Annotated in this window: 50 protein-coding genes and 1 pseudogene (2 of these 51 only partly in view); 30 read left to right on the top strand and 21 right to left on the bottom strand. The window is 70.4% G+C overall.

Annotated features, from left to right (window positions below):
- The 5 genes from ispG to GR130_RS17605 form a co-directional block, all read left to right on the top strand.
- Positions 1-608: the 3' portion of a flavodoxin-dependent (E)-4-hydroxy-3-methylbut-2-enyl-diphosphate synthase gene (ispG, locus tag GR130_RS17625; protein ID WP_159505622.1), read on the top strand. 547 nt of this gene lie to the left of the window's left edge; only the last 608 of its 1,155 coding nucleotides appear in the window; the start codon falls outside the window, past its left edge; it ends in the stop codon at positions 606-608.
- A gap of 6 nt (positions 609-614) precedes the next feature.
- The gene (locus GR130_RS17620) at positions 615-884 is read left to right on the top strand and encodes a hypothetical protein (protein ID WP_159505621.1); all 270 of its coding nucleotides are present in this window, start codon (positions 615-617) and stop codon (positions 882-884) included.
- Between the two features lie 242 nt (positions 885-1,126).
- Positions 1,127-2,977 carry a glycoside hydrolase family 35 protein gene (locus GR130_RS17615; RefSeq protein WP_201304917.1) on the top strand — a complete coding sequence of 617 codons (1,851 nt, stop codon included), beginning with the start codon at positions 1,127-1,129 and terminating at the stop codon, positions 2,975-2,977.
- Positions 2,978-3,367: 390 nt separating this feature from the next.
- Complete coding sequence (locus GR130_RS17610) at positions 3,368-3,781, top strand: class I SAM-dependent methyltransferase (RefSeq protein ID WP_236573091.1); 414 nt, start codon at positions 3,368-3,370, stop codon at positions 3,779-3,781.
- Positions 3,782-3,862: 81 nt separating this feature from the next.
- On the top strand, positions 3,863-5,155 hold the full coding sequence (locus tag GR130_RS17605) for a glycosyltransferase (protein WP_159505620.1): 1,293 nt from the start codon (positions 3,863-3,865) through the stop codon (positions 5,153-5,155).
- A 158-nt stretch (positions 5,156-5,313) separates the two neighbouring features.
- Here the strand turns inward: GR130_RS17605 and GR130_RS40550 are convergent, their stop codons facing one another.
- Both GR130_RS40550 and GR130_RS17600 read right to left on the bottom strand, forming a co-directional pair.
- A complete protein-coding gene (locus GR130_RS40550) occupies positions 5,314-5,649 on the bottom strand; it encodes a hypothetical protein (protein ID WP_236573090.1) in 336 nt (111 codons plus the stop codon).
- Between the two features lie 467 nt (positions 5,650-6,116).
- The gene (locus GR130_RS17600; RefSeq protein WP_236573089.1) at positions 6,117-6,605 is read right to left on the bottom strand and encodes a GNAT family N-acetyltransferase; all 489 of its coding nucleotides are present in this window, start codon (positions 6,603-6,605) and stop codon (positions 6,117-6,119) included.
- A gap of 266 nt (positions 6,606-6,871) precedes the next feature.
- Here GR130_RS17600 and GR130_RS17595 point away from each other — a divergent pair, with 266 nt between their 5' ends.
- From GR130_RS17595 to GR130_RS17570, 5 genes are all read left to right on the top strand, one after another.
- The gene (locus tag GR130_RS17595; protein ID WP_236573088.1) at positions 6,872-7,267 is read left to right on the top strand and encodes a hypothetical protein; all 396 of its coding nucleotides are present in this window, start codon (positions 6,872-6,874) and stop codon (positions 7,265-7,267) included.
- 292 nt (positions 7,268-7,559) lie between these two features.
- On the top strand, positions 7,560-7,805 hold the full coding sequence (locus GR130_RS17585; RefSeq protein ID WP_159505617.1) for a chaplin family protein: 246 nt from the start codon (positions 7,560-7,562) through the stop codon (positions 7,803-7,805).
- A 393-nt stretch (positions 7,806-8,198) separates the two neighbouring features.
- On the top strand, positions 8,199-8,855 hold the full coding sequence (locus GR130_RS17580; protein WP_159505616.1) for a class I SAM-dependent methyltransferase: 657 nt from the start codon (positions 8,199-8,201) through the stop codon (positions 8,853-8,855).
- Between the two features lie 446 nt (positions 8,856-9,301).
- Complete coding sequence (locus GR130_RS17575) at positions 9,302-10,450, top strand: NAD(P)/FAD-dependent oxidoreductase (RefSeq protein WP_159505615.1); 1,149 nt, start codon at positions 9,302-9,304, stop codon at positions 10,448-10,450.
- 104 nt (positions 10,451-10,554) lie between these two features.
- Complete coding sequence (locus tag GR130_RS17570; RefSeq protein WP_159505614.1) at positions 10,555-11,028, top strand: flavodoxin family protein; 474 nt, start codon at positions 10,555-10,557, stop codon at positions 11,026-11,028.
- Between the two features lie 244 nt (positions 11,029-11,272).
- Here the strand turns inward: GR130_RS17570 and GR130_RS17565 are convergent, their stop codons facing one another.
- Entirely contained in the window at positions 11,273-11,803 is a 531-nt protein-coding gene (locus GR130_RS17565) for a GNAT family N-acetyltransferase (protein ID WP_159505613.1), read from the bottom strand.
- 799 nt (positions 11,804-12,602) lie between these two features.
- Between GR130_RS17565 and GR130_RS17560 the strand changes: the two genes are divergently transcribed.
- The 3 genes from GR130_RS17560 to GR130_RS17550 all read left to right on the top strand — a co-directional run bounded on the left by GR130_RS17560 (position 12,603) and on the right by GR130_RS17550 (position 16,496).
- Positions 12,603-13,805 (top strand): hypothetical protein, encoded by a 1,203-nt coding sequence (locus tag GR130_RS17560; RefSeq protein ID WP_159505612.1) that lies wholly within the window; start codon positions 12,603-12,605, stop codon positions 13,803-13,805.
- 428 nt (positions 13,806-14,233) lie between these two features.
- On the top strand, positions 14,234-15,376 hold the full coding sequence (locus GR130_RS17555; RefSeq protein WP_159505611.1) for a DUF4185 domain-containing protein: 1,143 nt from the start codon (positions 14,234-14,236) through the stop codon (positions 15,374-15,376).
- Between the two features lie 415 nt (positions 15,377-15,791).
- On the top strand, positions 15,792-16,496 hold the full coding sequence (locus tag GR130_RS17550) for an HNH endonuclease family protein (RefSeq protein ID WP_159510050.1): 705 nt from the start codon (positions 15,792-15,794) through the stop codon (positions 16,494-16,496).
- 149 nt (positions 16,497-16,645) lie between these two features.
- Here the strand turns inward: GR130_RS17550 and GR130_RS17545 are convergent, their stop codons facing one another.
- Both GR130_RS17545 and GR130_RS17540 read right to left on the bottom strand, forming a co-directional pair.
- Positions 16,646-18,367, bottom strand: a complete 1,722-nt coding sequence (locus GR130_RS17545; protein ID WP_159505610.1) for an acyl-CoA dehydrogenase family protein — start codon at positions 18,365-18,367, stop codon at positions 16,646-16,648.
- Positions 18,368-18,462: 95 nt separating this feature from the next.
- Positions 18,463-19,020: a PadR family transcriptional regulator gene (locus GR130_RS17540; protein WP_159505609.1), complete on the bottom strand. Its 558-nt coding sequence runs from the start codon at positions 19,018-19,020 to the stop codon at positions 18,463-18,465.
- A 693-nt stretch (positions 19,021-19,713) separates the two neighbouring features.
- Between GR130_RS17540 and GR130_RS17535 the strand changes: the two genes are divergently transcribed.
- Positions 19,714-19,986, top strand: coding sequence for a hypothetical protein (locus GR130_RS17535; RefSeq protein ID WP_159505608.1), 273 nt, complete (start codon positions 19,714-19,716; stop codon positions 19,984-19,986).
- Positions 19,986-22,610 (top strand): methyltransferase, encoded by a 2,625-nt coding sequence (locus GR130_RS17530; protein WP_159505607.1) that lies wholly within the window; start codon positions 19,986-19,988, stop codon positions 22,608-22,610. Before GR130_RS17535 ends, GR130_RS17530 begins: the two co-directional genes overlap by 1 nt.
- A 157-nt stretch (positions 22,611-22,767) precedes the next feature.
- Here GR130_RS17530 and GR130_RS17525 read toward each other — a convergent pair whose 3' ends face one another.
- Together GR130_RS17525 and GR130_RS17520 are read right to left on the bottom strand one after the other, a co-directional pair.
- On the bottom strand, positions 22,768-24,144 hold the full coding sequence (locus GR130_RS17525; RefSeq protein ID WP_159505606.1) for a tetratricopeptide repeat protein: 1,377 nt from the start codon (positions 24,142-24,144) through the stop codon (positions 22,768-22,770).
- A gap of 406 nt (positions 24,145-24,550) precedes the next feature.
- Positions 24,551-25,870 (bottom strand): C2 family cysteine protease, encoded by a 1,320-nt coding sequence (locus GR130_RS17520; RefSeq protein WP_159505605.1) that lies wholly within the window; start codon positions 25,868-25,870, stop codon positions 24,551-24,553.
- Between the two features lie 428 nt (positions 25,871-26,298).
- On the opposite strand from GR130_RS17520, the gene GR130_RS17515 reads away from it, so the two are divergent.
- The gene (locus tag GR130_RS17515; protein ID WP_159505604.1) at positions 26,299-26,661 is read left to right on the top strand and encodes an SH3 domain-containing protein; all 363 of its coding nucleotides are present in this window, start codon (positions 26,299-26,301) and stop codon (positions 26,659-26,661) included.
- 222 nt (positions 26,662-26,883) lie between these two features.
- Here the strand turns inward: GR130_RS17515 and GR130_RS17510 are convergent, their stop codons facing one another.
- From GR130_RS17510 to GR130_RS17490, 5 genes are all read right to left on the bottom strand, one after another.
- Entirely contained in the window at positions 26,884-27,633 is a 750-nt protein-coding gene (locus tag GR130_RS17510) for a PIG-L deacetylase family protein (protein ID WP_159505603.1), read from the bottom strand.
- A 141-nt stretch (positions 27,634-27,774) separates the two neighbouring features.
- Positions 27,775-30,339, bottom strand: a complete 2,565-nt coding sequence (locus tag GR130_RS17505; RefSeq protein WP_159505602.1) for an ABC transporter permease — start codon at positions 30,337-30,339, stop codon at positions 27,775-27,777.
- Between the two features lie 118 nt (positions 30,340-30,457).
- Complete coding sequence (locus tag GR130_RS17500; protein WP_159505601.1) at positions 30,458-31,234, bottom strand: ABC transporter ATP-binding protein; 777 nt, start codon at positions 31,232-31,234, stop codon at positions 30,458-30,460.
- A 385-nt stretch (positions 31,235-31,619) separates the two neighbouring features.
- Positions 31,620-32,288 (bottom strand): response regulator, encoded by a 669-nt coding sequence (locus GR130_RS17495; protein WP_159505600.1) that lies wholly within the window; start codon positions 32,286-32,288, stop codon positions 31,620-31,622.
- The gene (locus GR130_RS17490) at positions 32,285-34,006 is read right to left on the bottom strand and encodes a sensor histidine kinase (protein WP_236573087.1); all 1,722 of its coding nucleotides are present in this window, start codon (positions 34,004-34,006) and stop codon (positions 32,285-32,287) included. The genes GR130_RS17495 and GR130_RS17490 overlap by 4 nt, the downstream gene beginning before the upstream one ends.
- A gap of 298 nt (positions 34,007-34,304) precedes the next feature.
- Here GR130_RS17490 and GR130_RS17485 point away from each other — a divergent pair, with 298 nt between their 5' ends.
- The 3 genes from GR130_RS17485 to GR130_RS17475 all read left to right on the top strand — a co-directional run bounded on the left by GR130_RS17485 (position 34,305) and on the right by GR130_RS17475 (position 36,682).
- Positions 34,305-35,102, top strand: coding sequence for a class I SAM-dependent methyltransferase (locus GR130_RS17485; RefSeq protein WP_236573086.1), 798 nt, complete (start codon positions 34,305-34,307; stop codon positions 35,100-35,102).
- An 85-nt stretch (positions 35,103-35,187) separates the two neighbouring features.
- Complete coding sequence (locus GR130_RS17480; RefSeq protein WP_236573085.1) at positions 35,188-35,496, top strand: hypothetical protein; 309 nt, start codon at positions 35,188-35,190, stop codon at positions 35,494-35,496.
- A gap of 442 nt (positions 35,497-35,938) precedes the next feature.
- Entirely contained in the window at positions 35,939-36,682 is a 744-nt protein-coding gene (locus tag GR130_RS17475) for a class I SAM-dependent methyltransferase (protein WP_159505599.1), read from the top strand.
- Between the two features lie 130 nt (positions 36,683-36,812).
- Here GR130_RS17475 and GR130_RS17470 read toward each other — a convergent pair whose 3' ends face one another.
- From GR130_RS17470 to GR130_RS17450, 6 genes and pseudogenes are all read right to left on the bottom strand, one after another.
- Complete coding sequence (locus GR130_RS17470; RefSeq protein WP_236573981.1) at positions 36,813-37,193, bottom strand: Clp protease N-terminal domain-containing protein; 381 nt, start codon at positions 37,191-37,193, stop codon at positions 36,813-36,815.
- A gap of 24 nt (positions 37,194-37,217) precedes the next feature.
- Positions 37,218-37,358: pseudogene (locus GR130_RS40545) on the bottom strand (Clp protease N-terminal domain-containing protein); the annotation flags it as partial.
- 2 nt (positions 37,359-37,360) lie between these two features.
- On the bottom strand, positions 37,361-37,603 hold the full coding sequence (locus tag GR130_RS17465) for a hypothetical protein (RefSeq protein ID WP_159505597.1): 243 nt from the start codon (positions 37,601-37,603) through the stop codon (positions 37,361-37,363).
- Positions 37,604-37,808: 205 nt separating this feature from the next.
- Complete coding sequence (locus tag GR130_RS17460; RefSeq protein ID WP_159505596.1) at positions 37,809-38,564, bottom strand: PE-PPE domain-containing protein; 756 nt, start codon at positions 38,562-38,564, stop codon at positions 37,809-37,811.
- A 149-nt stretch (positions 38,565-38,713) separates the two neighbouring features.
- On the bottom strand, positions 38,714-39,439 hold the full coding sequence (locus GR130_RS17455; RefSeq protein ID WP_236573084.1) for a DUF6585 family protein: 726 nt from the start codon (positions 39,437-39,439) through the stop codon (positions 38,714-38,716).
- On the bottom strand, positions 39,436-40,506 hold the full coding sequence (locus GR130_RS17450) for a BTAD domain-containing putative transcriptional regulator (RefSeq protein ID WP_159505595.1): 1,071 nt from the start codon (positions 40,504-40,506) through the stop codon (positions 39,436-39,438). The genes GR130_RS17455 and GR130_RS17450 overlap by 4 nt, the downstream gene beginning before the upstream one ends.
- 156 nt (positions 40,507-40,662) lie before the next feature.
- Here GR130_RS17450 and GR130_RS17445 point away from each other — a divergent pair, with 156 nt between their 5' ends.
- Both GR130_RS17445 and GR130_RS17440 read left to right on the top strand, forming a co-directional pair.
- Positions 40,663-43,047: an NACHT domain-containing protein gene (locus GR130_RS17445; protein ID WP_236573083.1), complete on the top strand. Its 2,385-nt coding sequence runs from the start codon at positions 40,663-40,665 to the stop codon at positions 43,045-43,047.
- A 485-nt stretch (positions 43,048-43,532) separates the two neighbouring features.
- A complete protein-coding gene (locus GR130_RS17440) occupies positions 43,533-44,294 on the top strand; it encodes a CAP domain-containing protein (protein WP_159505594.1) in 762 nt (253 codons plus the stop codon).
- Between the two features lie 203 nt (positions 44,295-44,497).
- Here GR130_RS17440 and GR130_RS17435 read toward each other — a convergent pair whose 3' ends face one another.
- Positions 44,498-46,096, bottom strand: a complete 1,599-nt coding sequence (locus GR130_RS17435; protein ID WP_236573082.1) for a phosphodiester glycosidase family protein — start codon at positions 46,094-46,096, stop codon at positions 44,498-44,500.
- Between the two features lie 411 nt (positions 46,097-46,507).
- Here GR130_RS17435 and GR130_RS17430 point away from each other — a divergent pair, with 411 nt between their 5' ends.
- Entirely contained in the window at positions 46,508-47,326 is an 819-nt protein-coding gene (locus tag GR130_RS17430; RefSeq protein WP_159505593.1) for an MBL fold metallo-hydrolase, read from the top strand.
- Here GR130_RS17430 and GR130_RS17425 read toward each other — a convergent pair.
- On the bottom strand, positions 47,298-47,762 hold the full coding sequence (locus GR130_RS17425) for a MarR family winged helix-turn-helix transcriptional regulator (RefSeq protein ID WP_159505592.1): 465 nt from the start codon (positions 47,760-47,762) through the stop codon (positions 47,298-47,300). The two genes, GR130_RS17430 and GR130_RS17425, sit on opposite strands and share 29 nt — an antisense overlap.
- Positions 47,763-47,827: 65 nt before the next feature.
- Here GR130_RS17425 and GR130_RS17420 point away from each other — a divergent pair, with 65 nt between their 5' ends.
- The 7 genes from GR130_RS17420 to GR130_RS17390 all read left to right on the top strand — a co-directional run bounded on the left by GR130_RS17420 (position 47,828) and on the right by GR130_RS17390 (position 54,714).
- Positions 47,828-48,703, top strand: coding sequence for an alpha/beta hydrolase family esterase (locus GR130_RS17420; RefSeq protein ID WP_159505591.1), 876 nt, complete (start codon positions 47,828-47,830; stop codon positions 48,701-48,703).
- 35 nt (positions 48,704-48,738) lie between these two features.
- On the top strand, positions 48,739-49,311 hold the full coding sequence (locus GR130_RS17415) for a YbhB/YbcL family Raf kinase inhibitor-like protein (RefSeq protein WP_159505590.1): 573 nt from the start codon (positions 48,739-48,741) through the stop codon (positions 49,309-49,311).
- A gap of 674 nt (positions 49,312-49,985) precedes the next feature.
- Positions 49,986-50,747, top strand: coding sequence for an iron-containing redox enzyme family protein (locus GR130_RS17410; RefSeq protein ID WP_159505589.1), 762 nt, complete (start codon positions 49,986-49,988; stop codon positions 50,745-50,747).
- Between the two features lie 32 nt (positions 50,748-50,779).
- Entirely contained in the window at positions 50,780-52,060 is a 1,281-nt protein-coding gene (locus tag GR130_RS17405; protein ID WP_159505588.1) for a pyridoxal phosphate-dependent aminotransferase, read from the top strand.
- Positions 52,061-52,195: 135 nt separating this feature from the next.
- Positions 52,196-52,864 (top strand): membrane protein YczE, encoded by a 669-nt coding sequence (yczE, locus tag GR130_RS17400; RefSeq protein WP_159510043.1) that lies wholly within the window; start codon positions 52,196-52,198, stop codon positions 52,862-52,864.
- Between the two features lie 210 nt (positions 52,865-53,074).
- Positions 53,075-54,001, top strand: a complete 927-nt coding sequence (locus GR130_RS17395) for a 2-dehydropantoate 2-reductase (RefSeq protein WP_159505587.1) — start codon at positions 53,075-53,077, stop codon at positions 53,999-54,001.
- A 506-nt stretch (positions 54,002-54,507) separates the two neighbouring features.
- Positions 54,508-54,714 (top strand): hypothetical protein, encoded by a 207-nt coding sequence (locus GR130_RS17390; RefSeq protein ID WP_159505586.1) that lies wholly within the window; start codon positions 54,508-54,510, stop codon positions 54,712-54,714.
- Positions 54,715-55,135: 421 nt separating this feature from the next.
- Here the strand turns inward: GR130_RS17390 and GR130_RS17385 are convergent, their stop codons facing one another.
- Entirely contained in the window at positions 55,136-55,876 is a 741-nt protein-coding gene (locus GR130_RS17385; RefSeq protein ID WP_236573080.1) for a CHAP domain-containing protein, read from the bottom strand.
- Positions 55,877-56,604: 728 nt separating this feature from the next.
- Here GR130_RS17385 and GR130_RS17380 point away from each other — a divergent pair.
- On the top strand, positions 56,605-57,671 hold the 5' end (the start) of the coding sequence (locus tag GR130_RS17380; RefSeq protein WP_159505585.1) for a cation-translocating P-type ATPase. Its footprint extends 3,475 nt past the window's final position; only the first 1,067 of its 4,542 coding nucleotides appear in the window; it begins with the start codon at positions 56,605-56,607; the stop codon falls past the right edge of the window.

Raw genomic sequence — 57,671 nt, 5'->3', positions numbered from 1 at the left:
ACGGCTTCCGGGATCTGAAGATCGCCGTGAAGCACCACGACCCGCTCACGATGATCGCCGCCAATCGGCTCCTCGCGGGCCACTGCGACTATCCGCTGCACCTGGGCGTCACCGAGGCGGGCCCCGCGTTCCAGGGGGCCATCAAGTCCGCGGTCGCCTTCGGCGTCCTGCTGTCGGAGGGAATCGGTGACACCATCCGCGTCTCCCTCTCGGCCGACCCCGTCGAACAGGTCAAGGCGGGCTGCCACATCCTCGCCTCGCTCGGTCTGCGCCCCCGCAGGCTCGAAATCGTCTCCTGTCCCGGCTGCGGTCGCCTCCAGGTCGACATCCACGGACTCGCCGCCCGGGTCGAAGCCGCCTTCGACGGCTTCCCGCACCCCCTGCGCATCGCGGTGATGGGGTGCGTCGTCAACGGCCCCGGAGAATCGAGGGAGGCCGACCTCGGCGTCTCCTGCGGCAACGGCAAGGGCCAGATCTTCCGGCGCGGCCAGGTCGTGCGGACCGTCCCGGAATCCCGTATCGTCGACGCGCTCCTCGACGAGGCCCTCGCCCTCACGGCAGTGGCCGATGCCGCGGCAGAGAGCACCCGACACCGCCACGGCAGGTGAACGGCCTTGACCACCGCGCCCGTCCGGCCGGACGCGAAGCCGCTGGACCTCCAGGCCCTGCGCCGCCTGGTCGGCAACCCGCAGCTCACCGCCGCGGAGGCGGCCCAGGTCCGCGACATCCTCACCGTCACCGAGGCCCGCACACAGGTCGAGGAGCTGATCGCCGAGCGGCGTGCGCGGGTGCTGCGGATGCTCGCCGCCGCACGTCGCATCCGCCCTGTCGCCCGGCAGACGCTGCAACAGCCGGCCGACACCGCGACGCGGCGTACCTCCTGACCACGTCACCGCCGGCTCACCGCGTGCCGCTCGTCCGCGGCCCCCTCTCCTCCCTGGCGATCTGAACGTCGTTGCCCTGCCCGGCAGTTCACCTACGGCTCGTCCGCATCCGGTTCACCGCACTCGACGACGAACCCTTGTGCTCGTTTCTGTTCTACAGAACACTCTCAATGAACAGAAACGAACACCACTGAACATTTCCGAGTCATGGGCGACGACCGGTCGAGCCGAGGAGAGCAGACATGACGCAGTTCAGCCGACGTGGATTCCTGAGCGCGGCCGTGGTGGGTACCGCGGCCGTGGGTGTCTCCCTGGGCGGCAGCCGTACCGCCCTCGCCCAGGCCGCGAGCCCGAGGGGACTGACCATCCGCGGAAAGGAGTTCCTGCTGGACGGCAAGCCGTTCCGGATCCTCTCGGGTGCCTTCCACTACTTCAGGACGCACCCCAAGGACTGGCGCGACCGGCTGCTGCGGATGCGGGCCATGGGCCTGAACACGGTGGAGACCTACGTCGCCTGGAACTTCCACCAACCGTACGAGAGAAAGGCCGACTTCACCGGATGGCGCGACGTCGCCGCCTTCCTGCGGACCGCGGACGAGGTCGGGCTGAAGGCGATCGTGCGACCGGGACCGTACATCTGCGCGGAATGGGATTTCGGCGGTCTGCCCGCCTGGCTCCTCAAGGACAAGGACGCGCCGCTGCGCCGTTCCGACCCCGCCTACGAGCGAGCGGTCGACACCTGGTTCGCCGAACTGCTCCCCCGGCTCGTCGACCTGCAGGCCACCCGCGGCGGTCCCGTCATCGCCATGCAGGTCGAGAACGAGTACGGCAGCTACGGCGACGACCACGCGTATCTGGAACATCTGCGGGACACCATGCGGGCCCAGGGCATCGACAGCCTGCTGTTCTGTTCCGACGGAGCCACCCAGGAGGCGCTGCGGGCCGGCAGCCTTCCCGATCTCCTGGCTACCGTGAACTTCGCCGGGGATCCCACCGGTCCCTTCGCGGAACTGCGGGAATTCCAGCCGGACAAGCCCCTTTTCTGCACGGAGTTCTGGGACGGCTGGTTCGACCACTGGGGCGAGCGGCACCACACCACCGACCCGGCGCAGACCGCCGCCGACGTGGCGAAGCTCCTCGAAGCGGGAGCGTCGATCAACTTCTACATGGCGGTGGGCGGCACGAACTTCGGCTGGTCCGCCGGCGCCAACCTCAGCGGCAGCGCCTACCAGCCCACCGTCACCAGCTACGACTACGACTCCCCGATCAGCGAATCCGGCGAACTCACCGAGAAGTTCCACACCGTGCGCGACGTGCTCGCCGCATACACCACCGTGCCGAACGCTCCGCTGCCTCCCACACCACGCCGGATGCCGCCCCAGAGGGTCGCCGTCCGCGAGTCGGTGCCGCTGCTGGACGCCCTCGACGCGCTGAGCACTCCGGTACGGCGTACCACGCCCGTCCACATGGAGGCCCTCGGGCAGCCGCACGGACTGATCCACTACCGCACTCGGGTACGCGGACCGCAGGGGGCCAGGGGCCTGAGGATCACGGGACTGGGCGACCGTGCGCTGGTGTTCGGCGACGGCAAGCGGATCGGCACCTTCGACCGCAACCAGCCCGACCACACGGTCGACTTCACCGTTGTCGGCGCCTCCGGCACCCTCGACCTGCTCGTGGACCCGACCGGACGCGTCAACTTCGGCCAGGGCCTCAACGACCCCAAGGGCATCAGCGGGAAGGTGCTCCTCGACGGCCGGGAACTGCACGACTGGGAAATCCGCCGCCTCCCCCTGGACAACCTCGCAGCTCTGACGTTCCACAGCGAGGACACCCCGGCCGGCCCCGCCTTCCACCGGGCCCGGGTTCACGTCGACACCCCCGCGGACGGCTTCCTCGCCTTTCCGGGCTGGGACAAGGGCATGGTCTGGCTCAACGGCTTCGCCCTCGGCCGCTACTGGTCCCTCGGGCCGCAGGTCACCCTCTACGCGCCGAGCCATCTGTGGCGGAAGGGGCGGAACGACCTCATCGTGCTGGAGATGGAACGGGCCGGAGACCGGATCGAAGTGCGCTCCGCGCCCGATCTCGGGTGAGCAGACCCCTCTCTCGCAGGGCGGCCGGCAGGGCACGCCGTCCGTTGCCTCGCTGCGACGAGCGCCCAGACCACGTCGGGGCAGTGGAACGGTGAAGCCTCGCCGCCCATCCGCCCACTGAAGCGCGCCGTCACCGTCCCCCGGATCCGCCGGCTGTCCCGGAGCTGGACCTCGGCACCGGGGGACGTACGTCTTTCGTCGGCCGCCACGTCGACTCGCGGTCGGCGCCTGCGTGTTCTTCACGTTCCGCGTGCCTCGTGCCACATACGTTAAGAGCCACGGCGCGTGCTGAACGCCGGCGAGTCGCCCCGTGCGACTTTCGAGGGACAACCCGCCCCGAGCCGCTCCGTCCGCTACGGGGAGTTGTCGAGTCGACGGAGGAACAACCAGATGGACCGCAGCAGTAGTGCCATGCGCACCGTCACCCTGAGCGGTGTCCCCGAAATGCTGATGTGGAATCTGTATCACCGTGCATGGGAAGCGCGCCGCCCCCAACCGGTGCTCCACGACCCGAAAGCCGCGGAACTGGTCGACATGCTCGACTACCTTTTCGAAAGGCACTTCGGGCGCCCCATCGGACTCGTTGCCCAAGGCCATGCGCTGCGAGTCCGCACCTTCGACACCGCGGTACGGGAATTCCTCACCACCCACCCCGACGGCACCATCGTGCAACTGGCCGAGGGCCTGGAAACCCAATTCTGGCGCTGCGACAACGGCCGCGCCCAATGGCTCGGCGTCGACCTTCCCACGTCACTCATCCCCGAACTCGCGCATGTGGGCGTGGAAAAGCTCTGTGATGCATAGTCAGGCGCATTGGCCGGTCCATGTGACGATCGACGGTGCGACTCGCAGGACGAGCGGCCGAATTCTGGAAGGAATGCTGCGGTGAACGTATTGCTGGTGACCCATGGCTCGCGCGGTGATGTCCAGCCGTTTCTGGCGCTGGCGTCCGGCTTGACGGCAGCCGGGCACGCAGTGACGTTGATGGGGCCATACACTTTCGTGGAGTTGGCCCGCTCGGCGGGCGTGCGTTACGTTCCGGTGTTGGACGGCCCCCTTGAGCTCTACACCGATCCGGTTGTCAGGAGAGCCAATGAGGATCGCCGCGGACTGCGCGGAATTGTGCGGGGCGTGCAGTGGTTCAGGCGGAACAGACCGCAGTACGTGAAGCTCCTCGAAGATCTGACGGCCAAGGTCAAAGCACAACCCCGCCCCGATGTCGTGGTGTTCGCACCCTGGTTGCCGGCGCAGCACCTCGCAGAGTGGCTGAAGGTGCCCGCTGTGCCGGTGTGCTTCCAGCCCGGCTGGGTTCCCACCCCCGACTTCGTCAATCCTCTGGCACCCGGACGACTTCCCGCGTCGCTGAGCCGGGCCTCCTACGCTCACGCCGAGTTGCCGGTCCGTCTTCTGTACGGCTCGGCACTGGCACGACTGCGATGCGAATCGCTGGGGCTGTCGGATCGCGGGAGCAAGCTCAGTATTCTGTCCCGGCCCGACGGAGGGCCGGCCACGGTATTGCAGGCATTCGATCCCGGTGTACTGCCCGGCACTCCTCGGTATCCCCCCACCACTCACACCACGGGCTTCTGGCATCTGCCGGCTACGGGTGACTGGCGCATGCCCGCGGACCTCCGCGCGTTTCTCGATGCGGGGGAACGGCCGGTGTACATCGGATTCGGCAGTATGGCCGGGAGCCGTGCCGCCGCGAAGAGCAGGGCCGTTCTCGCGGCCGTCCGGCAATCCGGGGTGCGCGCTGTGATCGCCACCGGCTGGGGTGGGGTGCGCGCTCCGGACGGGGAACAGGGCCACGGCGTTGACAAGGTGTTCTTCATGAACGAGGTGCCGCACGAAGAGGTCTTTCCGCACATGGCCGCGATCGTGCATCACGGTGGCGCCGGAACCACCGCATCGGCCCTGCGCTCGGGCCGTCCGCAGGTCGTGTGCCCTTTCACCTTCGACCAGCCGTTCTGGGCTCGGCGCATGCACGCCCTCGGTCTGGCGCCACCGCCCTTGCCGCAGTACCGCCTCACTGCGGGGCGTCTGGCCGCATCACTGGACCGCGCAGTGCACGATCGCGAACTGGCCGAAGCCGCCGAGCAGTTCGCCCTGCGGACTGTCACCCGGAACGGGGTGGAAAAGGCCGTCGAGGTGATCGAGACCGTTGCGGAGTCCGTCTAGGCGGCTTCGTCCGCCTCGGCACCGTCATCGCTGCCGCCCTGCTCATCCCGCCCGCAACCCGATCACGCATGCCTCCCGCCGTCCAAAGGCAGTCGGCCTCGGCGTCGGCCACCGGTATCAGGAACTGGCGCGGGTGAGCCCCCGGTCGTCGGTGAACTTCACCCCGCCCGCGTAGGCGGCGAGGTGGACACCGGCCGGAACGTCGAGGGTCTTGGTGACGGTGGTGGCAAGAGTGGTGGGGTACTGGAGCCCCCGGTGCCCCCGGGGGGAGTCACACCGGGCGGGGTCGTACCGGTGAGGGCGAGGTACGTGGTCGAGCCGGCCGGGGAGTCGCCGACGGGGACGGGGGCGGTGGCGGTGGCGGTGGCCTCAGCGGTCCACGGGAAGCGGTTGTTGTCGAAGGTCCGGGTGCCGGTGACCTTCTTGCCGACTGCCGCGAAGTCGACCCAGCCGTGGTTCTTCGGCGGGACGGAAGAGGACCGGCACGGCGTCACGGTGACTTGGCGCCGCCTGAACGGACCCGCGCAGTCCCGGCACTGCGCGGCTGCCGTGCCGGCCCTGCCGCCGCCCACCACCGCGGCCCTCTGCCCATAGCTCCCGGCAGCCGAGCGCGGGACGGGGCATGGGCCAACGCCCACCTCCGCGGTACCGCGGCACGACACGCAGGGACCCGCGAATGCGCCGAGATCACGGACCGTGCCGCCATCGCCATCGCCACCACAGGTCTCCGGCCGCCAGGAACACGCTCACCGGAAACATGCGACAGCAATAACCGGGCGCCGGGAGACAGCGGAGCTGTGATGCGGAGCGACCTGCGGGCAGGTCTGCCCCTTCCCGGATCACGGCCCGCGGCGACGCCCCGTCGACGGGGCAAGCCAGGGAGGGCGCCCGGACAGGGAGGAGGCTGGACTTCCGCCCTGATGCGCCCAGCCCCGGGTCGAGGCCGACGCGCTGCCGCGGGTCAGGCTCTCCCAGCGGTGCTCGCCTCTGGTGGGCGCACCATGAAGACGTCGATCGGGTCCTCGGCTTCCACGCGGAATCCGTGGCGCTCGTAGAGCCGGCGGGCAGCGCTGCCCTGCAGGACGTTCAAACCCACGGTCACGCCCAGTGCGTCGGTCCGTTCCAGCACCGTGCGCAGGACAGCCGATCCGAGCCCCCGGCCCTGATGGTGCGTCACGAGGTAGAAGTGCTCCAGCCACCGCCTCTCTTCGGCGGGCCGGATCGTGACGCATCCTGCGAGATCACGGTCGAGCATGATGATCGACGTGTGCTCCGTGGAGAAGGAGTCCCTCAGCCGCTGCCGCACCCGGTGCTCGTCGTAACGCCCAAGGCGCTCCAAATCCGCTCGCATCACCGTCGCCCGCAACTCCGCGATCGTCTCGATGTCCGCTGCCGTCGCAGCACGCAGCATCCAGCCCGCGGCATGCAGTGATGTGGTCCGTGCAGGCATCGCTCTCTCCGATCGCCGACCGCTCCCCATCGCCCCGGCATCCATGGCCGGAGTATCTCAACCCGCCTGTTCTGAAAGGCACATGGGTATCCCAACCGGTTCGCCGGGCCCGCGACACGCCGACCACGGAAGGGGCGCAGCACTGTCCGAGGTCGGATCGATCCGGCGCGTCGGCGAATTCTTTCGTCATATTTCGTATTAACCTTCCGCAACTGGACGAACTCGGTACATCACAGATCAGATCTGCTCACACTTCCGGAGAAGAAATGCACAAGCTTCACAAGGCTGCCGTCCTGGCCGCGGCCCTCGGCAGCATCGCCGCATTCGGCACCGGCACCGCCCACGCGGGCGGCCGTGGCGGCGACAACTTCAACGTCAGTCAGCACACCTCCTGCCGCTCCCACGACCTGAACGTCGACGTGCTCGGCGAGGTCGGGATTCTGAACGGCGTGCTGGGCAACGCACTCAACGGCGAGGGCTCGCCGGGTGCGCAGGCCACCTCGATCGGTTCCAGCATGGGCTGCGACGACACGGTCGGGGGCCATATGGGCGACGACGAGGGGCACGGCCATGGCGGCGGCGGGGGCGGCGGCCATGAAGGCGGCGAGGGCGGCGGCCATGAAGGCGGCGGCGAGGGCGGCGGCCACGGCGGCGGCAAGTAAGGGACACCAGTAGCGAGATGGGCCCGGCGTCCGACCGATCAGCCTGACGCCGGGGCCGTCCACATCCGCGCTCGGGGGCCTCGTGGAGTTTTCCAATACACCCGCGCGAACGCGAGCGTGGCCATATCCGAGACCGGTTACCGTTCCTGAACTCTCCGCCGCGGTGCCTTCACCATCGCGACGCCGAAAGCGGCATCTATTGGCCCCTGGGTAGGACCCCTTCGAGTGATTGCTGTTTCTCGGTTCATCCAACGGAGATTGTCTTGGTGGCGCTACTCAACAGGAGGAATTCATGCGCGCACATACCGCTATCGCCGTGGTGGGCTTGACCGTCACCGCTCTGTTTGCCGGTGCCGGGGCCGCTGCTGCGAACAACCATGACGCCCATAGCACTGGAAACGGCATTCACAGCCCGGGAGTTGGCTCTGGGGGCGGTGAGCAGCCTCCCCTGGACATCTCGGATAATGCCGCCGGAAACACGGGGACCGCCAACAGCGGACTGAACCAGACCTTCGGCGAAAACGGCTTCAACGGCTGACATGCCGTATCGCCCGTGCGGCCCTGCCCCATCCACTGGTCCAAATGGAAGAGGCAGGGCCTACGCCGTGCGCAGCCGGGTGCCGGTCTCCGCTTCCCCGCCGGAGGCCACCGCCCAGCCCATTTTTCCGCGCTTGCCTTCCCGGTCCCGGTCGAACACCGTCCGCAGGTGAACGAAGGTCTGGCACAGATCCTCGGAGTGACGAATGGGGACCGGCCTGCAGCACTCCGCGCGAACGCGAACGGGGAGAACCGCCGCCGCGTCGATCGACCGGCGTAGTGGTGGACGTCGCTCGGCCAATCCACCGCACTGCGGTGGCTGTCGCCTCTCTGTGAACCCGGTCGTTCGGCCACGGGGATGACGCAGGCGCCAGGGGCTTGATGGAGTGACGGCATGACCACACTGCCGCACCGCGTTCTGCGGGCTCTTGACGAGTTCAATGCCGCGCACCCCTGGGACCACAACGCCCACTACCACCGCTGGATCCTGCGACAGCTCCCCCGACACTTCGACAGCGCCCTGGACGTCGGCTCCGGCAGTGGCGACCTTGCCAGGCTCCTGGCCGGGCGCGCCGGCACGGTACAGGGCATCGACTCCGACCCGAAGATCATCGCCCGGGCACGGGAACTCACCCCTCAGGCAACTCCCGTCACCTTCACGACCGCAGATGCGCTGACCGGGATCCCCGCAGACTCCTACGACGTCATCACGTGCGTCGCCACGGTCCACCATCTGCCGTTCGCCGATGCGCTCACCGCCTTCCGCAGGCACCTGGCGCCCGGTGGAACCCTGGTGATTCTCGGTCTTTCGCGCCCGACGACGCCAGTCGACCAGCTGCTCGGAACCGTGGCCAGCCCAGTCAACGCCGCCACGGGCTGGCTCAAGAACAGGGGCCGCACAGCACCTCGTCCCCTCTCGATGACGGCCACGACCCGACCAGCGGACATGGCCTTCCCCGAGATCGTCCGCGAAGCCCATGCAGTCCTGCCCGGTGCCCGACTGCGCCGCCGGCTGTTCTGGCGCTACACCCTCGTATGGCACCACCGTTGAACGGCCCCTCGGCCCCGCTCTCTTGGGGCGACGGCCTCGTGCGCCGCCGCCTTCCGTTCGCCGACTCGATCCCCGATCCCCAACGCGTGAAATGATCCGCGCGGCGCCAAGCGGCGGGCGCGGTGCTGCCGGGAGCCGACCTCACCGGAGCCGACCTGCGGGACTGCACCGGTCTCACCGCGGAACAATTCGCGGACGCCGACGGCGACGCCTCCACGCGGTTGCCTGTCACCCGCACAGGCCCAACTCACCGCCGGGCGGCCTCGGGACGACCTCCTGCTGCCCGACCTGCCGATTCCCTCGCGCCCGTGGCCTGGTATCGCCGGAAGTCACCGCCCCGCCCACCGACACCGGCCTGTGACCGTCCCCACATTCCTCTGATGTCACAATCGCCGTGCCTGCGGTGTCCTCAGGGTGTGAGGTCGATCTGATCGGAGGTGGTTGTGGTGGCACGGGTGCTGGTGGTCGGCGCCGGCTACGCGGGGGTGATGGCCGCGAATCGACTGGCGGTCACGGGGCGGTCCGACGTGAGTGTGACGGTGGTCAATCCTCGGCCGGAATTCGTGGAACGTGTCCGGTTGCACGAGCACGCGGCGGGCGGGGCGAGCGCGGTACGGCCGTTGAGCGGTCTGCTGCACCGCGACGTGCGACTGCGGGTAGCGACGGTGGAGGCGATCGCGGAGCGATCCGTGCTGCTCGACGACGGTGGGGCAGTCGAGTTCGACTATCTGCTGTACGCGGTGGGAAGCACGGCTCCCCGAGACCCGTCCGGTTCCGGGAACGCATGGAGTGTCGCCGACCTCGACGGCGCCGATTCGTTGCGTACACGACTGCGGCGACTGCCTGCAGGAGCGCATGTCGTGGTGGTCGGTGGCGGCATGACAGGGATCGAGAGTGCCGCCGAAATCGCCTACCGGTACCCGTCGTTGAAGGTCGAGTTGGTCTCCCAGTCGGTCGCCGGGTGGCTGCCCGGATCTAGCCGCGTGGACATGGGACGCAGGCTCGCGAACGCCGGGGTCGTGGTGCGCACCGGACTGCGGGTCACCGGAGTCCGCCGGGACGGCGTCGAGACCGATGCCGGCCCGCTGCCCAGCGACTGCACGGTATGGGCGGGCTCGTTCGACGTACCGGACCTGGCACGGCGCAGCGGCCTGCCGGTGACCCCCGACGGGCGCCTGCGCACCGACGACGCTCTGGTGTGCCTGCACCATCGACGCATCGTCGGCGCCGGTGACGCGGTTGCACCACCCGAGCCGGTCGGGGGTCACCTGCGGATGAGTTGTCAGGCAGCGCTGCCCATGGGCGCCCATGGCGCCGACACCGTGCTCGCGCTCATACGGGGTGAACAACCCGCGCCGGTGTCGATCGGCATGACCGGCCAGGCGATGAGCCTCGGTCGGCGTGACGGGTTCATCCAGGCCACGCACCGGGACGACACCCCTCGGGGGTTCGTGTTGTCGGGGCGGGTGGCGGCGGTGGTCAAGAAACGAGTGTGCCGCTACACCATCACCTCGATGCGGTTCCCACGTGCCTACCGTTGGCTTCCCGGCGCGACGCCGACGGAGCCCGCGCCGACCCCGGCAGCAGTCCGCTGAGCGGCCGCAGTCCGCTGAGCGAGGTGGGATCGGGCGGCAGGCGAACCGCCACCCCGATCCGACCAGCACCACACCGAAATCGTGGAAGTGAAAGGAGCAACGTCATGAAGGCCGTCATCGTGTGCACCTCCGTGTCGCACGGCAACACGAAGAGGATCGCCGACGTCATGGGACAGGTCCTGGAGGCTCCTGTCGTCAACCCCGAACAGATCGACAGCGCAGAGCTCGCCGGCTACGACCTGGTGGGATTCGGCTCGGGAATCTTCCTGCAGAACTTCCATCCGCGGCTGCGCCGGTTCGCCCGGTCGCTCCCGACGGGGGGACACAGTAGGGCGTTCGTGTTCGCGACCAGCGGACTGCCCGAACCTCCGATCCGCCCGTTCACCCGCCCCCTCGTACGGCTTCTCGACCGGAAGGGTTTCGAGGTGGCCGACACCTTCACTTGCCGCGCGTTCGACACCTGGCTTCCGATGAAGCTCGTCGGCGGCATCCACAAGGACCGGCCCAACGCCACCGATCTGGAGGCGGCGCGCACGTTTGCCGAAACGCTACGGGCTCGGACCGGTGCGGTGTCCTGACCGGCCCGGCACGTCACGGGGTGACCAGGCGGAGGCGCCGGATCAGGACGGGCTGATCCGGCGTGCCTCCTGGAACAGGCCCTCTGCCTCGGGCCATGCCGGTGGGGTGTACGCGGACGAGTTGTTCACCGTGCACCGCCGGCGGGCCACCCCCGATCCCTGGCCCTGGCCCGATTCCTGGCCCTGGCCCTGGCCTTGCCCCGGCCCGCCGAAAGAACCGTCGGCGAGTGCCCGGCCCGCGCTGTCAGCCGACCCGGCGGGCCAGCACCTGTCCAGGCCAAGTCCGGGACAGGAAAGGGTCGGTGCGGGTGAAACCGTTGCGCTCGTAGAACGCGACCAGCTCGCCCCCGCCACCCGCCCAGCAGTCGACCCGCAGCAGGTCCACTCCGGCCCGCCGGGTCTCCGCGGCGGCATGGGCCAGCAGCGCCGCTCCGATGCCCCGACCTGCGTACCGTCGGTCGGAGATCAACAGCCGGACGTATCGCTCGGGTTCCGCTGCCGGCGCGATGGGCATCTGCGGGCTGGGCCCGGAGTCCAGCACCAGGGCCCCGACGGGCGTTCCGTCCAACTCCGCGATGTACGGGGAGTTCTCGGTCGTGTAGCGCTCGACCCGGGCCGGCCCGCCGGGCTTCTGTGAATACGGTGTCGTGCCCCACTGCTCCGTGTTGCCGCGCGCGTTCATCCAGACCACCGCGGCGTCGAGCATGTCCAGAATGGCCGGGGCGTCGGCCAGGCTGCCTGGTCTGATCCGTATGCCATGTGTGGTGTCGTTCATGGCGGAAGCTTAGACACCGTCGGGCGGATCACGGGTCGAGCCGCGGCCTGATCGCAGCGGTCGTGGCGGCGCCGTACAAGCCGGCGGGCAGCGTCCGGCCCGGCCCTCGCCAACGTCTCGGATGGTCTGCATTAGCGAGGCGTTATCGGTGCGCTAGTGATCTCCGCCAGAGTCATGTGCGTCCGAGGGAACTCGTTGCGGGCCGCATCGGCCTTCAGCATCCTTTCCGCCCGTCGAAACGGGGACGCACGATCTGGCACAGATGTCGGGATGCGGACGACGATGGACGACCACGGTCGTGCCAGGCAGGAAGGCCGAGAGGAAAGCAAAGTGGCATGGTCGAGAATTTCACGAGCGGGGTCGGTGCGGCAGCGCAGACAATTACCTCTTCCTTCTCACTGTTGACCATCGCGTAGCTCGCGGCCGAATTCCGTCGGCGACGGTTCCGGTATCGGTACCGGTCCCGGGCAGCTGCTCGGCGAACCGGCGGACGGAATGGCGTCGGATCCTGGTAGCCACTGTCGGCGCGACGGGCGCCGGCCGCAGTCGTCCGTTACGTCGCGCCGGGCCGAGGCATGGCAGGCGGTGCCGCGGATGATCCCGACATCTGCGCTTGTGGGTTACCCGGTGGCCGTGGCGAAGGACGGGCTCATTCGCGCGAGAGGGGCGCGAAGGGCCGTCGAGGGTTACCGGGCCATTCCCAGCGAAGGTCGGCAACCCCCTCCCCCACTCTCTGGGCTCCCCGTTCTCTGGGGTGTCCCATTTACCAGAACTTCGAACGAATGCGACGGGGACCGTTATGCGTGAATTCAGCCGCCGACAGATATGCGGACTCGGGATAGGGGCAGCGGCAGCGCTCTCGGTCGCCGGCTGCTCAGCCTCCGGGTCGGCGGCCTCCGGCAAGGTCGGAACCCAGCCCGGACAGGTGGCGCAGGGCAAGCCGATAGGCGACGGCTCGACCGCGTACAGCGGAAAGCAGCCCAACCAGCCGCCCGCACCGCAGAAGCTGGAGCCGGGCCAGAAGCCGCCGCAGTTCGTCGTCTTCTCGTGGGACGGGGCAGGCGAGGTGGGCAACGGTCTCTTCCCCCGGTTCCGCAAGCTGGCCGAGGACCACAACGCCTCGATGACCTTCTTCCTTTCCGGGCTGTATCTGCTGCCTGAAGCGAAGAAGCGCCTGTACCGCCCGCCGAACAATCCCGTCGGCGCCTCCGACATCGGCTACCTCAACGATGACCACATCAAGGAGACGCTGAAGAACGTGCGCGCGGCGTGGCTGGCGGGGCACGAGATCGGCACGCACTTCAACGGCCACTTCTGCGGCACCGGCCGGGGCTCGGTCGCGCACTGGACCCCCGCCCAGTGGGACGACGAGATCGAGCAGGCGATGTCCTTCGTCACCAAGTGGCGGACCAACACCGGCTTCACGGACCTCGACCCGCTGCCGTTCGACTACGGCAAGGAACTCGTCGGCGGCCGTACCCCGTGTCTGCTCGGGCAGGACAACCTGCTGCCCACGGCCCGCAAGCGCGGCTGGCGGTACGACGCCAGCTCGCCCGGCGGTCTCCAGGTCTGGCCCGTCAAGAGGCAGGGCGTGTGGAACTTCCCGCTTCAGCAAGTACCGTTCCCCGGCCACTCCTTCGAGGTGCTCTCGATGGACTACAACATCCTGGCCAACCAGTCGAAGAACTCCACCAAGGCACCGCCGGCCAACTACCCCGCCTGGCGCAAGCAGGCCACGGGGGCGTACATCGCGGGCTTCCAGCGGGCCTACGAGACCAACCGGGCGCCGTTCTTCATCGGCAACCACTTCGAGCAGTGGAACGGCGGCATCTACATGGACGCCGTCGAAGAGGCGCTCAAGCACATAGCCGACGCCAAGCACAAGGATGTCCGGCTGGTCTCCTTCCGTCAGCTCTGCGACTGGCTGGATGCCCAGGACCCGCAGGTCCTCGCCGACCTGCGCCGCCTCGGGGTGGGACAGCAGTTCACCGGACGCGGCTGACGGCTCCGGGAGGAGCCCCGAGAACCAGCCGGACTCCGGACGGGCCCGTGACGCACGGCAGCACGGCAGCACGGCCGGCTGCGGCGTGGACGCCGTAGATCCGGCGGGCGCCGCCCTGACCGGCGACGTGCCGCCCGTGAGGTCGGCCGGCCCACCAGCCAGGTCATCGTTGTGTCATCGCCATTTCATCGGCCGTGAGTAGCGTCGACGTCGTCCGATGCAGGCACGCTGCCCGGCGTCGGTCGTCCTCCACCCGAAGATCTCACGCACGGCAGACGCGAGGAAGGTCGCGAAGAAGGTGGCGGATGCGGGACATCGGTGTCCGTTGCCCCAAGAGTGCCGGAGCGGCGGCTCCTCGGGAAGGCACCCGGGCAACGGACCGACTTCGTCTGCGTGCTGGTGAGTTGACCCTGAAAGGCATCGACAGAATGACACGTCCATCGGACGAGCAGGACCCGGCGACCGGCGGGTACTCCCGCCGTAAGCTCCTCAAGCTCGGCGTCGGCCTCGGCGTGGCCGTGGGAGCAGGCGTCGCCGTTTCGGGTACCGAGGCGGCTATGGCCGGCGGGCCGAACGACCCGACCAGTCCGACGCTCGCGACCAAGGTGAAGAACCTGAGCGGTCCGGCCGAGACCGGCCCGTTCGCCTCGCCGTGGACCGACCTCGGCATCCCCGTACGGTGCCCGAACGGCACCATGCTGTTCGTCGGCGGCGACACCTTCAACGGCGACCACGTACCGCGGCCCGGGGAGGCCCCCGATGACTGGCGCGCCCCGGTCGGCCTGCGCTCCGGCAGCGCGGACCTGAACAACCTGCGTATCGACGGGAGCGTCGGCGGCAACCACGCCGTCAGCCTTGTCGGCGAGCCGCACCACCCGGTCGGTGACAAGGCCACGACGGCGATCCCGTCCGATGTGTTCGTCGTCGACGGCGTCATGTACATGCACCTCATGCGCGGCGTCATCTACAACACCCACCACACGGACTTCTGGCGCTCCACCGACAACGGCGAGACCTGGGAGTACCTGTGCCAGTGGCCGGGTGACCTGCACGGCGGCCAGTTCCAGCAGAAGACCTACGCGGTGGCCGACGGCGACTACTGCTACGTCCTGTCCACGGTCTTCAACCGCGAAGTGGAATCGGGGATGCTGCTGCACCGGGTACGGAAGGACAGTCTCGGCAAGGCGGACGCGTACGAGCCGTGGGGCTATGCCGACGGCGGCTGGCGGTGGGGCGCGCCTCCGACGACCGTCTTCGGCACCCGCAAGTGGGGCGAGATCTGCTTCCGCGCCATGGACGGCAAGTACGTCCTCACATGGCTGAACATGAACGCGCTGTCGATCCGGGCGATGGTCTTCCCGCTCCCGACCTCGGACCTGACCAAGACGCTGGAGCAGACGATGATCCTGCCCTGCGCCCCGGGGCAGGAGGTGGCCAACCTCGTCGCCAGCCCGTACGGCGGGTTCGTCGTCCCCGGGTCGACCTTCGGCAACTTCCACATCGTCGTCAGCCAGTGGTACGACGTGTGGAACTACCGATTCATGCAGTACAAGATCAACATGCTGTCCTGAGCCCCTGCGGCCTGTCGCGCACACGGGACAACACACCTACATCGCCGGACAGTTGAGGCCTCCGGTCCGCCCCGGGCTCTACAGGCCGAGTCCTCCGCCGCCGCACGGCGAACCGTCGTGGCGGCGCGCGGGCGACTGCGGCGGCGAAGTCGCCCCCATCCGCCGCGGCCGTGCCGACTCCATCCACGGCCCCCCGCCCGGCGCAATGTCTGTCGCCGACGAGACCCGCACACAGGGTCCCCCCTGTTCTCCCATTACACCGCGTCGGCTGTGGGAACGGCACTCCCTCCACAACATCGCTGAGATCAGAGCGAGTTGAACGCTCCGGAGCGGGTAGGCACGGATCCGCGTTTGCCTGCCTCTTTGCGGTGGGTCACCGTAGGTGACGTCGCATCACCTGTTGCTTGGGGAGACCATGTTCCGCGCCCGCCGCCTGGCAGTCCTCGCCTGTCCGCTCCTGCTGCTGTCCACGGCAGCCTGCTCGCACACCGGCTCCGACGACGCGAAACCGCGGGAGTCCTCGCACCGGAACCCCGCCGACGGCGAGCGCAACAGACTCTCCCTCACGGACGCCATAGGCCGGTTGAGAACGGCCCCGGAGTCGCGGGCCGGCTACACCCGCACGAAGTTCCGCCTGTGGACCGACGCCGACCACAACGGCTGCGACACCCGGCAGGAAGTCCTCCTCGCCGAAGCCGTCAAGAAGCCCGAGGAGGGCAAGGGCTGCAAGCTGACCGGCGGAAGCTGGCACTCGTACTACGACGACCGGAACGTCACCGACGCCCGCGGGCTCGACATAGACCACGTCGTACCGCTGGCGGAGGCGTGGGACTCCGGTGCCTCCAAGTGGACCGCCGAGCGGCGCGAGCAGTACGCCAACGACCTGGGCGCCGAACGCAGTTTGACAGCCGTCAGCTCCGGCCCCAACCGCGCGAAGGGCGACAAGGACCCGGCGGAGTGGATGCCGCCCGCCAAGAACGCCGCCTGCACCTACGCCACCGACTGGGTCGCCACCAAACTCCGCTGGAACCTCACGGCCGACCGCGCCGAGAAGAAGGCGTTGAGCAAGATCGCCGCCGGGTGCACCCAGGCGGCGGTGAGGTACTCGCCTGCGCCGTGAGACAGCGCCGGCGAGCGGGAGGACAGGCCCTGCCGGGGAAACCGAACCCCGCTACGGCGACGAAGTGCCGGCGACACGGCGGGCTCGGCCGGCGCCCCTGGACGCCGACCGAGCCCGCCACCCTGTCGTGGGCTCTGACCACTCGGGTGTTACGGGGCCATCTCGTACGCCCCGGACAGCGCCTCGACGCGCTCCCAGACGCGCTTGGAGCGGGCGTCGTCGACGACCGGGCGCCGGACCGCGCCCAGCGCCCAGCTCTGCTGTTCCGCGGTGGCCGAGTCCTTGCCGTGCAGCTCGACGGCGTGCGCGGAGAAGTCGCGTACGAGGACGGCGAACAGCTCGTCGAGCACATCGGCGTCGAGGCCGGTCAGGTGTGCCTGTTCCAGGATCAGCTGCGCGTGCACGACGAGCGCGAAGAGCTGGCCCACGGCGAGCAGGAGGTCGAGGTCGCGGCTCTGCCCCTCGTCGGGGGCCGCGGTGGTGACGAACTCGCACAGGGCGTCCGCCTGCTCGCGGAAGCGGGCGACGTTGGGCGTCTCGGCGTAGGCGTCGAACGCGGCCCGCCAGTCGTGGAAGCGGATGGATCCCAGGCCACGGGCCGGTCCCTGCCGGAAGAGGAACGCGTCGTCGGCCGCGTCGAGGCGGGTCGGCACCGCTTCGTACTCGGTGGGGTTCAGCAGATGGTTGCCCATGAACTTGAGGATCAGCGCGAGGTTGACGTGGACCGTGCCCTCCAGCTTCGGCAGGCCCCGGATCTCGGTGGCGGCCTGGGCGAAGTAGGTGTCCTTCTCGAAGCCCTTGGCCGCGATGACGTCCCACATCAGGTCGATGACCTTCTCGCCCTCGGTGGTCACCTTCATCTTCGTCATCGGGTTGAAGAGGAGGTAGCGGCGGTCGTCGGGGCCGGCGGACCGGAAGTAGTCGACGGCGCGGTCGCTGAACATCTTCATGCCGACGAGGCGTACGTAGGCGTCGGTCAGCTCGCGGCGCACGTGCGGGAAGGCGGTGACCGGGCGGCCGTAGAGGATGCGGTTCTGCGCATGGGTGACGGCCTCGTACATCGCGTGCTCGCAGATGCCGATGGCGCCGGTGCAGAGGTTGAACTTGCCGACGTTGACGGTGTTGAGGGCGGCGTCGAAGGCGGCACGGCCGGTGTGCAGGATGTCGTCCTGACCGACCGGGTAGTCGTCGAGGCGGAATTCGCTGACGTACTTGGAGGAGTCGACGACGTTCTTCACCAGCTGGTAGGCGGGGTGACGGCTGTCGGCGGCGAAGAAGACGTAGCCGTCCGGGCCCTCGATGTCGGTGCGGCGGCCGAAGACGGAGACGAGTCCGGCGGCGTTGCCGTTGCCGATGTAGTACTTGGAGCCGCTGGCGCGGAATCCGCCGTCACCGTCGGGCTCCAGCAGCATGTCGGTGGAGTAGATGTCGGCACCGTGAGCCTTCTCGGACAGGCCGAAGGCGAACACCTCGCCCTGTTCGAGGAGTTCGGCCGCACGGGCACGGGCGGTGGCGTTGTCGCTCTGCCAGACGGGGCCGAGGCCGAGGATGGTGACCTGCCAGGCATACCAGTAGTCGAGCCCGTAGAAGCCGAATATCTCGTTGAGGGCGGCGATGCGGGCGGTGTCCCAGCGCTTGTCCGGCTGCCCGTCGGCGGCGGAGGCCGGGGTGAGGAAGGTCGCGAACAGCCCTTCCTTGGCGGAGAACGCGAGGAAGTCCGCCAGCCAGGTGCGGGAGCGGTAGTCCTCGATCAGCTGGCGCTTGCCGCGGTCCTCGAACCAGTCGACGGTGGCGCGCAGCAGCCTGCGGGTCTCGGGGTCGAAGTGCGCCGGGTCGTAGGTGCGGGGGTTGAACAGCAGCTGGTCGGCCATGGACGGTCGCCTTTCCGGATCGGGGTGTGAGGGTGGTGACGGAAAGCTTCGGGGCATGCCGGTGCACGGCGGCGCGGAGGTGCGTCGGCGGTGGTTCAGCGCTCGGGGCCGAGTCGGTGGAGGGTGGCGAGCACGTCGTCGAGCCAGGCGAGGGTCATCTGCTCATACGCGATGCCGCCGCGCAGCACGACGTGTTGGAGCTCTTGCCCGGCATCGAGCGTGGCGGGGGCCTCGGGGCCGGTGAAGTCCCGTCGCTCCCCTGCGAGATAGTGCGCGAGCCGGTCGGAGTGCGCCTGCTGGTGCCGCTCGACCTCGCGGATCAGCGCGGCCGGGTCGTCGAAGGCCGCGCCGCGGATCTTCACGGCGAGCTCGTGCCGGACACTCTCGGGTTCGATCGGCTCGTGGAGCCACGCGGAGAGCACGGCCCGGCCCGGGGCGGCCACCGAGTACTCCTTCTTGTCCGGCCGGGCCTGCTGCGCCACCTCTCGGACCTCGATCCACCCGTCGCCCTCCATCCGCTTGAGGACGCGGTAGATCTGCTGATGGGTGGCGGTCCAGAAGTACCCGATGGACCGATCGAACCGCCGGGCCAGCTCATAGCCGGAGCCCGGCTGCTCCAGCAGAGAGACAAGGATCGCGTGTTCGAGCGCCATAACGCGATTCTGCTATGCAACTCGTTGCATAGACAAGAGCGGGACTCCCGGTGAGACGGGGCTCACCCGGGCGGCACGGCGGCCGCAGACGACACCTGCGCACCCGCGCGTCCGCCGGACGGGGATCCCACACCACTCGACGATGGCTACACAGGTCAGCCTTACCTAACTAGGACCCCTGAGCCTGACCCGCCTGCCCGGGAGGATCTGGAGGCGCCCCTTCAGCCTCGCCCCACCACGCCGACCTCCGCTGAGCACGTCCGGGCGGCCCCGGCTCTGCCAGTGGTGATGGACCGCTACGGAATGAGCCTGCACCTGACTGGGCCCTCACGCCCACCGCGACGTCCGACTCCCCTTCAAGGCGACCGTCGCGAACATCGACCAGGCCGGCCCGCGAATCAGAGCTCTGCCGGCCATTGCTCGGCCTGTCACCCATCACAACCACCCGCTGATCTGGGGGACTTGCTCGCCGGCCGGTCCCCGGCGGCGCACTCGGCTGCTTCGCCAGCCCCTCCGCGGGACCCGGACCGCGGTTCACAAGGGCACAACCGTTCAACACGTTCACGGCATTCACCTGTGACTCACCGGTTCCTGCCGTCCGGTCAGGGCGATAGTGGAATCTCCCTGGGCCTGTCTCGATACCAGTGGTGCGAGCCCTCGGATCTTCACGTCGCGGGGACGGAGTCATGGCACATGTCGACCACGCACACCAACGCGAAATCCGTGTCCGGCACCGCCCCGACGGGGGCTCGGTCAGCCCTGCCCGGAACCGGGATGCGGATGGTGAACCTGCGCTGTCTGCCGGCCGAGCGCGGTGGACACCTGGTGTGGCTGGACTGTGCCGGCCGCACCTCCGACCTGCGCATGGTTCAGGCCCTGGCGGCGCTGCGGGAGCACCGTGACCAGCCGTATGCGGTCGGTTCGTGCCCTGCCCCTGAACCCGATCATCGATTGCCGGAGGAATGATGGGCGTCACCATCGGCATCATCGGAGGCGGCACTGCGGGCGCCTGCGTGATCAACGCTCTGGCGGAACATCCGCCGGACCTGTCCGGCGCAGAGTCCGGTGAGGTCCTGGTGTTCGATGACACCGCGCTGTGGTGGCGCGGGCGTGCGTACCAGGACGACGGGGAGTACGTCTGGTGCAACGTGCCCATGAGCGACATGTCCGTGCGGTACCACGATCCCGATCACGGCCTGGCGTGGATGCGTGCCAGGGACCTTGCCGTGGACGATCCGGTCACCGGTCAGCCCGCGCTCCTGACTCGTCCGGCCTATGGCGACTACCTGAACGCTGCCACCAGCGAGGCCATCTCCCGGCTGGGGGGCCGGGGTTGGCGCGTGCGCCTGGTATCCGAACGTGCGGCCCGCCTCTGGTGTGACCGCCGTGGAGTACGGCTGGAGACCACCGGCGGCAGGTGCCACGACCTCGACAGGGCGGTCCTGGCAGTGGGGGGCAACGCCTACGCCGACCCCTACCGTCTGTCGGGCACTGCCGACTACCTGCCCGACCCCTACCCACTGGAAAAGCGCCTGGCCGGCCTTGACCGCGGTTGCCGGGTGGGCATCCTGGGCACCGGGCTGGCCGCCGTCGATGTGGCTGTGGCCCTTCAGGAACTCGGCCACGACGGACCCATCAGCATGTTCTGCCGCAGCGGCCTGCTGCCCGCCGTGCGCGGCCCCCACCGCAGCCATCAGCTCACCCATCTGACCGTTCCCGCGATCGAACGTGCCGCCCATGACGGTCCGCTCTCACTCACGGCCCTGAGACGGCTGGTCGAGGCGGAACTCCGCAGCGCCGGCAGCAGCCTTGACCACCTCCGCCGCATGCTGCTCCCCCAACCACCGCTCACCCGCCTGTCCGCCGAACTGGACGCCTTCCGCGCCGGCAACGACATCGGCCCCCAGGTCCTGCAGAAAGCAGTCCCAACGGTCGGACAGGACCTGTGGTACCTGCTGGCGCAGGACGCCAAACACTGGATCCTCGACCGCCTCCACCGCTACGTGATGGCTCTGTGCTGCCCGATGCCCCTCGTCAACGCGACCCGGATCGCCCACCTGCTGTCCAGCGGCCGGCTCACCGTCCATCCCGGCACCACCGGCGTACAGCCCGCACCCCTCAGAGGGTTCACCGTCGACACCAGTGCCGGACCCGTCCGCGTGGACCTCCTCGTGAACACCGTGACCCCGGCTCGCCGCACCATCCCCCACCTGGCGCGCGGCCTCATCGACCATGCCACCGCCACCGGCGTGCTCGGGCGGCACCCCCTGGGAGGGCTGCACCTGGACCGGCACACCAGCCTGGCCCTCACCCCGCACGGCCGTCCCCAGCCACGCCTCCACCTCCTGGGCGAACTCACCGGCACCGCCTTCTACTTCATCTCCGGCATGCCCGTACTGGCCAAGCGCAGTGCCGACATCGCCCATTGCCTCAGCAGCCGCGGCAACGCCCCCACCGCACCTCGCCGTTCCAGGCGCGTCGGTCCGCCGAACCGAAGGCCGGCACCCCGGCGCGCAGCTGCCGACCGCATCCATGACCCGAAAGCGACCGACAGGGAGATCTCCATGAGCAACGAGACCACCGCCGTCGACAAAGGATCGGAAGCCCTGACCCTGCTGGAGCAGGCAATGGAGTACGCCTACCCGGCAGCGCTCCGCGCCGCAGCGGTCACCGGCGTGGCGGACCACCTCGCCGACGGTCCCAAGACACCGGAGGAACTCGGCCGCATGACCGGGGCCGACGCGCAGAAGCTTTACCGGACACTGCGGCTCCTGGCCACTCGTGGCGTGTTCCGCGAGGACGAGCAGGGACGATTCGAGCTGACCAGCACCGCTGAGTATCTGCGCAGCGATGTGCCGCTGTCGGTGCGGGCAGCGATCATGATGATCACCAGCAAGGCCATGTGGCTGTCGACCGGAGAGCTCGCCGGAACCCTGCGAGGCGACAGCGACATCTCGTTCGAGCGCCTCTTCGGCAAGACCATCTGGGAACACTGGGGCCGCGACCTGCCGCCGGAGGAGGAGTTCCACACCGGCATGATGTCGATGACCGAGCCGGAGATCCAGTCTCCTGTGCACAGCTACGACTTCCCCGAAGGAGCCACCGTCGTCGACGTGGGCGGCGGCTATGGAGGGCTGCTGCTCCCCGTCCTGCGGGCAAACCCGACCCTGCGAGGCGTCCTGTACGACCGGGAACACGTCCTGGCCAAGCACCGACTGGCCGAACTCGGCGCGGACGACCGCTGGGAGGCGGTCCCGGGAGACTTCTTCGAGACGTGCCCGGAAGGAGACGTGTACCTCCTCAAATACATCACACACGACTGGGACGACGAACGTGCCGCGCTGATCCTGCGCAACTGCCGCCAGGCAATGAAACCCGGCGGACGCGTGCTCCTCTTCGACATGGTCATCCCGCCGGGGAACTCCCCGCATCCAGGCAAGCTCATGGACTTCATCGTGATGGCGATCTATCCCGGCCGCGAACGCACCGAGGAGGACTTCCGCCGACTGCTGGCGAAAGCGGGGCTGCGGCTGACGCGGATCAACAACACGGCCGGCTACCTCTCGACGATCGAGGCCGTCGCAGCCTGAGGCGCGTTCGGGACCTGACTCTGTCGCGCATCCGGAGGAAGCCGAGCACCGCCGACTTCACCGCGGGGCGGTTCCGCGCCAGTATGACGCTCCGATACCCCCCGGTGCGCGACAGAGCGGCCTGGCTGCCGGACCGGCGATCACGGGGAGCCTCCCGTCACGTTGCCGATCGCTGTCCGTCCTTGGGGCGGGCGAGGGTCCGGGCGCGCTCGCGCAGGGCGGTGGCGCGTGGTTGGCGGGGGAAGCATCGCAGGTCTTCGCGGAGGCGGCTCAGGGCCCGCTCGACTTGCGCGGAGTGCAGGTGGGGGTAGTGGTCGAGGAACGTGTGCCAGTGGGTGCAGGCGGCTTCGAGGTGCCCGGCCTCCAGCAGGGTTTCGGCGAGTCGGGCCTGCGTGAGGGCGTAGGAGCGACGCCGCTCGGGGTCCCGGTGGGTTGCGGCGCGCAGGCCCACGAGGGCACTCTCACGGTCGCCCAGGAGCTGGAGGGTGTACGCCTGTTGGTAGTTGAGTGAGGGGCGGGCGTAGGAGCTGAAAGGGCCGGCGGGGCTGGTGGCTTGTTCATGGTGGCGTTCCGCGGCGGCCAGGTCGGCCAGGGCGAGGCGGGGACGGCGTTCATGGGCGTGGATGACGGCGCGCTGGGCGAGCAGGTATGCCTTGGCGGCCGGGAAGGCACGGGGGCCGGCGGTGTGGACGGCGGCCCTGGCGAGGTCGCCGGCGTGGCTGTGGTACCCCAGTTGAAGGGCATGCCGGCTCAGGGCGCGCAGGGTGATCGCGTACAGGACGCGGTGGTCGGCTCGGCGGGAGAGGGCCAGGGCGATGTGGAAGTAGCGCTGGGCCAGTCCAGGGTGGCCGGCGTCCGCGGTCATGGTGGCGAGCAGGTGGGTGAGTTGGGCGGTGCCGGTGAGCAGGTCCCGGTGCAGGGATCGTGAGGCGGGACCGGCGAGGAGCGGACGGGTGCTGCCGGCGAGGTAGCAGATCAGGGCGAGGCGGACGTGGGTGCCGCCGTGCCGCTCGGAAAGGTACTCGAAGGTGTGGGTCAGCTCCTGCAGGGTTTCGGCGTCCGCGGGGACGGCCGTCCGCCTGGGTGGGGGCGGCGGGTCGGGCCCGTGCCGCGGCGGTGAGGGGTCCCAGGCAGGCAGGGGGCGGTCGGACAGGCTGTAGAGCGAGCGGACGAGGAAGCCCCGGCGTTCGGGATCGGTTTCCTGGCGGCACAGAGTGAGCAACTGGTGTACGGCGTTGGCCTTTTCGGGCCGGGCGGGCAAAGGGGCACCCGACGCCGGCGTTCTGGACAGACCGGTTTCCTCGGCGGATATCGGTCGGCCGAGATGCCGGCTGAACGTTTCCGCGACCAGGTGGGGAACCGGCGGGCGGGGACGGGATCCGGCCAGCCAGTGCGCGACCGAGGTTCGGTCGTAGCGCAAACGCAGGCCCTGGGCCGCGCCCAGGCCGTTGACCGCGCGGGCCAGCTTCCCGGCGCTCCAGTTCGTCTCGGAAAGTAGCGCGGCGAGTCGGAGGTTGGGGTGACGAGGGGGCATGGCTTTCCCTAGCTTGGCGCGGCATCCGGCCGCCCCTTACCGGCACGCAGGCGTTCCGCGAGTGCACGGGTGGGAGGACGGTGGCAGAATTCCGCAGAAGCCCGATCGGGTGGGCGATGGGGTCACTCCCGCCGGTCGGGTGTCTCGCCTACGCCGTGGGGAGGTCGTGGTGGCCCCACCGACTTGCCATCTTGGCACAGGGAGCGTCACGCCTGCCGAGTTCACGGTCACAATGTTTTCGGGCCGGGGGCCACAACGTCCGCCGCGCAGGACCGCCGAGCGTCCGGCAGCAGTCCGGCGAGAGAACCGCAGGTGGCGGCCAGGGACGCGGAACACAGCGGAACAGCCGGACCCGGCAGGCCACTTCGCTCCGGCGGAGGTCAGCCGCGACCGTGATGTGGGAATGTCACCAGGTGTCGACGGCGTCGATCTGCACCAGGTAGTAGCCGACCTCCTGCAAGGTCAGCCAGCACTCCCACAACTTCCGGGTGGACCCATCGCCCCACGGGTTGCCCAGGCAGAGCCGGCCGCCGGCCGGGTCCACGTCCTTGACGAAGTAGGCGTGGTTCTGGACCAGCCGGCCATCCGCGATCTCCGCGGCGTCGCCGGGGTCGGCGTTGGGCGCGGCGGCGGTGGTGGCGACGAGTGCCTGGCCCCGCGACTTCCGGTTGGCGATGTCCTGGATGAGCCATGGCGAGCCGAGGTCGACCTTCTGCCCCACGCGACCGGTGATCAGCGTGAGCGCGTCGCTCGGGGGGCCACCGTGGACGATGTCGTGGTAGTTGCCGTGGAACTGGGCGGCAGCCTTCTCGAAGAAGCCCGGCCACGTCTCCGCGTAACGGGCGTCCTCGGTGTGGCCCTTGGCACCCCAGAGCCTGCCGTGGCCGTAGGGCAGGTCGGGCGCCAGGGTGATGGCGATCGGGCTGCCCTCGTCGTAGAGCGTGACGGTGAGGGTGCCGTTGGCCTCCTGCCGGAAGTGTCGCGGGGCGTGCTGCGGATTGGCCTGGAGCACGGCCTGCATGCTGGTCAGCAACCAGCAGTCCCCGAACAGGCCCTGGTCCATGTCCTGCCAGGACATCGCCTCGGTCGAGGCCGAGACCCACTGCCAGTTCTCGGTGACGTACGCGCCGTCCACCTGGGCGAACGGCCCCTCGGGCAGTACCCAGCCGTGGTCGTCGCAGTGGCATCCGCTGCACGCGGCGTTGTACTCGGGCTGGCTGCACGACATCCCGGTACCGATCAGCATCGCGCCGTAGGGACTGACCGTGCGCAGCAGCCAGCTGAAGAGCTCCTGAGCCCGCCGCCAGTCGTAGACGGGCTCACCGTGCTCGTCCTCGACGTGGGTGAGGGCGTCCCAGCGGTCCAGGCCCTGCGTCCCGAACCGGCGTATGACCATGTCGAGTTCGGTGGGGGGCAGCGGCATCAGCAGGTTGCCGACCTGGTCGAGCAGTGAGCGGGCACCGTACTGCTGCTCGTCGGCGAACAGGACGTCCCATGCCTGGCGGCCGATCGCTTCGGCCCGCTGCGGGTTCGGCGGTGGACCGGGCGGCTGCCAGGGCAGTTCGACCAGCGGATGGCCGCCCCGCACGTACTGGAGCCGGTCCAGGCTGGCGCCGTCGCTGATCCCCTGCACCACGTCCACGGCGCTCATCAGCGCCTCACCGCCGGGAATGAACGGCGCGGCCATGTTGGCGACCTGGCGCCAGTTGTTGCGGTGGTATCCCACGTGCTCTCCCCCGTCCGTCCCCCACTTCAGCCAACGAGGGTACGCGGGCGGCTCGCCGTCCCCGCCACCACCCCTGCCCGGGGATCGGCCCCGTCGCACCCGGTCCGGCTCGCCCAGTCACCCCAAGTCGGCGAGACCACCCACCCCCACCGGGCCTGGTCGATCGTGAGTAGACGCATTGCGAAGTGGGTGTCGACCCCGTGCTAACGACATGTGCCACAACGGCCCGGCATCCTGTCGCATGTCGAGCCCCAGCACCCATCGCGCCGGGGCGGACGCGCGGAACACACACCGAACCTGCCGGGGCGGCGGCCCCGGTGATTCGGCGCGCCCAGGAGGGGCTCGGCTTCCGCGCGGGGACTTGTTCGGCGGCGGGCGCCCTGATCGGTCGGCGCCCAACGCAGGGAGAGGGAAAGGGAAGTCTCACCATGAGAAAGTACGTGATCGGCACGGTCGTTGCCGGTCTCGCGGTCATCCCCTTGATGACGGCGACATCCGCGTCCGCACAGGCCACTTCGCTGGTGGCCGTCAGCCGGGCGCCTGCCGTTGCCGCGCCTGTCTCCACCTGCCAGGTGCGGGCGACGGAGACACTCAACATCCGCGAGGAGCCGACGACCAGCAGCGACGCACTCGGTGTGCTGCCCAAGGGGGAACTCGCCACGTGCTACGGCAGGACCGTGACCGGCGGGACCTACACGGCCTGTGGACCGTACAGCGACAAGTACTGGATGCCGATCTCGTACAACGGGATGGACGGCTACGTACCGCGGACCTGTGTGAAGCAGCCGTGACGGCCGCCGGACACCCAGGCCCACCGGCAGACGCGGGCCGTCCCGAAGCGCGCTGAACACCCGGGTCCGGTCCCGCTACGGGGGTGGGGGACCGGTCCCAAGGGCGGGAGTCGGGTGAAGAGCTGGGGTACCGCGCGGGCCTCCACGATCCGGGAAGGGTCGTGGCGGCCCGCGCTTTTTCGTCTTCGGAGCCCGTCGGCGGCTCGGCCGCCGAGCGCGGCGTCAGCGGGTGAACAGTTCGAAGGGCACGGCGGGGCGTCCGCCGAACCGTGCGGACGCGGCCTTCATGGTGCGGTTCAGAAACGACCGGCAGTACTGCTCGGGGTCCTGGTCGGTGAGCGCCTCGATATAGGTGCGATGGGCCATCAGCGACCGGACGGCCCGCTCGTATCCGGAGCCTGCGTCGACGGCGTGCGTGGGCCGCGGCGAGCCGGCCACGGCCACGTAGCGCACGCCGTTCCACGGTGCGAGGCCGTCCTCGACGAGTTCGGGGAAGATCCAGCGGTTGCCCGCGTCGGCGACGGCGTCGAGGACGGCGCGGCCGACGGCCCGGTGGTCAGGCGTGTTCCAGGTGACGCCGCCCCAGGTGTCGTGGTGGTTGAGGGTCAGCACGAGTTCGGGGCGGTGGTGCCGGATGGCGGCGGCGAAGTCGCGGCGCAGCGCGGTGCCGTACTCGATGACGCCGTCGGGGTGGCGGAGGAACTCGACGGTGGGGACCCCCACAGCGGCGGCACTGGCCCGCTGCTCCTGCTCGCGCAGCGGGCCGGCCTCGGCGGGTCCGATGGCGTCGATGCCGGCCTCCCCGCGGGTGGCGAGGACGTAGACGACGTCGCGGCCCGCGTCGGTCCAACTGGCGATGGCGGCCGACGCCCCGTATTCGAGGTCGTCGGGGTGAGCGACGATCGCGAGGGCGCGCTGCCAGTCGGTGGGCATCTCCGCCAGTTGCGCGGGTGCGCCGGAAGTCTCGGCCATCTCGGTCTCCTTCGTCCGCGGTACGGGGGCAACGTAGGACCTGTCCAACACAACGGGTCGACTCCTGAACGGCGGAGGACCCGGGCACGGTACTGCCTGGATCCTCCGCCGTGGTGCGACTGGCCGGAGGCAGGCCGTCCGTCACCTGTCCGCGACGGCCTCCAGCGGGCTCAGGGCGGCTGCCCGGCGGGCCGGGACGGCTGCCGCGGCCACGCCGAGCGCGAGGGACGCCAGGCACACGAGCAGCAGCGTGCCCCAGGGCAGCGCCAGGGAGTACTGCTCCATCGCGCCGTTGGCCAGCGCGCCGACCGCCCACGCGCCGAACAGTCCGCCCGCCAGGCCCAGCACTGTGCCGAACGCGGCGACCGTCACCGACTCCAGGCGGATCATGCGCCGGATGCCGGAGCGGTCCATGCCGATGGCGCGCAGCACTCCGATCTCCCGGGTGCGTTCGGAGACCGACATGGCCAGGGTGTTCACGATGCCGAGCGCGGAGATGACCACGCCGATGGCGAGCAGCCCGTACATCAGGGTGAGCAGGTTGCCCAGGGTGCCGGCGGCCTCGTGGACGAGTTCCGCCCGGTCCTGCACCGTCAGCAGCGGGTTGTCGCCCACGGCGGTGCGGAGCCGGGTCTCGGTGGTCCGGGACGCGGCAGCGTCGTCGGTGCGGACGAGGATCCGCTGGACGGAGTGGGGCGTGATGCCGTTCTCCTGTACGTCGGTTCGGGCGCCCAGCGCGTCGTGGGCGACGGGATTGTCCTTGTAGACGCCGACGACGGTGTAGTGCTTGACGTCCTGGCCGCGGCCCGTCCCGGCGTCGAGTCGGCTGCCGGTGCTCAGGCCCTGCTGCCGGGCGAGGGTGCTGGAGACGGCGATCCGGCCGGGGCCGAGGTCGTGTGCGGAGCCGCTGACGAAGTCGAGCTTCATGACGGCGTCGACGGTGGTGGGGTCGACGCCGGAGATCTGCTGGACATGGCCGCCGGTGAAGAGGGTGGAGTCGGCGACGGCCGTCGCGGTCCGCACTCCGGAGGTGTCGGCCACCCTCTTCACGGCGGCCGGGTCGATGCGGGCCGTGGGGGTGCGGGTGCTGATCACGTAGTCGGCGCCGAGGCCGGCGGCGGCCTGGTGATCGAGGGCCTGCCCGGTGGAGTTGCCGATGACGGCGAGTCCGGCGACCAGTGCCGTGCTGACCATCAGGGCGGAGGCGGAGGCCGCGGTGCGCCGTGGGTCGCGCAGCGCGTTCTCCCGGGCGAGCCGGCCGGCGACGCCGAAGCGGCCGGTCAGCCGGCCGGTCAGCCTGATCACGGGGGCGGCGAGCAGCGGCGCCAGCGCGATCATGGCGATGACGAGGAGGGCGCAACCGAGCATCGCGCTCTGCAGGTTCTCCACCGAGGCGTCCTTCGCCCCGGTGAGCGAGATCAGCAGCCCGGCGCCGAGGACGAGCAGGACCAGCCCCACCACGCCGCGGATCCGGGAGCCGGTGGTGGAGGGCGGCTGCTCGGCCGAGCGCATCGCTTCGACGGGCGCGACCTTCGCGGCGCGGCGCGAGGGCAGCCACGCGGCGAGCACCGTGACGCCGACGCCGACGCCGAACGCCGCCGCGACGGGGCGCGGCCCGACGACCAGGGGTCCGTGGGGCAGCGTGTCCTGTGCGGTGCTCAGGATGTCGGGCAGTACGGAGGCGATGCCCAGGCCCAGCAGGAAACCGGCCGCCGATGCGGCGAGGCCGAGCAGGGCCGCCTCCCAGAGGACCGAGCGGACCACCTGGCGGCGCGTGGCGCCGATGGCCCGCAGCAGCGCGATCTCACGGGTGCGCCGGGAGACGAGCATGGTGAAGGTGTTGACGATGAGGAACGAGCCGATGAACAGCGAGACGCCGGCGAAGACCAGTGGCAGCTTGGTGTAGCCCCGGGTCACCGTGTCGACGTAGGTGGCCTGTTGAGTGGCCTGGGCGGCGCCGCTGGTGGCCTCGGCCCGGCCGGCCGGGAGGATGGCGGCGACCCGCTCGGACAGGGCGAACTGGTCGGTGCCGGGCGCGGCGGACAGGTCGATCCCGGTGTAGTGGCCCGGGGACGCGAACAGCCGCTGGGCGGTGGCCCTGTCGAACAGGGCGAGGGTGCCGCCGGCGGTCACCCGGGTGTCCTTGGTGGTGACGATGCCGACGAGCCGTTTGGTCATGACCGGGCCGTCGGTGGCCAGCGTGACCCTGTCGCCGATACCGAAGTGACCGGCGGCCGCGGTGGTTCCGTCCACGGCGAGTTCGTCGCCGTTGCGGGGGGCGTGGCCCTTGACCAGGGGGTAGCGGCTGTCCGTGCCGTCCTTGCCCGGTACGTAGGCGGCGGCCAGGTTCGCCCACGCCTTGCCGGCCCGCAGCGGTGTGCCGTCGGCGGCGTTCAGGGTGGCCGGGCCGTCGGCCGACGGCCGGACGGTGGCGACACCGGGGACGTCGGTGAGTTTGCGCACGAGGACGTCGTCGAGCGCGCCGGCCGGCTGGTTCGCGGCGGCCCCGGGCGGGGGTTCCTTCGGGGTCACGGTGACCGCGATGTCCGCGAAGTTCTTCGACGCGGCGGCACGGTAGGCCGCGGCCGAGGAGTCCGCGAAGACGAGGGTGCCGCAGACGCAGGCGACGCCCAGGCTGACCGCCAGGACGGTCATGACCAGACGTGCCTTGTGCGCCAGGACGTTGCGCAGGGCTGTTCTCAGCATGGAGGAGCTTTCGGGAGTCCGGGAGGTACGGGAGAGGTGCGGCGCGCGAGCGCCGGGAGGTCCGGGTGGGTGTCGCGCAGGGCGAGGAGCGCTGGGTGCGGACCGGGACGGGGCGGGTTCAGGGCGTGTGTTCCTGGGCCTCGAACTGGTGCATCCAGTCGAGTACGCGGTCGGGGGTCGGCTCGTGCAGTCCGTCGACGACCCGGCCGTCGGCGAGGAACACCACCCGGTCCGCGTATGCGGCGGCCACCGGGTCGTGGGTGACCATCACCACCGTCTGCCCCAACTCCCGTACCGAGTCGCGCAGGAAGTCGAGGATCTCGGCACCGGATCGCGAGTCGAGGTTGCCGGTCGGCTCGTCGGCGAAGATGATCTCCGGCCTGGACACCAGCGCACGGGCCACCGCGACCCGCTGCTGCTGGCCGCCGGACAACTCCGCTGGCCGGTGCCCGAGCCGACCCGCCAGCCCGACGGTGGCCACGACGGTCTCCAGCCAGGCCGGATCGGGCCGCTGTCCGGCGAAGCGCAGCGGCAGCGTGATGTTCTCCAGCGCCGTGAGGGTCGGCAGCAGGTTGAAGCCCTGGAACACGAACCCGACCTTCTCCCTGCGCAGTTGGGTCAGTTCCCGCTCCGTCAACGACGCCAGTTCGACACCGCCGATGCGGGCCGAACCGGAGGTCACCGGGACCAGCCCGGCCAGGCAGTGCATCAGGGTGGACTTGCCGGAGCCGGAGGGACCCATGACGGCGGTGAACCGGCTCCGCGCGAACTCGACGAACACCCCGTCCAGCGCGGTGACCCGGGTCTGCCCCGTCCCGTACGCCTTGGTCAGGCCGGTGGCTCGGGCGGCCGGTTCGGGGACGGGACGGGTGGGGGCAGGGAACAACTGCGACATGGGTACTCCGCCTGGGGTGCGACGGCCCGCGAGAACTGCGGCGGGCCTGGGGACACATCCATCCTCACGGCCCTCACCTGCGGAAACATCGCCCCGAGGGCGGGACCTGGCATCTGACCAAGGGAAGTGTGCGCCCTGGCCGTCTCTGCCTTCGGACAGAGCCCCCGGCGGGTGGTGCTCTGCCTTTTGGGGAGGGCGGGCTGTCGGTGGAGAGGTGGGCCGGACCGGAGGTGGCGGCGGCGGACCGGCGGGCGCCCCGTCGGTCCGCCGCCCACAGGGAACCGATCGGCTCGGACCGCGGCAGCCGGCCGCACATACGGCAGGTGCTGTCCGGGCAGGAACGCGGTCCGGGGCCTGACCCACTCACGTCATCCGCCGGTTCCCGTCAGGACGTCAAGCCCGCCTGGTGGGCGAGGAGCGCCGCCTGGACCCGGCTGGCCGAGCCGGTCTTGTCGAGGATCGCGCCGACATGGCTCTTCACCGTGCCGATCCCGATGCCGAGCCGTCCGGCGATGTCCTGGTTGGACAGTCCTTCGCCGAGCATCGACAGGACCTCCCGCTCCCGGACGGTGAGCCCGGCGATGCGGTCCTCTCCGGCTGCCGTACCGGGTTCGCCGACACGGAGCATCCGGGCGATCACGGTGCCGGTCACGCCCGGGGAGAGCACGGCGTCACCGGCGGCAGCCGCCCGCACCGCGCTGATCAGTTCCTGCGGGCCCTCGTCCTTGAGGAGGAAACCCGTGGCGCCTTCCCGCAGGGCCCGGATGACGTTGTCCTCCTCGCCGAACGTCGTCAGCATCACGATCCGCGGCGCCGGTTCGAGGGCGAGCAGTGGTGCGATCGCGGCCAGGCCGTCGCACACCGGCATCCGGATGTCCACCAACGCCACGTCGGGGCGGTGGGCGGCGGCCATGTCGACGGCCTGCCGCCCGTCCGCGGCCTCGGCGACGACGTCGATGCCGTCGGCGTGCCGGAGGATCAGGCGGACACCGTGCCGGACCATCGTCTCGTCGTCGGCGAGCAGGACGCGGATCGGCCGGTTGGGCTCGGTCACGGGATCTCCCAGGGTGCGGCGTCCCGGACCGACGGGACGGTGAAACGGTCGATGGCGATCAGACGCCGCGAGGCGTCGAAGCAGTAACGGGCGACCGCCAGGCCGCCGGGGCGGCTCTCCGTGGCGCCGTTGAAGGGATAGATGCAACCGGCCGCACCGGCGGGGCGCGCCGGCTCGTGGCCGGTGGCCGCGGCCCGCACCGCCGCGTTGTCCAGTACGCCCGTTGCCGCCACTTCCTGGTAGGTCATGCCGAGGCGGGGCAGCGGCGGCGGCCCCGAATTCCGGTGGGGGTGGGCGGCGTACACGAAGCCGACGCCGAGGAGCATCAGCACGCACAGCGCCACCAGCCCGAAGGCGAGCGTCACCGCCTCGACGGTGCGACGACCGGCCGGAGCGGGGCCGTCATCTCCCAGGCGACCCACCTTCTCTGACGGGCCGCCATCTCCCGCCGCCCCGGGCCCGGTCGGCACGGAACCGGACCGCGCCACGACGACGGCATCACCGGGCTCGGCAGGCACCCGCGCATCCACCTGGAACCCCCCGGACGGCAGCGGGGCGGCATCGAACGTCCCACCGAGCAGTTCCACCCGCTCCCGCAGACCCAGCAGACCGCGACCGGTGCCCCTGCCCCCGGCGGGGACCTGAGAGCTCGGCGGAGCGCCGTTGCGGACGGTGACCCGCACCTCCTGGTCTCCGTGTACCACCGTGACGAGGACGTGCGCCGCACTCGCGTACCGGTGCACGTTGGTCAGGGCCTCCCGCACCACCCGCTGCACGGCGCGGCGCACCCGCGCCGGGCGGAGGTCGAGATCGGGCCCGGTCCAGTCGAGCCGTACGGCGATCCCTCCGTCACGGGACTGTGCCACCAGCGTCTCGATGTCGGCGCGGGAGCCGGTCGCGTCCGTGAGCATGTCGGGTCCGGTGTCCCGGCCGAGCGGCCCGAGCACCCCGAGCGCCTGCCGCAGTTCGCGCATCGCGTCCCGGGTGGCCCGCCGCACCAGGACCGCCTCCTCGCGCAGTTCGGGTGCGGCTTCGGCCAGAGCCAGTTCCAGTCCGCCGGTGTGCAGCGAGACGAGACTGAGCCGATGGCCGACCAGATCGTGCATCTCGGCGGCGATCCGGGACCGCTCGTGCATCCGCGCCTCGCTGTCAGCGAGCCGACGGGCCCGTTCCGCCGCGTCGCCGCGCTCGCGCAGCGCCCGCATCAGGCGGCTCTGCTGCCCGTACGCGGTGCCGACCAGGCCCGGGACGATCACCGCGGTCGGCACGAGAAGCAAGCCGAGCGCCAGCCCGTACAGCATCGGTCCGGGACCCGCCCAGGGCGCGGCCAGCGTCGCGGACACCACGACCAGGACACCGGCCGCGGCCAGCAGCCGGCTCAGCCTGCGGGCCGGGACCGTCCGGCGGGCCACCGCGTACGCGGTCACCGCCGTGATCGGCCCCAGACACGGGGCGGGCCCGGTCAGCACCGCGAGCGTCAGGAGCACGGCGCCGGGAAAGCGGCGGCGCAGCGGGAAGAGTGCGGCACCGGCGGCGATCACCGGCAGCTGGAACGCGGGGTGCGGGAGGTACTCAAGCCACGCGACCGCCGCATACACGCCCAGGGAGGCCAGCACCACGCCGACCGTCTCCACCCCCGCACGCCCGGCCCTGCCCCACCTCGTTCCCACAGGCAGACGACATCGGGCGAAGCGGTCGAAGGAACTGGCGAGAGGCACGCTGACCAGTATCGGCGTCCGGAATCCACGGAAGCGTGCGCCTCACGGGGGATCCACCGCTCTGCCGAAAGGCAGAGACACACCGGCAGCACCGGCGAGGCCGCGCGGAGCCGCAGTGCCCCGGGACATCTCCGGCCCCCACGCCCACCAGTCCCCCACCATCACCGCCGATACGTGGACCCCGAAGGCGATCGCGACTCCCGAAGGCCGTGCCCGCACCGCCCCCGCCGCCGTGGGTGCCGGGACGGAGCCGGGATAGCCTGCGGATGCCATACGCTGCACGATGTAGGGAGTGATCTTGAATTACGACTTAGCGACGCGGCCCTCCGCCCGGCCTCGGGGGAAGTACGGGGTGGACGCCCCCTATGTTCCGGCGATCTACGGCGCTTTGGGCACCGTGCTGCTGGTCTGGGGCGTCGTCTCCCGGACCGTGGGCGGTCCCGCCGTCGCGCCGTGGGCGTTCTGCTACGGCTGTCTGGCGTTCCTTGCCGCGGGCCTGTACATGTACGCCACCCTGCGCGGCAAGTTCGTCGTGTGGGACAGGCTCCTCGATGATCTGGCGCTGGGTGGTGACGAGAGCGTCCTCGATCTGGGCTGCGGCCGGGGCGCGGTGCTCCTGGCGGCCGCCCGCCGCCTTCCCGAAGGCCGTGCGCACGGTGTCGACCTGTGGCGCAGTCAGGATCAGAGCGGCAACGACCCTTCCGTCACCGAGCGCAACGCACAGGCAGAAGGGGTGGCCGACCGCATCGAGCTGCACACCGCCGACATCACCCGGCTTCCGTTCGAGAACGGCACGTTCGACGCCGTGGTCAGCAGCCTGGCGATCCACAACATCTCCGACGCCGCCCGCCGTACGACGGCGATCGAGGAGGCGGTACGCGTTCTCAGGCCCGGCGGCCGACTCGTCATCGCCGATATCCGCAACACCCGCCAGTACCGCGCTGATCTGCAACGGCTCGGACTGCACAGCATCACCCGCCGCGGTGTGGGAGCACGGATGTGGTGGACCGGCCCCTGGATTCCGACGACCGTCGTGTCCGGCACCAAGCCGAGGTGGCCCGAGGTCCCTCTGAGGGCCGTCACCACGACGGAGTAACGGAGCGTGACCGCCTTGTTACTGGCCCGTTATCAGCGGTGATCCCGGCACCGGACCGGGTCCAGGACAGGAAGGAAGTTCCGTCGTGGGTAAGGCAATGCGTATGGTTGCGGGCACCCTTGGGGCTGGTGCGCTGCTGGCATCGGCAGCAGGCACGGCCAGCGCCGGCGGCTGGAGTGACGAGATCTTCGACCAGCATGTTCACTGCACGCCGTCGTTCAGTCTCCTGCTTCCCGGCGAGGGGTGCCGCACGAACATCGCCATCGACAACCAGAAGTCGATCTTCACCTTCCGGCAGACCGCCGGGGGCAGCATCGCCAACACCGTCATCGCCACCGGCCGGCGGGGCCTCGGCGGCGTCGGCGGCGTCGGCGGCCTCGGCCTCGGCCGCTGACACGGACGCCATGCCCGGAGCGCGCTGCTCGACGCTCCGGAGCGCGGCGTCGCCTGTCACAGCACTGCCCGCCGGTTCCCCCGGCGGGCAGTGCGCGTCTTTGTGGGAGAAACCCGGCGTATGACGGTGCGTCAGATGCCCGGTGTCCGCCAGGGCGAGAGAAGAGATCGGAACGGCCGGTAGCGACGACGGGCCGCACGCCGAGCCGGCGATCGGACCGCGAGCGAGGAGCGGGCCGAAGGTCGCCCGAGGCTGCCCCTCATCCGCTGGGACCCGTACGCGCGCTCGTACAGGCGGCCGGGACGGTGTCCGGATCTTTGTGGCTTCTGCCAGTACGACGGTCTGCCGGGGTCCGTAGAGACTGCCAACCAGCGGCTCCGGCACGTCCCGGGGACGGGGGCCGAGGCCGAGGACATGACGGAGTACAGGGGAGGACGGCACGATGAGTATGCAGCAGTACGACGAGATCGGTGAGGCGTTCGAGGGCTTCAAGTCACTGCCGTTGATGCGTTACGGGGAGGTGCCGAGCTTCCTGGGCATGGTCGGGGACGTGAGGGGCAAGTCGGTTCTCGACCTGGCGTGCGGAACCGGTTTCTACAGCAGGGAGTTCAAGCGGCGCGGCGCCACGGACGTCCTCGGTGTCGACATCTCCGTCGAGATGATCGCCGCCGCACGGGACAGCGAGCAGCGGGAGCCGCTGGGTGTGCACTACGAGGTCGGTGACGTGGCCGAACTGCGGCCTCTCGACCGGCGCTTCGACGTCGCGGCGGGAGTGCAGTGCCTCAACTACGCCGGGGACATCGCGGAGATGGAGCGGATGTGCCGCAACATCCACCGGAGCCTGGTGCCGGGGGGAGAGTTCTTCGTGCTCGCCCAGAAGCCCGACTACGGGTTTGACTGTCCGTCGCTGGACAAGTACGGGTTCCGCTGCGAGCCGACCGGCGAGGAGATCGAGACGGGTCCGTGGGTGCGGGTCACGGCTCTCCTCGACCCGCAGCCGATCAGCATCATCAGCACGGCACCGCGCCGCGAGGTCTACGAAAAGTGCCTGCGGGCAGCCGGATTCCACGAGGTGACCTGGGTCCCCCTGGAGGTGTCCGACGCCGGCCTGCGCGCGTTCGGTGCGGACTTCTGGGCGGACCTCCTCGCGAGTCCGCCGCTGGAGATGCTGCGCTGCCGCGCCTGACGACCGACCGGACATCCCGGTGGCCCGATGCCCTGTCCGCGCGAACGGGCGGACAGGGCATCGGGCAGCACGCAATGCCGCCCGTCCCGCCCGCCGTTCGGCATTGCGTGCACTCCCACCCCGGCGAACGCTACGAGGTCTCCCCGGCCACCCGGGCGAGTACCGCGTCGCGCAGGTCGTCGAGGTCCACCTCCAGGGCCGCGAGCACCTCCAGGCCGCGGCCCTGTCCCGCTGTCAGCAGGCCGAGCAGGACGTGCTCGGTGCCGAACTCCTCGTGCCCCAGTGCGCGCGCCTCGCGCAGGGTTTGCTCCAGGGCCTTCTTGGCGTGCGGGGTGTAGGCGGGCCTCGGGTACTGGAAGGCGCCGGGGCCGAATGCCTGGTCGGCCCGGCGCTGGATCTCCGCGACGTCGATGCCGATGGACGACAGGGCGTCCTTCGCGGGCTGTCCCCCGGCGGCGACGACCCCGGCGGCCTCCAGGATCCGAACGGTCTCCTCCCTCGCCCGTGTCAACTCGACGCCCTGCTCACGCAGTACGTCCCCCGCCGTGCTCCGGTCGGTGCCGACCAGGCCGAGCAGGATGTGCTCCGTACCGATGAAGTCGTGCCCGAGGGCGATCGCCTCGTCCTGGGACAGCACCACGGCGCGCTTCGCGCGGTCGGTGAAAAACTCGAACACCTCTACTTCTCCTTGCCCGTTGCCTTGCGCCTGCTCGCATGCTTTTCGTGCACCGACTGCCTGCTGACGTTCAGCGACGTGGCGATGCTCTGCCACGACCAGCCCTGCTCGCGGGCGTTGTCGACGTGGAGCCGCTCCAGTTCCTCCAGGAGACGGCGCAGTGCGACGACCGCCTGCAGCCCCACGGCGGGGTCCTTGTTGGTGACCTGTCCGGCCAGCGAGGCCGGTGTGTCTTCAGCTCCCATACGTGTCAGGTTGCCCTGACAGCGAGGCACTGTCAAGGATTCCTGACGAGGGCCCTCGTGGCTCGGCCTCCCGCACCGACCGACCAACGCCGGTTCGAGGCAAGCCCGTTGAGCGGCTGCCTCGCATACGGAAACGGTCCGACCGGGGTTGCGCCGGTCGGACCGTTGCCCCGCCCCCACGGTTACGGGGCCGCCCGAAGAGCGATCAGGGGTTGTACCAGGTGACCCCGTCACCGCCGTCGTGGCCGATGGTCTGCACCATGACGTTGCCGTCCTGCCAGTACTTGGGGTGCTGGGTCAGGAAGCCGGGGAGCGACTGGATCGAGGTGGCGTCGCACGCCAGGTCGGTGCGGATGCAGAAGCGGTGCACCGGGACGCCGTCGAACTTCGCCGGACCGGCGCCGGGGGAGGTGAACCCCAACGCGCTCCACCCCTGGGGAACCCGCGCCCCGATGCCCGTGCCCGGCTGCATGGGGTCGGCGTACAACATGCCGTTCACCTGCGAGCGGGGGATGTCCGTGTCGCCGCCGGCGATCTTCTGGAGGACCTGGTCGGCCACCTGCGCGCCTTGGGAGTAGCCGACGATCGTGAAACGGGCGCCCGGGTCGCGGTGGTAGGTGTCCTCGGCGGCGGTCAGCAGATTGCGGTATCCCTCGCGCACGCTGGCGTCGTAGCTCGGCGCGCTGGGATCCGGGGCGTTGTGGCCGTTGAGCCAGGGGCCGGCGCTCGCCGGATAGCAGACGGGCACCGGAATGCCGCCGTTGAGGTGCTTGTTGGCGAATCCGTAGGTGGAGGTGCAGTCGGGCGCGGGCGCCGCCGAGCCCGTGCCGCCGACCTCCAGGTAGTAGTGGTGCACCGGGGCGGCGTGGGCGGCGGTGGGCGTCACGGCGGTGAGGGCCACCATGGCTGCCGCCGCGCCGGCCCCGCCGACCGCCTTCTTCCACCTGCTGGACAAGGTCATCTCTCTGCGTCTCCCCGAGTCGAGGTCGTGCACAACTGCTGTGGTCGGCCGCGACGTTAACCTCGGCCGCTGGAATGGCGATGAAACGCATGCCTGCGCCGATGAAGCCCCTGCACGCGTCGGCGGAGCCTCGCAGGGTCGGCTCGTCGTCATGAGCGCCGGCCGCCCGTGCGCAGGCGCTCGGCGAGGAGGAGGAAAACGAAGAAATTCGGGATGTGGGACACCATTGGCGCCAGAGTGTGCCAATTCCCGTTGATATGGAGCCTGATGGCGTCGTTCTCCAGCTCGATCCGCCGCACGTGCGGCCACCGTGCGGACGTCCCTCCGGACCCGACCTCCTCCCCGGTCAGCCAGACGTCCCCGAAGGTGAGCCGCCCGCCCTTGCCGAGCGCGGCCCAGGCCCAGGGCAGTTGGGCGTGGATGACCGCCCGCCGGATCTCCGGCCCCCATTCCTCCGCGTCGCCGACCTCCGACCTGCCCCGCAGTACGACCCGCTCCCCCTTGGTGTCGACGAGCAGGTAACTGCGCGCGGTCGCGCCGCGGGGCGCGTCGGGCGGGTGTCGGGCGCTCAGCTGGAACACCGAGGTGGTGTCGTAGCGGACGACGTGGATCCGCCCCTTGACGGCGATGGTCAGCCCGCGCTCGTACAGGTCCAGCCGTGCGTCCGCGCTCCCCTTCGGCACGGACGGCCGGCCGTACCGGACGAAGGCCCGCAGGCGCCGGATCAGCCGGACCGGCACGGCAGCCGTGCGGTGGGGGTGCGCGATCACCGCGTAGGTGGCATGTCGCTTGCCGATGTGCTCGCGGCCGGCCGCTGCGGAGATCCTCGCCAGCAGCAGCTCGTCACCGCGTGTGCCCGGCTTCCGTCGGGTCATGGCGCAGAGCGGGTGAGGCCGAGGCCGGTGTCCTGCCCCCGCAGGATCATCTGGTGCGTGCGCCGCAGCAGTTGCCCCGGCGGCACCCCCAGGTCGTCGGCCAGACGCCGGCGGGTGCGGTCGAACACCGACAACGCGTCGACCTGCCGGCCGCTGCGGTACAGCGCGCGCATCAGCATCGCGGCAACCGGTTCGTTCAGGGGCTGGGCCACGGCCAGGGCGCGCAGTTCGGCGATCGCCTCGGCGTGCTGCCCCAGCCTCAGCTGCCAGTCCAGCTTGCGTTGCACGAGGGCGACCCTGCGCTCGGTGAGCCGCAGCCGCTCCAGCTCGGCGAACGGTCCGGGCAGGCCGGCCAGCAGCTCCCCGCGGAACAGGTCCAGCGCCTGCGAGCAGCATCGGACCGCCTCCGCCAGTTCGCCGGCTCGTTCGGCGGTCCCGGCGGCGGTGACCAGCTCCTCCATGCGCACCACGTCCACCTCGACCGCGCCGGGCGTGAGCCGGTAGCCGCAGCGGTCGCGCCGGATCACCGGGTCCGCGCTGTCCCCGGCGCGCAGGACCTTGCGCAGCCGGTACACGTACACCGGAACCACCTTCGTGATCGGCGGCTCCATTCCCCATACGCCGTCGAGCAGTTCCTGGTGGCTGACCGTCCGGTCCGGGCACAGCACCAGCGCGGCCAGTACCGCTTGCTGGCGCAGATGCCCCAGGTCCACGGGCTGTCCCCCGCGCCGTGCCTGCAGCGGTCCGAGCACGGAGATCCGCAACTGTGGTTCGCGCACGTGGCGGACAGCGGTCCGCGGCACCGGAGATGCCGCCGGTTTGCGGGGACCGCGGCCGGGGACGACCAGGCCGCAGTCGAAGGCGTGGACGATGGCGGCGGCCCGGTCGCGCAGTTCGAGTTTGGTGAGGATCCGCGTGAGGTGTCCGGCCACGGTCTCCTTGGGGATGGCGAGCGCGGAGGCGATCTCGGTGTCGCGCAGTCCGCAGCCGACCGCGTAGAGCACCTCGCGTTCCTGAAGTGTGAGTGTGGTGGCGGTCGATGGGCCGGTGGTGGCGGTCGTCGGCATCGGGCTCTCCGGGCTCCGTACTGGGCGGTCTGGCAGATGCCGTCGATGCTGGTCGCGGTACCGGTCAGCGGACAGGCCAGGAGACCGGCCGTATCCGGCCGGTGGCCGCGCTAGAGTCCCTCACCTGGGGAAAGAGACGTGTTCGGGGGGAAGACCGTGACCGTGACGAATGAGCTGAGCCCGCTGCTACGGCGGCTGCGGCAGAAGGCGGGGATGACCCAGGAGGCCCTGGCCGAGCGCGCCGGTGTGGGCGTGCGTACCGTCCGCGGCCTGGAGACCGGCGAGCGCGCCGACCCCAGGGTGACCACCGTGCGGCTGCTCGCCGACGCCCTCCGCCTGGCGCCCGAGGAACGCGAGGAGCTCCTGGCGGCTGCCATCCGTCGGAGCGGGGACGGGAAACCGCCGGACGACTCCGACGAATCGACCGGCCATGTCGAACCGGCCGCAGAACTGCCGGTGCCGGTGGTGCGCGAAACCCTGGTCGACGTCGCCGAGCAGCTCGCGCAGGCGGTGGCCGCCCGCTGGCAGCGCGAGGAGGAGCAGCGGCAGGTCCATGACCCCTACCCGCTGCCGGTGTGCTGGCGGCAGGTTCCCGAGGAACTGACCGACCACTGGGCCAACATCCGCCGCCTGCCCGCCGGGGACACGCGCGGCCCGCTGGACCTGAGCGGGCGGCTGGACGAGATCGTGGGCGTGTACCGGCGGATCCCGTCCGGGCGGCTGGTGGTGCTGGGCCGGTCCGGCTCCGGGAAGACGATCCTCGCCGTGCGGTTCGTGCTGGACCATCTGAAGTCGAGGGCCCGCACCGAGGCGGTACCGGTGATCTTCAGCATCGGTTCGTGGGACCCCACCGCCGTCACGTTCCGGGACTGGCTGACCGCGCAACTGACCCGGGACCACCCCGGTCTTGCCGCCCCGGGACCCGGTGGGTCGAGCCTGGCCGCCGCGCTGGTCGAGACCGGCGGGGTGCTCCCGGTCCTCGACGGCTTCGACGAGATCGCCGGCGGCCTGCGCCGTCCCGCGCTGGAGGCGCTCAACGCCACGCCCCTTCCGCTGCTGCTGACGAGCCGTCCGTCCGAGTACGCCGCCGCAGTGGCGGAGACCGACGTGCTCACCTCCGCCGCCGCGGTGGAGGTGGCCGATCTGACCCTCGGCGACCTGGCCGCCTATCTGCCGCGCACCGCGCGCAAGGCCCGTGGCGGGGACCCCGCGGCGACGGCCTGGGACCCCGTGCTGAGTGAACTGCGCGAACGGCCGCACAGCCGGGCCGGCGCCAACCTCACCGCGGTGCTCACCACTCCGTTGATGGTCACCCTCGCCCGCGCCGTCTACAGCGACACCCCCGACAACGACCCGGCCGCGCTCCTGGATACCCGGCGGTTCTCCAGCCCCGAGGACCTGGAGGACCACCTCCTCCACAACTTCACCGCCACCGTCTACCGCCCCCGGCCCGAGCACCGCCCCGGCGGCCGCCGTGCCGTCGACCCGGAGCGTGCCCAGTACTGGCTCGGCTACCTCGCCCACCACCTGACCCGGCTCGACACCCCCAACCTGGAGTGGTGGCGCCTGGGTTGCGGAGTCCGCCGCCCCACCCGCACCCTGACGACCGCGCTGGTGATCTGCCTGGCCATCGGGCTCATCGACTGCGTCGTCGGCGCCCTCTTCGACTCCCTCGGCTTCCAGCTCGCGGACGGGGTGGTGGCAGGGCTCCTCTCCGGGCTCATGTTCGGGATCGCGTACTGGTTCATGGTCGCGGCCAAGGACGCGGCGGTGGAGCCCTCGGGAGTGCGCATGAAGTTGTTCGGCCGGGCAGGGAAGACCATGCGCAGACCGCTGCCCCGCCTCATGATCGGGGCGCTGTGCGGTCTCGTCTTCGGCGGTGGCTACGGCTTCGTACGCGGCGTGCTCAACGGCGTCGTCCATCACGTCGACCTCGCGACCAGCCTGGGCATCGGCCTCGGCGACGGCGTCCTCTACGGCATGGTCTTCGTGCTGGGAGCCGGCCCCACCTTCGGCCTCCTGACCCTGCTGGAAACCCCCCTCGACATCCGGTCCGCCGTCAATCCGGTCGACCTCCTGCGCACCAACTTCCGGACCGTGGCCACGCAGTTCCTCGTATGGGGCCCCACTTTCGGGCTCCTGGTCGGCTTCGGATCCGAGATCGTGTTCGAGCCGATGTCGGCGATCCTCGGCCCGCTCGTCTGGAACGTCCCGTCCGCGATCAAGCTCGGCGTCATCAGCGGACTCGGCGGCGGCCTCGGCTACGCACTCAGCCTGACCGCCTGGGGCCAATGGGCGGTCTTCGCCCGGATCTGGCTGCCGCTGACCGGCCGGCTGCCCTGGTCCGTCGTCGCCTTCCTCGAAGACGCCTATCAACGGGGCGTGCTGCGCCAGGCCGGCGCGGTCTACCAGTTCCGCCACGCCCGCCTCCAACACCATCTCGCCCGCGACTACCGGGCGACGCGTGATCGCCCCGGTCCTGCGGAGCAACTCGTGGAGGAGCAACTCATGGAGGAGGGGAAAGGCGTCGCACGGACCTGACCGAGACGGCGACCATGACCGCAAGGCCGGTAAGGCCCGTAAAGTCCGCAAAGGGCAGATCGACCTCCCCTGTCCGCTTTCGCATTCCCCTCATGACATGCGTCACAGCCACGCGCGCCACCACTACGCCACTTAGTAGACCTTCCCGCAGCGACAAATAGGGCTTTGTCCCCCTTGATCCGTCAATGACGTCCACAGCACGGGGCGATCGTCGATTCCCCTGATCCTTTCGCCCGCCGATTGCCGCAGAAGTCGGTTCTGACGGCGCGACAGGCATGTACGGAATGCGCGGGGAGCCGGGCAGCACGTCCACGCGCCCCCGGCAAGGGGCACATCACCTACTAGGGCGACTAGTAGACATGCTCGTTGCCTCGGATACAGGGCTTTCCCAGAATGGCGGCCGGTGAGACAGCTGCCCTGCTCAGACACGGGTAGGGAGAACCAGCCACCCGATGGCGATCCGCAGTGAGCGAGTGAGATCACGCATGACGAAGCACCGCAAGAAGAGGAACTACCGGCGGATAAGCCTCGTCGCCCTCGCCGTCACCGCCGTGGGCGTCCCTTCCATCGCCATGGCCTGCCGGGGCGGACCGTCCGACGGAGCGGCTCACCGGCACGAGAGCAGCGCCTCCGCGTTCCGGCAGCAGCCGGCGCAGGGCGACGGGAGCCCGGAACCCACCGCGAGCCCCACGGCGACGTCCGCGGCACCGCAGCGCCCGGAAACGCCGAAGGCGTCGAAGACACCGACGGCGCCGAAGAGAACGACGGAGCCGAAGGCGCCGACGACGCCCAGGGCGCTTCCCACGGCGCCGACTTTTGCGGCGCCCACCGCAGCCCCGAGGGCTCCCGCGGCCGTCGCGGCCCCGGCTTCCGGCATCGCGGCCCGCGTGGTGCAACTCGTCAACCAGGAACGGGCCAAGGTCGGCTGCTCACCGCTCACCCTCAACGCAAAGCTGACAAACGCCGCTGAAGCCCACAGTACGGACATGGCGGACCACAGCAATATGTCGCATACCGGATCCGATGGGTCGGATCCGGGCGCCCGGATCACGAACGCCGGCTACAGCTGGAGCAGTTACGGCGAGAACGTCGCCTACGGGTACGACACCCCGGAGAGCGTGATGGCGGGCTGGATGTCCAGCCCCGGCCACAAGCGCAACATTCTCGACTGCTCGTTCAGGGACATCGGCGTCGGCCTCGCGCAGCCCGGCAGCTACTGGACACAGGACTTCGGTGCCGCCCGGTAGCCGCACCACGGTGACGGAAGTTGTCGCCGATTCGCGAACAGGGCGAATATCGCGGGCATAGCGGTACAGCGCAAGCGGGTGGGCGCCTCCGCCCGGCGCTGGCGGCCACCGCCGCTCGGTCGCGCGCGATGAGCAGGCGGGGCCGCGCGGTACCGGGCGGCGTCGGTCGGGAGGCCGGAGCATGCCCTGGGGCGGCGTACCCGTCAGTGGTGCGGGGAGGGCAGCACCTGGACGGTGTCGCCGACCGCGCGTTCCCCCGTGGCGTCCGAGGGGACGTTGACGAGCCGGCCGTCCACGGCCATGGCCGTCGAGCCGCCGCCGTCCAGGTTGAGGGCCTGCACGGCGCCGAGCGAGCGCATGAACGCCGCGCCCTCGGCGAGGGTGAAGCCTGCGCTGCCGCCCTTCTGCCGGCCGTCCACGGTAACCAGGAGGAGCCGTCCTCGGGCGTCGATCCCGGCCATGGTGCGAGGCTGGCGGACGTTCGCCCAGGAGTAGCCGAAGGAGAGGTCGGCGGGGTCGACGACGCCCTCGGTGGCCGCGTCGATGCTGATCCGGCCGCCCTTCACCAGGGTCGGAGCGGCGCTGACGATGCTGTCGTGCGGGCCGAGCGCGATCCGTCGGCCGGTCGTGTCGCGGATGTCCTTCGTGATGGCGAGGGGGTGTCCCGGCCTGGCGTGGGCCGTCAACCAGTCCCCGGCGGCGCCGATGCCCTGCAGCACCGCGCCGTGCGCCGGGACGCTGCCGCCGCGTACGCCGACCGACACCACGCGGCCCGCGGCATCGATGACCGCCTGGGTCCCGGCTCCGGTCGGCAGTGCCGCGCCGAACTCGGGCGTGAGCAGGACCAATTCGTCGGACTCGTGGCAGGTGACGTCCTGCCAGGGGAGGTCGCTGGGTGAGGCGCCGGGGCGCCCGCAGTCCTGGACGGTGCCGGGCACGCGGTTGACGCCCTGCACTGGGTAGGTGGCCCTGCCGGAGCGGACGGTGACGGTGGTGGTGACGTCGGCCACCCGGTCGTGCCGTCCGCCGTCCTGGAGGACGAGTGCGGCCCGGGCGCCGGCGGACAGCGATTCCAGCCTGCCGCCGTAGGCTCCCAGCCCGGACTGCGTGCCCTGCACACCCTCGGAGTCGGCGGTGACGAAGAACCCGCCGTTGACCGCGACCAGGGACCTCAGCTTCGCGGCGACCGACGAGGTCGTCTCGCGCTGCGCGACCCTGCCGTCGTGGGTCGCCCGGACACTTCCGGTGAAGGAGCGCGGGTCGATGACCGCGACGTGCACGGCCTCGCCGGCGGCCGGCTCGTCGGCGTCGTAGCCGGTCCATGTGACGGTGGTGTGGAACCCGGCGGCGGCGATCGAACCGGCCGCGCGCTGCGCCGCCGCCTGCGTGGCATACGACCCCACCCGCACCCGCAGGCCCATCACGCCGTGCGGGGTGTCGCTGTAGTCCGGCCAGCGGACGGCGGCGACGCGGGGCCGGAAACCGCTCGCGGTCAGCCGCCGGGCGGTGGTGTCGGCCCAGGACTTCGAACCCACCTCGGCCCAGGTCCCGGCGCCGGTCAGCCGACTGGTGGCCGGTGCCTGGACAGTGACCGTCCAGGACGGCGCGGCGGCCGCGTTCCGAAGGGTCATGGTGCGCACCTGCACACCCGGGGCCGGCTTCTGCGTCGACGTGGTCAACCACCGTGCACCGTCCGGCGTGCGGGCCTGAGCCGTCCCGTTCGCCCCGGTGGCGGCGACCACCGCCACCACGACCGCGGCGCTCGCGCCTGCCCAGGCACGCCTGGCCTTCTTGCTGCCCAAGGGATCCACACTCCTGCCGGGGAAGGTACCAACCGTTACGGGCCTTCGTATCGGCTCCGCGAGGCCGATCGAAACGTGTGGACGGGAGGTTTCCGGTTCCGTCGCATGACAGCCGGGCGACGCGGCGGTGAACGCTCGTCCGTACCGTCGCACCGACCGACGCCGATGGCGGGCCGCCTGCCGCTCAACCACGTCTCCGGGTGCGGACGTCGGTGCTTCGCGAGTCACGCGAACTCTCCTCGGACGCACAGCGGTTGGTCGTCTTCCTTCCCGCAGACGAGAAGACGGCCCCGGCCGTCGGGCAACTCCGCAGCCAACCCCGGGGCCGGCTCCGGGCCATCTCGTAACGGCCCCGTCGGACATGCTCCGCCCACCGGAAACGCTCCGGGTCACCACATCTAGGATCCCGGGATGAGCAATGAGCCGCTTCGCCTCACGGTCCTTGGATGCGCGACGCCGTACCCGAGTGCGGACAACCCGTGCTCCGGTTATCTGGTGTCGCACGGCGACACGCACATCTGGGTGGACGCGGGCAGCGGGACGCTCGGCCCGCTCCAGCGCCACGTGCGGCTGGACGAACTCGACGCGATCTGGATCTCGCACCTGCACGCCGATCACAGCGCGGACCTGCTCACCGCGTACTACGGCGCCCTGTACGCGGACATCCGGCTGGCAGCGCCGATCCCCCTCTACGGCCCGGAGGGAATCGCCGACCGGTTGGCCGGCTTCCTCACCAACGGACCGACCCGCAGTCCGGTCGAATCGGCCTTCGCGGTCACCGAGTTGGAGGACGGGCACCGGGCGGCCGTCGGTTCGCTCCGGCTCACCAGCCGGGCGGTGGCACACGACGTTCCGGCCTTTGCCGTGCGTATCGAGGGGGCCGGGCGGTCGCTGGTGTACTCCGGCGACACGGCGCCGTGCGCGAGCCTCACAGAGCTTGCCGAGGGGTGTGACGTGCTGCTGTGCGAGGCCGAGAGCGCACAGGCACCGGTGGGGAGCGAGCAGGTACACCACACCCCGGAGGACGCCGGCGACACGGCCGGCGCGGCCCGGGCAGGCCGGTTGATCGTGACGCATGTCGGCCGGTTTCTCACACCGGAGCAAGCGGTGGCGCGCGCCTCGGCCCGGTTCGACGGCCCCGTTGAGCACGCCGCCGCGGGGGCCGTCTTCTCGATCGGCCGGGCGGAAGAGGCCCCGGCCGTCAGTCGAGGAGTCGGCGGACCAGCGTGAGCGCTCTGCCGAGTTCCGTCCGTTCGGCGCCGCTGAGGCGGCCGGCGATCGCGTCGGTGAGGTTTTCGTGGCCGGCACCCCGGCGTTCGGTCAGCAGGCGCTTGCCCTCGTGTGTGATGAGGAGCAGCTTGCGCCGCCGGTCGTGGGGATCCGGGACGCGCCGTACGAGTCCTCGGTCGACCAGGCCGGCCGCGGAGACCGTGACCGACTGGTGAGTGATCTTGTCCAGCCGGGACAGGTCGGCGACGGTGTGCGGCCCCTCGCGGTCGAGCCGTTTGAGGATCGAGACCTGTGACAGTGTCACTTCGCGAGCCGGCGATACCGCCCTCTGCTGCCGGACCAACGCGCCGACCAGGAACTGGAGTTCATCGGCGATGGCCGCGGCGTCCTGTCCGGTGGTCGCCTCCGCGCCGATGGCTGCCGTGTCTTCTCCCATGCCGCTAAAGTACAGCACTACTGCGCAGTTTGGTTGCGCATATGGTTTCAGGGGGAAGGGGGCTCATGGTGAGCGAGGACGAGCCGGTGGCCGGTGAACTGACGATCGGCGGGAGGCGGCGCAGCTTCACGATCCGGCTGCCGCGAGCGGTGCCGGACGGTCGGCAGGTGCCGCTCGTGCTGGCGCTGCACGGCAACCATCCGGAGGCCGGCGGATGGATGATGCGCGAGTGGACCACGTTCGACAAGCAGGCGGATACGTGGGGTTTCGCGGTCGCCTACCCGGACGGCCACGAGGGGTGTTGGTCGGACGGCCGCGGCGTCACCACGGCCGACGAGGCGGGCGTGGACGACGTCGCCTTCCTTCGCGCGATCGTCGACCGGTCGGCCGCACGGTACGGCACGTCGCCCGACCGGACCGTCGTGGCGGGAGTCTCCAACGGCGCTTTCATGGCCCACCGGTTCGCGCTGGAAGCGAGCGCTCAGGTGGCCGTGCTGGCGGCCGTCGCGGGCGGGCTGCCCGCGGCCCTGCGCGAGCTGCAGCCGACGCACGCGGTGTCGGCGATGCTGATCCACGGCACGGCCGACGGGTACTCACCGATCGAGGGCGGGTACTCCCGGCACCGTGGGCCCAACGGGGAGCTGCGGGGCCGGACGCTGTCGCTCCGGGAGACGGCCGAGCGCTGGCGCACCGTCGACCGGTGCCCGCCCGGACCGGGCCGTACGCGCACCACCGCGTTCTCCCGCCGCACCTCGGCCGACGGCGGTGTCGGCGGAACCCGGGTCGTTGCCTGGACGGTGATCGGCGGCGGCCACACCTGGCCGGGCGTACCCGCCGCGCCGGACTTGGCCGAGCCGTCCACCCAGGAATGCGACGCGGCCGAGGAGATCTGCCGCTTCGCCGAGCCCCTGCTCGTACCCGCCGACGCCCGGCGACTGTGACCCGCCCCCGTGCCATCCCCGACAAGGAGAAACCCATGGCAGTGCTTGGCAAGTTGCTGAAGAACCGACGAGCGGGCCAGGCGGGCCTCGCCTGGAACGCACCGAACCTGGACGGCGAGAGCACCCTCGCGCTGAGCAGCCCGGACTTCGACGAGGAGGCCACGATCCCCACCGTCCACGCCGCGAAGCGAGTCGGCGGCCGGGACCTGTCGCCGGCCCTGACCTGGTCCCCGGCACCCGACGCCACCGCGCAACTGCTGCTGGTCGTCGAGGATCCCGACGCACCCACCCCGGCGCCGTTCGTCCACTGCGTCGCCCTGCTCGACCCCTCGGTGACCGGACTCCCCCAAGGGCCGCTCGACGCCGCGAACCCTTCCGACGGCGTACGCCCGCTGCGTTCGGGCGCGGGCCGCGGCTACTTGGGGCCGGGGCCGATCAAGGGCCACGGCCCGCACCGGTACGTGTTCCAGCTCTTCGCCCTCGCCACACCGGTCACCACGGGATCGAGCGGCGCCACCCTGGACACCGCAAGGCCACGCGACGTACTGGCCGCCGCCGGCGACGTCCTCGCCCGCGGTCGTCTCGACGGCTTCTACGAACGCGCCTGAGCCGCCGGGCCGCCGGGCCGCCAGGCCGCCGACGGCTGGCGGCCGGTGTCCCGGCGTGGCCGACCATCGCTCCTCGGCAGCAGGGCCGACTGCCGGTATTGCTCACCAGGTCGTGTGCGCGACCGTGCCGCCCGGACGGGAAAGCGCGCATGGACCGGGTCGCTCGACCGGAATTCCCGGACCCGGAGTATCTTTTCCCTGAGCCGGTGGCGAACCGGCCGGTAAACTACCGGACATTCGGCATCCGTTTCCACAAACCCGCCCGGATTTTTCTGGTGTGACCTGCCGCAATGCCGCAGTTCACGCACGCGGGTCGACATCCGGTTCATCCCTCCGACCTGGCGGGTGCATTCCCACACAGGCGGAATTCCGCATCTGGCCGGTTGTCACCTGTTCTCGGTTACGGTCGCTACGTCACCGTGGATCTCGACCGAGCCGAAGTGGCCCTCGCGGCTTACCGAAGGGGAACTTCTAGGGATCGATCCCGGCTGCCTTCGTAAGGCGAGAGGTAATACGAGAGGCCATGGCCGCCGTCCGAAACGGCTTCTGATGGTGAGCGCGTGACTCACCCGACCCACGGCTTCGGTAAGACATTCATCCAGTGGATCGCGGGCCCGCCCGGCAATCCTGCGGGCCGCCGTTCAACACCTGCGTACACAGGGGGTAGCAGCGAGATGACGAACTCCACCGAAGTCCGACTCCACGACCAGGTCACCGCGCTCATAGAGGGACTGGATAAGCACCGCGTCTACGGCAACGACTACTTCGCGTACCTCGAAAACACACCGTGGACCGACCGGGCATACGACTTCCACCGCGCCAACTTCTTCCACCGGACCGAGGGCACGGTCAAAGGCATAGCCCATGTCTGCGCCCAGGCGGCGGCCCACGACGACCGCGACACGCTGGTCCTGTTCTCCCATATCCTCAACGAGGAGACCGGCAACGGCGAAGCGGCGCACTGCCACGAGCTGCTGATGGAGAACTCCCACAACCTCTACGGCCAAACCGAGTTCGGCCTGCCGTCGCTGCTCGTGCGGGAGGCGCGGGACAGCGACCTGGTCATCCCCGAGACGGTGGCCTACCGCGAGCGCACCCTGGAGCTGCTGAGCAGCAACTACCACCGGATGCTGGGTGTGGCGATGGCCCTGGAGTCGCACGCCGACAAGATGCTGCAGGTCTGCCGTACGGCATTCCGCAACAACCGGAAGGAGCTGCCCGCGGCCGAGTTCGTGGACGGCGTCGAGATCTACTTCAACGTCCACGTCGGCGACGAGGGCGTCGAGGAACGCCACGCCGCCGACGCGAAGAAGTGCGTTCTGAACAACTGCCACACCGATGCGGACGTCGCCGAGATCTCCTATGCGGCGACCGAGACCCTCAACATCCAACTGGACATGTGGAACGCGATGTACAAGGCCGTGGCCACGAGTTGAATTCCGCAGCGGGAAAGGTGGCACCTACCATCGTGCAGAAGAATCGCGGCATCTCCGATGCCATACTGCGGATACCGGAATCAGCGACTCACGGGACCGCGGCGAAGCTCGCGGCGCTCAATCGCGGACTCGCCGGGGACGAGCGGATCATCGATCTCAGCATCGGCGCACTGGACACGCCCACCGATCCCCGGATCGACCGCGGTGTCGTCGAGTTCGTGCAGACTCGCTCGGACACGATTCATGCGTTCGCGCCCATCAAGGGATTTCCGTTCCTCCTGGAGTCCGTCGCCGCGCGGGTGGCTCGCCTCCACGGAATCACCTACGACCCGGACAGCGAAGTCATGGTCACCCCGGGCGGTGTGAAGGGTTCGATTTCGGTGGCGTTCCACGCGCTGCTGAATCCAGGCGACGAGGTCGTCATTCCGGTGCCCAACTGGCCGCACTACGCCGACATGGTGCGACTGCACGAGGCCGTCCCGAAAACCGTCCGGGTCACGGCGGACGACGGCTTGACGGCGCCGGCTCTCGAAGGCGCGCTCTCGGAGCGAACCAAGATCGTCGTCCTGGGCGACTGCATCAACCCGACGGGCAAGGTCTACTCGACCGAGGAGCTGTCGGCGCTGGCCGGGATCATCGCCCGGCACAACCTGCGGCGCGAGGCCGGCGGTGAGAGCCCCGTCCACGTCCTGTTCGACACTCCTTACGAGGCCCATGTCAGGGGCCCGCGCGCCAAGACGTTCGCCGCCATCGACGTCCGGCTCCCCGACGGCGGCCACTGCTCCATGCGGCCGTGGACGGTGGCCGTGACCGGCCCGGGCAAGACCTACGGCATGCACGGCGACCGGATCGGCTATCTCTGCGGTCCACCGGACATCGTGGAGGCGTCCGCACGCGCACAGGTCAACCTCACCTCGTTCGCCTCCACTTACGGCCAGGTCGCCACGCATATCGCGCTGCGGCCGGAGATGGACGAGGTGGCGACCTCCAGAGCGAGGACCGCGCGCGCCCATCTCGACGCCATGGTGAAGGAACTCGCCGCGGTCCCCTCATTGCGGATCAACGTCCCGCAGGGAGGGTACTTCCTCTTCGTCGACTTCTCGGCCTTCGCCGACGCCTACGGAAAGCGGGGCCACCGCACCGCCGACCGGTTCCTGCTGGACGAGGCGAAGGTCGCCACGATCTGCGGCAACCACTTCGCGGAGAGCGAGCCCCTGGACCACTTCGTACGGATCAACTGCGGCCGGACGGGTGCGCTCCTGAGCGAAGCCGGCAGACGGATCAGGCAGGCCCTGAGCCGCCTGGAGTCCTGACACACAGTGAGGCAGGCACACCCACCGGAGGCGACTGGAGTGGAGCAGGAGATCACGGACACCTACAAGCACCGGCTCCGGCGCCGCCAGGAGGAACGCGACGAGGAGCGGGCCGCGTCCCGCACGCGCCCGCCCCTGCCGCCCCTCAGCTACGCCCCCCTCGGTGAGCGTCCGCTGCGGCGCTTTCCCCAACTGCTCGTCGGGCTCGCCCTGTACGGGTTCAGCCTCTCGGCCATGGTGCGCACCTCTCTGGGCGTCAACCCCTGGAGCGTCCTCTACGAGGGGCTGGAGCACCACACCCCCCTGAGCTTCGGCATGATCAGCGCGCTCCTCGGCGTTCTCGTGCTCCTGCTGTGGATCCCCCTCAAGCAGAAGCCGACGTTGGGTACCGTCGCCAACATCATCGTCGTGGGATCCTCGTCCGACCTGGGCCTCTCGCTCATCCCCCAGCACCTCGGGCTCGCGGCCCGGGTCGGCCTGCTCATCGCGTGTGTGGTGCTCAACGGCCTGTCCGTCGCCGTCTATGTCGGCGCACGCTTCGGCCCCGGCCCCCGGGACGGACTGATGACCGGCACGTCCGCCGCGACCGGGCGCTCCATCCGGCTCGTCCGCACCCTGATCGAGATCACCGTGCTCGGCGTGGGCTGGCTCCTCGGCGGCAGCGTGGGCGTCGGCACGGTGCTGTACGCCCTGATGGTCGGCCCGGTCACCCAGTTCTTCCTGCCCTGGTTCGCCTACCGGCGGACCTCCGAACACTCCGTGGAGACGGCGGGGACCGTGATCCGCAGGCGCATCCGGCGGTAGTCTGCGGTGGGTTGGCACAACTGCCCGGAAGGCCCCGGTTCGCGTGCGCGGCGGTGCGGCACCCGGCCCGGGCCCACCGGTCACCCGTGCCCGCCCGAGACCACCCGCCGGGGTGCGGCACGACCGACTCCCGCACCCCGGTCACCGCGGGACCGGCGCCCACACCGTTGCGTACCGGCGGGGCACCCGCCCACAGGAAGGAGCACCACCGTGCGTATCGCAGTTCTCGGCGCGGGCGGCGTCGGCGGGTACTTCGGCGCCCGCCTGGCAGCAGCGGGCGCGGACGTCACCTTCGTCGCCCGCGGCCGGCACCTCGAAGCCCTGCAGCGCCGCGGACTGCTGGTCCGCAGCCCGATGGGTGACGTCCGCACGCCATCCGCGCGTGCGGTGGCGGGCGTCGGCGAACTGGGCCCCACCGACCTCGTCCTCCTCGCGGTCAAGCTCTGGGACACCGAGGAGGCCGCCGCGCAGCTCGGCTCCCTCACCGACCAGGGGACGGCCGTACTGTCCCTGCAGAACGGGGTGCACAAGGACACCGCGCTGCGCCGCCACCTCCCCGAGCGGAACATCCTCGGCGGCGCCTGCTTCATCTCCGCCCACATCGAGGAACCCGGCGTCGTCGCCCACACCGGCACGCTCCAGAGGATGGTCTTCGGCCCGTACCACCCCGACCGACGGCCCCTCGCGGAGGAACTGCTCGCCGCCTGCCGCGCCGCCGGCATCGAGGCCGAGATCAGCGACGACATCGCCCGGGTGATCTGGCAGAAGTTCGTCTTCCTGGTCGGGTTGTCCGCCACCACCGCCGCCGTGCGCCGTCCCGTCGGCACCATCCGGGACAACCCGCGCACCCGCGCCCTGCTCCGCGACATCATGGCCGAGACGGTGGCCGTGGCCCGGGCATCCGGCATCGCACTGGACGAGACGCTCCCCGACGACCGGCTCGCCTTCGTCGACACCCTGCCCCCGGACATGACCTCCTCCATGCACCACGACCTCGAACGCGGCAACCGCCTGGAACTCCCCTGGCTCAGCGGCGGCGTTGCCGACCTGGCCGCCGAACTGGGCATCGCAGCGCCCCGCAACCAGACCGTCGCCGACATTCTCGCCCCCTACACACTCGGAATGCCGAAGGACTGAGCAGACGTCCCGGCCCGCCCTCGGCACCAGGCGATGGGCGTGCTCCACCAGCGGCTGTACAGACCGCTGATGATGGTCAGGACACTCCGCGCCAACCCGCCGACGCCCGGCGTGGAACGGCTCGACGAGCTGATCGACGGCCGCGTACACCAGGGGACTGGCCCGGGACTTGAGGGAGTTGGATCGCACCCACCCCTCGACACGGTTGCCGGGATCGACGGCACGCACCTGATGCTGCCGGAACTCCCGTGTGAGCCCGCCGCGTTGCTCGAAGGGTCCCCACGCGACACGGCCCCTTCGGTCGGTTCAGGGTTCGGTTCTGACGTCGGCCTTCCGCTTCCAGAGTTGATGTGTACAGCACGTGAAGGCTGTGACGTTTGATCCACCACACCCGCGCGGGCGTGATTTGCTCAGGCTCATGGCGGGACTCGTACCAAGGGTTCCCGCTGCAGTGCGTGCGTTATGCATTGCGACCCACTCCCAGAGAAGAAAGGACGCTCAACCTCATGAGCAACACCTCTCCGATTGAGACCCGCGAGATAGCCGACGCCGACCTCGACGGCATCGCCGGTGGTCTCTCCGTCGGCGGCACCCTGGACGGCCTGACCGCGAAGGTCACCCAGGGCCCCGGTGGCGTGCCGGTCCTGGAAGGCTCCATCAAGTCCGTCGGCATCACCGTGTCGGACATCCCCCTGGGCCCGATCGCGCTCTGAGGCACGGCTTTCGCGTGGTGCTCGGTCACCGGGCCCCGGAACCATTCCGGGCCGCCAGGGGGAAACCCGGCTTCCTGCGTGACCTATGGGGTAGCTGACAAGTCTGGGCTGCCGTAAGGGAGTTCGGCGATCCGAGGCCGGGACGAACGGGGACCGTTGCTCGCCGGCGGCGAGCACACAGCCTGTTCCCGCCTCGGGGTGAGCCGACCCGGGCCCGCATCAGCCGCTTCGGCCCTGCTTCGCCCCGCCGGGCAACGACACGGCGGGGCGAAGCAGGGCAGCGCCCCGAATCGACCCACAGCGCCCGAAGGGGCGGGGACGGGAGCTGTGGCGACAACCAGGCCCGCGGCGTGCCCACCACCACGCCACGAGCCGTAGCGGTCCGCCGGACGAACCGGCCAACCGCTACGGGACGTTGGGGCTAGTTGGTGGGAGAGACGTAACCGCTGATCGACATGCCCCAATACGAGCTGTCGCCCACCGCCCCGCTGTACGGGCCGTCGTGGTGGGCGGAGGCGGTTGCGGGATCGTTGGTGACCTCGTTGCCGCCTATGCTCTCGATGGTCCCGTCGCCATTGACCGCCGTGACGATGGCAACGTGATCGGCCTGTCCGCTGCTGCCGTTGTAGTTGAAGACGACTGCGTCACCGACGTGGGGCTCCGGATGCAGTCCGGCACCGTACTGTCCGAAGCTTCCGGCCGCCGGAGTCAGTCCGTTGACGTTGTAGCCCGCCTGCGCCCAGACCCACGCCGCGAAGTCGGCGCACCAGTTCTCCGGGGAGCCACCGGCACCCGTGCAACTGGAGTTGTACCCTTGTCCGCCCGCGCTGTTCGTGTCACAGGCATGGTGGTCGAGATTCGCGTTGGCGACCGTGACGATGTCGTCGGTGGTGGCCGACGCCGTGCCTGAGGCCAGCATGAGGGCCGGTACCGCCAGGGCTGCTGCCACCGTGCTCCTGACCATCGCGTGACGAGCCTTCCGGGATGTCATGATTCTCCTCTCCGCTTCGAATGGATCGGACGTCATCGCGGTGAGCCGACGCCAGTGATCGGCCGCCGGCCGGGCCTGCTCCACCCACTGCCGAGGGCAGTGCGCGTCCCAGTGCTCGCGCACCGCGAACACGTCTGGCAGGACGGTAGAAACACCCGATGGAATAGCCATGAAGAGACTGCGCCCGCCGGTCCGGGACGCAGACGCCCCGTCGAAGCGCGGGGCAGAGCCCGCTCGTTGGCGGCGTGCGGCTCCCCCGGCGTCCTGTCCCGCCCCTCCTCCCCTCTCCGCTGCCAGCCCCCCTCCGGCACAAGCACCCCGATGTCCTGGCAGACCGTTGCCACCCCGCGGAAGACAGCGTGGGCACACCGCTGCGTGACCCATGCGCGGTCGGGCGGTGCCAGGAACCGCACCATGTGTGCGCGGCGACGGACGAGGCGAGCAGGGGAACCACTGCGTCAGCCGCCGGTCGTCCTCGTGGGACAGGGCCGTGAGGGATGCAGGGATGTGGTGGACACGGGTTCCGGCATCGTCAGCGCGGCGGGCGCGGCCGAAGGGCCGGAGGTGGCTGGTGGTGACCGTGGGCGCCGCAGTGGTGGGGCTCAGGCAGCCGAGCGCAGGAACGGGGGTGGGGAGCAACGGCTCGGCGGCCGGTGAACAGCGCTGTTCGCCAACGGCCGCCACCTCCGCCAAGCGGGTGGAGGGCGCGCCGAAGGCCCCATCGCTCCGGGTTCGTGGCCGGCGCGAAGGTACGGTGCCGATCTACGCCGAAACGCCGTCGGGTCAGGTGGCCGGCTGACCCGTCCGGCACAAACGGTCGGCTGCCCGGCCGTCTCGGGCACAGCTCTCTCCCCGTACCGCGGTCGCGACCGGTGTGGCTTTCTCGCGAAAGTAGGACAGTGGTGCTGCGTTTGCTGACCCGTCTGCCCGCGGCCGGTCTGGGTCTGGCGCTTGCCTTTCCGACCCGGGTCGTGCGCCATCTCGCGGCCCCCGCCGACGTGCTCCGGCGCGGGGCCGCCGAGCTTGCCGCCGTCGGTGTGCGCACGGCGGCGAACGCCACGGCCGAGGCATCGGCCACGGCCGTACGGGTGACCCGGGTGGCTCGTCGCGCGCTTTCTCCCGACGACGGTTGCTGGCGCGCCGGAAGCCGGCTGCAGCTGCCCCTGCGCCCCTGCCCCGGCACCACCGATGCCATGGGGCGGGAGAAGGCCGCGGAGAAAGTGGCGGCCGCGGTGCGGGAGCACCCGGACGTCCTTCTTGCCTACTGGGACGGCGGTCTGGGCAGGTTGGTGGTCCGGGCCGAGGAGGCACTGGCCGGGGGCGTCGAGCGCCGGGTGAGGGAGTTGGCCGACGGGTACGGGCTGGAGCACTCCGAAGGTGGGGACGAGCCGTCCCCACCACACCCGGGGGGCGTCGGTGATGTCCGGGCGACGGCGCTGGCCCTGGTCTGTGACGCGGCGGGCGTCGCCACGGCGCTGACGGCGCGGGTGATGCGGCTGAGGCAGGCACCGCGGCCGGTCACCGCGGCGGTGGCGCTGCTGCGGGAGGACTCCCGGGTCCGTGGCGTGCTGCGCCACCGGCTCGGTGCGGCAGGGACCGATCTGGTGTTGGCGGCGGTCAATGCCGCCGCACACGGCCTGGGCCAGTCGCCGGTCGCCCTCGTCCTGGACGGGGCCCTGCGAACGGGCCAGTTGGTGGAGGCGATGGTCCGGGCGGCCGCGTTCGACGCCGCACACGACACCCTGTGCGTACCGGACCGGCCGAGTCTGTCCGGGGACGGGCTGCCGCGGCCGCCGGTGCGGCAGAGCCCGGGCCAGGCGTATGCCGATACCGCGGTCACGGGAAGCCTGGTGGGCGCGCTCGCCACGCTGGTGTTCACCCGCAGCCCGGCGGGTGCCGCGGAAGCGGCCCTGGCCGGATCGCCCAAGGCGGCACGCTACGGGCCCGCGTCGTTCACGGCCGCACT

The sequence above is a fragment of the Streptomyces sp. GS7 genome (genome assembly GCF_009834125.1).
Classification (GTDB): Bacteria; Actinomycetota; Actinomycetes; order Streptomycetales; family Streptomycetaceae; genus Streptomyces.
Note: the sequence above shows the minus strand (reverse complement) of the source record. Positions and strands in the feature narration are given on the sequence as shown.

What these genes read in the sequence shown, in the direction of transcription:
- GR130_RS17555 (WP_159505611.1), top strand. Translation starts at nt 14,234, where the DNA reads ATGACACGTCCATCGGACGAGCAGGACCCGGCGACCGGCGGGTACTCC.
- GR130_RS17570 (WP_159505614.1), top strand. Translation starts at nt 10,555, where the DNA reads ATGAAGGCCGTCATCGTGTGCACCTCCGTGTCGCACGGCAACACGAAG.
- GR130_RS17440 (WP_159505594.1), top strand. Translation starts at nt 43,533, where the DNA reads ATGACGAAGCACCGCAAGAAGAGGAACTACCGGCGGATAAGCCTCGTC.
- GR130_RS17565 (WP_159505613.1), bottom strand. Translation starts at nt 11,803, where the DNA reads ATGAACGACACCACACATGGCATACGGATCAGACCAGGCAGCCTGGCC.
- GR130_RS17500 (WP_159505601.1), bottom strand. Translation starts at nt 31,234, where the DNA reads ATGTCGCAGTTGTTCCCTGCCCCCACCCGTCCCGTCCCCGAACCGGCC.
- GR130_RS17515 (WP_159505604.1), top strand. Translation starts at nt 26,299, where the DNA reads ATGAGAAAGTACGTGATCGGCACGGTCGTTGCCGGTCTCGCGGTCATC.
- GR130_RS17535 (WP_159505608.1), top strand. Translation starts at nt 19,714, where the DNA reads ATGTCGACCACGCACACCAACGCGAAATCCGTGTCCGGCACCGCCCCG.
- GR130_RS17610 (WP_236573091.1), top strand. Translation starts at nt 3,368, where the DNA reads ATGGACCGCAGCAGTAGTGCCATGCGCACCGTCACCCTGAGCGGTGTC.
- GR130_RS17585 (WP_159505617.1), top strand. Translation starts at nt 7,560, where the DNA reads ATGCGCGCACATACCGCTATCGCCGTGGTGGGCTTGACCGTCACCGCT.
- GR130_RS17580 (WP_159505616.1), top strand. Translation starts at nt 8,199, where the DNA reads ATGACCACACTGCCGCACCGCGTTCTGCGGGCTCTTGACGAGTTCAAT.
- GR130_RS17545 (WP_159505610.1), bottom strand. Translation starts at nt 18,367, where the DNA reads ATGGCCGACCAGCTGCTGTTCAACCCCCGCACCTACGACCCGGCGCAC.
- GR130_RS17525 (WP_159505606.1), bottom strand. Translation starts at nt 24,144, where the DNA reads ATGCCCCCTCGTCACCCCAACCTCCGACTCGCCGCGCTACTTTCCGAG.
- GR130_RS17455 (WP_236573084.1), bottom strand. Translation starts at nt 39,439, where the DNA reads ATGACCCGACGGAAGCCGGGCACACGCGGTGACGAGCTGCTGCTGGCG.
- GR130_RS17460 (WP_159505596.1), bottom strand. Translation starts at nt 38,564, where the DNA reads ATGACCTTGTCCAGCAGGTGGAAGAAGGCGGTCGGCGGGGCCGGCGCG.
- GR130_RS17430 (WP_159505593.1), top strand. Translation starts at nt 46,508, where the DNA reads ATGAGCAATGAGCCGCTTCGCCTCACGGTCCTTGGATGCGCGACGCCG.
- GR130_RS17550 (WP_159510050.1), top strand. Translation starts at nt 15,792, where the DNA reads ATGTTCCGCGCCCGCCGCCTGGCAGTCCTCGCCTGTCCGCTCCTGCTG.
- GR130_RS17505 (WP_159505602.1), bottom strand. Translation starts at nt 30,339, where the DNA reads ATGCTGAGAACAGCCCTGCGCAACGTCCTGGCGCACAAGGCACGTCTG.
- GR130_RS17530 (WP_159505607.1), top strand. Translation starts at nt 19,986, where the DNA reads ATGGGCGTCACCATCGGCATCATCGGAGGCGGCACTGCGGGCGCCTGC.
- GR130_RS17415 (WP_159505590.1), top strand. Translation starts at nt 48,739, where the DNA reads ATGGCAGTGCTTGGCAAGTTGCTGAAGAACCGACGAGCGGGCCAGGCG.
- GR130_RS17420 (WP_159505591.1), top strand. Translation starts at nt 47,828, where the DNA reads ATGGTGAGCGAGGACGAGCCGGTGGCCGGTGAACTGACGATCGGCGGG.
- GR130_RS17510 (WP_159505603.1), bottom strand. Translation starts at nt 27,633, where the DNA reads ATGGCCGAGACTTCCGGCGCACCCGCGCAACTGGCGGAGATGCCCACC.
- GR130_RS17390 (WP_159505586.1), top strand. Translation starts at nt 54,508, where the DNA reads ATGAGCAACACCTCTCCGATTGAGACCCGCGAGATAGCCGACGCCGAC.
- GR130_RS17560 (WP_159505612.1), top strand. Translation starts at nt 12,603, where the DNA reads ATGCGTGAATTCAGCCGCCGACAGATATGCGGACTCGGGATAGGGGCA.
- GR130_RS17425 (WP_159505592.1), bottom strand. Translation starts at nt 47,762, where the DNA reads ATGGGAGAAGACACGGCAGCCATCGGCGCGGAGGCGACCACCGGACAG.
- GR130_RS17465 (WP_159505597.1), bottom strand. Translation starts at nt 37,603, where the DNA reads ATGGGAGCTGAAGACACACCGGCCTCGCTGGCCGGACAGGTCACCAAC.
- GR130_RS17540 (WP_159505609.1), bottom strand. Translation starts at nt 19,020, where the DNA reads ATGGCGCTCGAACACGCGATCCTTGTCTCTCTGCTGGAGCAGCCGGGC.
- GR130_RS17450 (WP_159505595.1), bottom strand. Translation starts at nt 40,506, where the DNA reads ATGCCGACGACCGCCACCACCGGCCCATCGACCGCCACCACACTCACA.
- GR130_RS17595 (WP_236573088.1), top strand. Translation starts at nt 6,872, where the DNA reads ATGCACAAGCTTCACAAGGCTGCCGTCCTGGCCGCGGCCCTCGGCAGC.
- GR130_RS17410 (WP_159505589.1), top strand. Translation starts at nt 49,986, where the DNA reads ATGACGAACTCCACCGAAGTCCGACTCCACGACCAGGTCACCGCGCTC.
- GR130_RS17385 (WP_236573080.1), bottom strand. Translation starts at nt 55,876, where the DNA reads ATGGCTATTCCATCGGGTGTTTCTACCGTCCTGCCAGACGTGTTCGCG.
- GR130_RS17600 (WP_236573089.1), bottom strand. Translation starts at nt 6,605, where the DNA reads ATGCCTGCACGGACCACATCACTGCATGCCGCGGGCTGGATGCTGCGT.
- GR130_RS17475 (WP_159505599.1), top strand. Translation starts at nt 35,939, where the DNA reads ATGAGTATGCAGCAGTACGACGAGATCGGTGAGGCGTTCGAGGGCTTC.
- GR130_RS17615 (WP_201304917.1), top strand. Translation starts at nt 1,127, where the DNA reads ATGACGCAGTTCAGCCGACGTGGATTCCTGAGCGCGGCCGTGGTGGGT.